Origin of the sequence: Algorimicrobium echini (assembly GCF_900115185.1) — a bacterium.
GTDB classification, from domain to species: Bacteria; Bacteroidota; Bacteroidia; order Flavobacteriales; family Flavobacteriaceae; genus Algorimicrobium; species Algorimicrobium echini.
Genome location: NZ_FOVN01000001.1, coordinates 57672 through 115342, shown reverse-complemented (window position 1 = coordinate 115342; position 57671 = coordinate 57672). Strand labels below are relative to the sequence as shown.

Genomic DNA, 57671 nt, shown 5'->3' with positions numbered 1-57671 from the left:
TCCTATATGTGTTGTGCCAATGCTGTATCAAGATATGGAGCGTACAGAAACACCTTTTTGGAGTTATTTTTGTCAAATTAGTGATTCAACAACTAGTTATGGTTCTTATTCTGGAGCCGTACCAAACGAAAAAATTACTTGGGGTAAATTAGATATCAATACGCCAAAATTTATAATTGAAAGTGATGCAACTATTGTAGCACCATTGGTTTTTGCTTACCTGCTAGGAATGTAACATGAAATCGCAAAAAATAGAAAATATTGAATTAAAATACCTCACGGTTGACGATTATGAAGAATTAAAATCGGCAACATTAGAGGCCTATGGAGGTGTTTTAAATTCCTATTGGAAAAAACACCACATAGAAGATTTAACCAGAAAATTTCCCGAAGGACAAGTCGTTATTAAAATTGATGGTGATATTGCAGGCTGTGCATTATCCATAATTGTTGATTTTGATACTATTGACGATGAGCATACCTATGAGGATATTATAGCTGGTGAATCTTTCAAAAATCACAACAAAAATGGCGATGTGTTATACGGTATCGATGTGTTTATTAAACCGAAATACCGTGGACTACGATTAGGAAGGCGTCTTTATGATTACCGCAAAGAAGTTTGTGAAAACCTTAATTTAAAAGGGATTGTTTTTGGTGGACGAATGCCAAATTACCACCAGCATAAAGACTTAACACCTAAAGAATATTTTGAAAAAGTAAAGCGAAAAGAAATCCATGATCCGGTTTTAAACTTTCAAATTTCAAATGATTTTCATCCAGTACGTATTTTAAAAGGGTATTTAGAAGGTGATACTGCCTCTAATGAATATGCTGTTTTAATGGAATGGGATAATATTTACTATACCAAACCAAATAAAAAAGCAAGTACCGTTAAAACAATTGTGCGTTTAGGCCTTATTCAATGGCAAATGAGAACCTATTCTGGTTTGGATGAATTGATGCAACAAGTGGAATATTTTATTGATAGCGTATCTGCTTACCGTTCAGATTTTGCAGTTTTTCCAGAATTTTTCAATGCTCCATTAATGGCAGAATTTAATCACATGCACGAACCAGATGCTATTCGTGAGTTGGCAAAATTTACCGAAACCATTGTTAACAAGTTGAAACAATTATCCATTTCTTACAATATTAACATTATTTCAGGGAGTATGCCTGAATTAGTAGGTGACGATTTGTATAATGTAGGTTATTTGTGTCGTCGTGATGGGAGTGTAGAGCGTTATGAAAAAATTCATGTAACACCAGACGAAGCTAAAGTTTGGGGTATGCAACGTGGTAATAAATTACAAACGTTTGAAACCGATTCAGGAAAAATAGGTATTTTAATCTGTTATGATTCTGAATTTCCAGAATTATCACGTTTATTAGCAGACGAAGGTATGGATATTCTGTTTGTTCCGTTTTTAACAGATACTCAAAACGGCTACTCACGTGTTAGATTATGCGCACAGGCACGAGCTGTAGAAAATGAATGTTATGTTGCAATTTCTGGTAGTGTTGGTAACTTACCAAATGTTAATAATATGGATATTCAATATGCGCAATCAGCTGTATTTACACCTTGCGATTTTTCATTTCCTAGTAATGGAATAAAAGCAGAAGCAACACCAAATACTGAAATGATTCTTGTAGCTGACGTTGATTTGAGCCTCTTACGCGAACTTCATTCGCATGGCGCTGTTAAAAATTTGAAAGACAGACGAAAAGATTTTTACGATGTTATCCGAATTAATCACAATAAATAGTAACTTTATTTTTTTAAAAAAGTATAAATAATTGCCCAAGTAATGAAAAATAGAAATGATAATTTAAAACGTGTAATCGTAGACTTTAAAAAGTTAACGCCAGAAATTTTAGCTCTACTCGTTGAAAAATATCCTGATGGTTATGATGAAGATCAAATTGTTTCCTTCAGAAATGCAAAAAACGAAATCATAGAAGCTGTTGAGGTTACAACAAGCGACACGAAGTATTTAGTTAAAGTGAGTACCAAGTTAGCCGTAACGATGGAAAACTACGACGAAGATGATTATGAAGATTTTGATGATTCTGATCCAGAAGCTGTTCAAGATCCAGATATTGAACTCACGGATGAAGACGTTGAAGATGATATTGATTAATTCATTTTAAAATGAGAACAGCAGTTTTTAAGTCTTATGAAAATGGTTATTTCACTTTCTGGTTTGATAACGGAGAAGAATTAGCCTTTGAAGAAGTACATCCACGCGTATTGAAACAATACGATTTAAAAAATGACGACAATTATATAGATCAGGAGTTTAAAATTGTTTTTGTAGAAGTGCCTGATCCTACCGATGAAGATTTAGTGATTTATAGAGTTGAGAGTTTAAAACCACTTTAATTTCTGTATATATGGAAACATCTTTTCACATGTCATTACCATGCTTAAGCATAAAGGATACTAAAGCTTTTTATGTAAATGGTGTTGGCGCAACCATGGGTAGGCACACCCAAAACTGGATTGATATCAATTTATTTGGACATCAATTAACTTTCATTAAAGCTGCTAAATTCGATTTCAATAATCCAAATTATGTGTTTGAAGGTAAAATTCTACCAGCTTTTCATTTTGGTGTGATTGTCGATAGTATTGTTTGGAAAAACATTTATAATAAACTTCAAGATTCCGGTTTAGAACTGGTTACGGAAAGCACTTTTTTAGAAGGTAAAATAGGACAACACAAATCCTTTTTTGTACAAGATCCAAATGGTTATATGCTAGAGTTTAAATGCTTTAAAAAACCAACGGAGACGTTTAAACAGTAATGTACACAGCAGTTGCTTATCAAGTAGCGAGCACTATTCATATAAAATTTAGCAAACAGGAATTGGCATACCAATTGTTGTTTCAAGATAGTGACGAATTATTTTATCAAGTTACGCCAGAGAAATTTATGTACCTCTTTCACTATGGTATTGTAAGTTTTTTTAACATGAATCCTGATGAAATATCCTATTATATTGAACAAATAAAACCATTTTGTGTGGAAATGATTCCGGTTGACATGTCCGAATCAATCCACGTTCATATTATTGAAGATACCTTAAAAGTAGAATTTGAAAAGGTGATACTTCCAGAAGTTAATCCAGAAATGATTCGCTTGGTTCTAATGAATGCCTCACAGTCTGTAGCATTAAATGCCTACTCTAGCATTACAGAATCTCTTTTAATTGAAACTAATAAACATACCAAATACCTTGAAGTAAAAGGTAAATTAGATATTTCTGGTAATCAACTCAAGCGAGTTATTGGTAAAATATTAAACATAAAGAATAAAATTTCCGAAAACCTATATATTTTTGATTCGCCTGAAAGTACCTGGGAAGACGAACAACTTAATCGCTTAAATTTAGCTTTAAAACAAACCTTCGATTTAAAGGATAGATACAACCTAATCCATGATAGAATTGATATTATTAAAGAGAATTTAGAACTTTTTAAGGATATAATGGACCATAAAGAGAGTAGCAGATTGGAGTGGATTATTATTATACTTATTGTAATTGAAGTGGTGGATATGTTTATTGCTAAATTGTTTTTTTAAAGAATTTGCTTCAATTCATCATAATACTGTTTCGTAATGTGTAATCCATTATGTCCACCATCTATTATAGGAAAAAGTGTAATATTATCTGGATTTATATTTTTTAATTTTTTAGCATTCGTTTCTGGATGAATAAGAAAATCTCGTGTACCATAAAAAATACGTATCGGACACTTTATAGCTGTTATAAACTGATAGGTAGGAATATCATATTTTATTAAAAAGGAGGGAATAGGTGGTGCAATTTCTTCAGAAATAAGCGTTTTCCATGAGTAATATGGTGCATTTAAAATAAGTTGCTTCGGATTGTTTTTAGAAGCCACGTAAGCTGCAATTCCAGAGCCCAATGAATATCCTAAAAGTACAATATCACGTTCTGAATACCGTTTTTTTACGTAATTATAAACTGCCTGTCCATCATTAAATAATTCCTGTGCTTCAGAATATTTGCCATTACTTTTTCCATAATTGCGATAATCAAAAAATAAAATATCATAACCGTTATTTAAGTAAAGTGGTGCGCGTTTTCCCCAATCATGAATAGCACCTGCATTACCATGAAAATAAACAATAATACCCTTTCTAGTTTGTTCGGTTTTAAACAATAGTGCATTTAATGAAACAGTCTCTGTTGTAGGAATAGTCAGTTCTTCAAAAGCTTCCTTAAAGGTAAAAACAAAATTGTCATCTAAATGTTTCGGATTAAAAAAGAAACGCTCTTGCTTAACATAGATGAAAATTAGCGACAAAATATACAAACCGAATAATGCTGCAACTATACGGAGCAATCGTCTAAAAAGTTTAGGAAAATTTAGTTTCAAGCAGTTTCGGTTTAAAAATATCGAGTAAAAATACGCTAAAAACTACTATATATTCAAACGCAATAATCCAAAGGTTTTCAGAGTTGTTAGAATTAGCATAAGCTAGGTAGCTAAAAATAATCATGAAACTCCAAACCAGAGGGAACTTATAGTCTGTAAAGACACTCAATAAAACTAGTGTGGCTACATACCATGGGTGAACCGTTGTAGAAGTAAAATAGTAAACACTTAATGCGATAAGCATGGTTGCAATAAGCTGTTTAGTGTTATTAACTTTTTTTAAAATGGCCAGGCTAACAACAAAAATAAAAATAAAAATAGCTGTTAGTTTTCCAATAATGGCTATTTGATTATAACCAGAAATCCAATAACCAATTGTTCTTAATAGGTAATAAATGCTTGCGTTAAATTCAAAGTTCTGAAACCATAAAGCAACAGTATTTGTGTAATTAGTCAAAAATTCTGATGAATAAAACGGCAAAAAGAAACAGATGGTTGTTATACCCACTATACTATAAAATGATAGTAGTTTTAACAGGTTAATTTTTTTTGTTCTTTTTGTTTTGGAATTTATAGTCTCTTCCTTTTTAAACCATTTAAAAAATAAGGGTAAAAATAATAATGGAATTAATTTTACGGAAACTGAACAAGCAAAAACAATAGCCGCCAATAGCCATTTATTTTTTTCTAGTAAATACAAGCTCCAAATGAGGAAGAACAACATGACGCCTTCAAAATGAAGATTTCCTGTTAATTCAATAATTATAAATGGATTTAAAATATACCAGAATATCAGGTGTTCTGGGAGCTTAAACTGTCGTAGTAAGCGCTTTCCAAAATAGAGAATCCCCAAATCAGCAGCAATAATTATTAGTCGTAATGTAATTACTGATCCTAAAATGCTTTTACTGCTAAATATACCTGCTAAAACAAAGCATAATTGATTGATAGGTGGGTAATTGGTAAAGTGGCTGGCGTTTAATAAACCCATACCATTATAAAGTTGCTGGGCTTGATTTATCGGGAAGTTGCTAGCTGAAATAAACGATTCTGGTGTGTATAAATACGGATTAAAACCTTCCAAAATCATGCGTCCATCCCAAATAAAACGATAGAAATCTTGTGATAGATTTGGTATGGCTAAAATAAAAACGGCTCGAAATCCAAACGCTATCCATGTTAAGAATTGAATGTTGTGTTTAGTTAATTGTAGCAACTTATAAGAAAGGACAAATAAGGCTACGTACAGTGTTAGTAGCTTAATGGAATCTGTACGTGATAAATTATAAGCAAAAGCCCAATAAAAGAGCAAACCCGATAATGTGAGTAGCAATTGAAACTTATAAAGCTTAATGAAATAAGAAATTTGCATGGGTTAAAGATACAGATTCAAATGTTCTCTAAACAAAAAAACAACCACGTAGGTGATTGTTTTTAATTGTTAGTGTTCAGAATAATTAAGCTTCAATTCTAGAAACTTTATCTAAAGCATCGGCTATAAGTGTATCGCCTTTTATTATTTCAAACGTGGCTTTATTTGCCACATCATCATTTAAGGTTCTTACTAAAGTTTGCGCCACATCATTTCGGCTTATTTCACCTTGCTTATTCAGTTTTTCTTCTAAAGCTATTTTATTGTGTAGTTCACCATTTGTTAAAGCCCCAGGCCTAACAATGGTATAATTTAAACCACTTTTTTTTAAATGATTATCGGCGTTTTGTTTCGCCTTTAAATAATCTTGTAATTCCGAAACAGATTCTGGATTATCTGCTCCCATGGAACTTAACATAACAAATTTTCTTATATTATTTTTTTTAGAAGCATCAATCAGTTTTTTAGCACCTTCTTGATCTACTTCTACAACTTTTTTTCCGCCAGAACCAGCAGCAAAAATGACTTTATCAATAGGTGTTTCAAACGCAGGAGAAACATCGTGTTCTAAATTGGCCAAAACGGTTTCAACATTTTTCGACTTAAAAAAAGGAATCTGCTCTTCTGCTCTAACCATAGCAATGGGCTTGAAATATTGTGATTCACATAAAAGATTGATAATTTTTTTTCCAGTGGTACCGTGAGCACCTGCTACTAATATATTTTCCATATTTTAATATAACAGGAAAAGACAACGTATACAAGTAAATAGAGTTGTTTAACGTAAGTTTAAGAGTGCTGTAATGAAAGGCATTAATTTTTAAGCGACTTAAAAAAAACGTAACCAAAACCTAAAAATAACATCAAATGAAATGGAAATAATCCAAAATCACCTTCTTTTACAACAGTAAATGCACTGTACATACCAAAAGCGAAATAGCACATCAAAAACCCTTCAACAATAAATTGGAATGAAACTTTGGGTTTTAAATAAATGTTATTTTTCCATGTATCAGTGTGGGCATTCAGATTAAATTTGGGTGTACGGATAAAATCACTTCGCTTTCTAAAATGACCTTCTAAAACGGCAATAGTATTATGTAATGATAATCCCATTGCAATGGAAAAAAAGGCAAAAAATAAGACCAAATATTGTACAAAGTTTTTAAGAGTTGAACCATGCAGCTTTTTGTACATAAGCCAATAACAAATGAAAAAAATTAGTGAGCTAATAACAAAAAAACTAGTAGCATAAAAATATATTTTGAGGGTTTCGTTCTCATGTTTTATATAAAGCATGGGTACGCTCAAAAGGGCTACAATAAAAATGCTTAAAAACATGGTGCTATTCAACAAATGTAAAAAACCATGTATTTTAGTTTTGGCTGAAATGGTTTTACTTTTTAAAATTTTAAAAAACATTTTTTGAAAGTTTTCAGCACCACCTTTATTCCATCTAAATTGTTGCGAACGGGCTGCGCTGATAACTATAGGTAATTCAGCAGGTGTTACTACATTTTCTAGGTATTTAAAGTGCCATTTTTTTAGCTGTGCACGATAACTTAAATCCAAATCTTCGGTAAGTGTATCACCTTCCCAATTTCCGGCGTCCAGAATACAAGCTTTCCGCCACACACCAGCTGTGCCATTAAAGTTTATAAAATGGTGTTTGCTATTTCTTCCTGTTTGTTCTAATGTAAAATGGGTGTCTAAAGCAAATGCTTGAATTTTGGTAAGCAAGGAATAGTTTCTATTAATATGTCCCCAACGTGTTTGAACCACACCTATTTTTGAGTCTTTGAAATATGGAATGGTTTGCAAGAGCCAATCGGGTTTTGGTAAAAAATCGGCATCAAAAATGGCAATATATTCACCTTTGGCAGATTCTAACCCTGCTTTTAATGCGCCTGCTTTGAAGCCTGTTCTGTCGGTTCTATGAATGTATTTAATATCAAGACCTGTTTGCTGTAATTCCTTAACTTTTTTAATGGTAATTTGGGTTGACTCATCAGTAGAGTCATCTAAAACCTGTATTTCTAATTTATTTTGCGGATATTTTACTTTTGAAATGTTTTCCAAAAGGCCTTCCACAACATATAATTCGTTGTAAATTGGCAGTTGAATGGTTACGAAAGGGATTTCAGATGGATTTTTAAAATCGAATTTAACCGAATTATCGTCTTTCTTTTTAGCTGACAGATAATTGAGTAATAAATTCAGTTGTGCCAAGGCATAGATAAATATTAAAAGTAATGCCAAAGTATAAACGGTTATTATGATACCTTCTATAATCATTTTTTAAAACCGTATTTAAAAATCCAACTTAATATTTTTATACCTGCCAAAACAGCGCCTTTAACTGTACCTGACACTTTGGAAACACCAATTCTGTTTCTGTATGATACAGGGATTTCTGTATATAATATATTTTGTTTGAGTGCTTTTAACTGCATTTCTACCGTCCAACCATAGGTTTTATCTTGCATATTTAGCTTTAATAATTGCTCATATTTAATAGCTCGGAAGGGTCCTAAATCAGTGAATTTAGACCCGAACATGATGCGCATAAGTGTTGTAGCAAGCCAGTTTCCAAAAATTTGTGGAAAAGTCATTGATCCTTGTTCACGTAAATATTTCACACGAGTTCCAATTACAAAATCGACTTTGTTATCGAGAATAGGTTGAATTAATTTAGTCAGCTCTTCTGGATAGTCACTGTAATCACCATCTAAAAACACAATAATATCCGTTTTGGAGTTTTGTCGAGCAACATAGTCCAAGCCTTTTAAGCACGCATAGCCATAGCCTTTTCTGCTTTCGGTTAAAACGGTGGCTCCAGCGGTTTTAGCATTTTTTTCAGTTGCATCTGTAGAACTATTACTTACCACAATAATTTCCGTCACTAATTTTGGAATGTCTTTAATTACCAATGGAATGGAATCCGCTTCATTAAAAGCGGGAATAATGACTTTTATATTGGGCATTTATATTTTATTTTTAAGGTGCAAAAATAGGATTTAACTGAACAGATTTCCAAAAGCTGTTGGTGTTTATTCCAGTTACTTTTTATTTATCAAATCCATTAAGTCAACATCATTTCCAAGAAGAATATCGTTTGAATTTATACGACCTTTCATACTATCGTTTTCTAATTTTAAAACGCCACGAGGGCAAACCGCACTACAAATACCACAACCAACACAACTGGAACGCACAATGTTTTCGCCTTTTTGTGCATAAGCCCTCACGTCTATACCCATTTCACAATATGTAGAACAATTACCACACGAAATACACTGACCACCATTAGTCGTAATTCTAAATTTAGATAACATACGTTGTTGAAAACCTAAAATAGCAGCCATTGGACAACCAAATCGACACCAAACTCTACTACCAAAAATAGGATAGAAGCCTGTGCCTATAACACCTGAAAAAATGGCGCCTATTAGAAACCCATAAGCGGAGCGCAAAGTTTCAGCTTCAAAAAGAAATAGTTTTGTTCCATTAGTAGCGTAATGGAATCCAATAAGTAATATGATAATTATAAAATAACCAATGGCACCATATCGTGCGTCTTTGCCAAGTTCCTGACGTTTAAAAATTATAGTTAAAGCAAAAATAAGCGTTAAGAAACAGCCTACTGATAATAAGAACACATCTTTTGTTAACCAGTATTTTTCAGAATCATAACCTAAATAGGTATAAATAACAGCCGTAGTCATAAGCACCACAAAAACCAATACACTGTGTATAACCCAACGTTCTATCTTCCATGCTACTTGTCGTTTATCACTCAAGTGGCGAAAGGGATCTCCAGCAGTTTCTGCTAATCCTCCGCAGCCACATACCCAAGAACAATACCAGCGTTTGCCGTATTTGTAGGTGAGAATAGGTGTAATAATAAAAATTGAAACAATACCAAAAATGAGTAATCCTAAACCAATATTGCCAGCACTAATAAATGAATCTACACGGTATTGTTCAAAATTATAGTAGTTCAGTGGCCAAATATTTTTTAAATCGTAATAAGGTAGGCTAAAGGTCTCAGAATTTAAACGGGACATAAATTCTGGAATTAAAAAAGCAAAAGCTAGTTGAAAAAACATCACGGAATACGTGCGCAACTGCTCATAACGATTGTGCCTATATTTTAATAAAAACTTAAATCCAAAAGCTAAAATAGCTAGTGTGTAAAGTGTTCCGTAAACAAACCATTGACTGGCAGGACCACCATTTAAGAGGCGGCTTAATGGGTCAAAAAGTGCAACCAATCCGCTGTTCTCGTTACCATCTTTTGCTAAACCTAAATATTGCGGATAAAAATAGAGAACGATATAAAATAGAGTTAATACAACACCTGTTAGCCAACCCCAAAGACCTCTTGATGAAATAGATTTAAACCAAACACCATCATTTTTTATACCTTCGGGTTTATTTAAATAGGCATCTATAGCAAAACCACCAATTCCTAAAGTCATCAAAGCAAGCGATAGAGTTAGCGTCCAACCAGAAAGTATGTTTAAATTAAATAGTGCAATTCCCATCATGAATAATCCAAGTAATCCGATGGCTAGGAATAGTTTCTGTTTAATGGATGTATGATAGGCATCTGGTTTTGCTAGTGAAAGACTATGATTTGATTTATAACTCATTTTAGTAGCTGTTTCGGATTTGTGATTTAAGCGGTAACAATGCGATTTTCAAATTTCTCTTTAATACAAGACTCATAACGTTTATAAAATTCGGGATCAAAGTTAGCATCTTGAAGGTTTTTAATAACGAAATCTACTGGCCGTTTTTCAGTTAGCCATCTATCAAAAACCTCATGTTTTAATCGAATTCCAAATGTATTGATGCCTTTAAACGTTTCAGTTTCTCTATGATATTCTATTGTAATGCATTTAGATTCAGTTTCATGTTTCCAATGAAAATGCTCGTGGTTTTCTTTGGGTTTTGGAAATACCCAGCCATAGGTTTGGTATTCTATATCGAAAAATTTAGCTGAATTAAACCAATGACTTGGATTGTAGGGTGTGCGATTTCCACAAATAGTTTGTGCAATTACTTCTCCCATCATTCTTCCAGTATACCAGACGGCTTCAATGGGTTTCCTGTTTCCAATGGCTTCCTGCTGTTCAGCACAATCACCTATAGCAAAAACATCTTGGATATTGGTTTCCAAATACCGATTAACAACGACACCTTTATTTGTATTAATGTTACTATTTTTTACAATTGAAATGTTAGGTGAAACACCAGCAGTTAAGCCTACAAAATTGCATCTAATCTCTTCGCCTGTTTCTTCAATAATAACTGATTTTACTTGTCCGTTTTTATCTGATTTTATTTCTTTTAAATTAGTTTCTAACCTTAAATCAATACCATGTTTTTTAATTTCACGGTTTATCATACGGCTTTCTCCTTCAGGTAATACATTATTCCAAAAATTCGGTTCGCGAACTAAAAACGTTACAGGAATATTTCGGCTATTTAACATTTCTGCCAATTCAATACCAATTAAACCACCACCAACAATTACAGCTCGTTTACATACGTTGTTATTAGGCGCATAAACTTCTAGATTGTCTAAATCTTGCTTACTATATAAGCCTTGAACACCATTTAAATCTTGTCCTGGCCAACCAAATTTATTAGGCTTACTACCAGTTGCAATAATGAGTTTGTCGTATTTTAATGTATCTCCCTTTTCAAAATGAAGCGTTTTAGTGTTTGTATCAATCTGATTTACAAATCCATTTTTTAGGTTGATACGATTTTTTTTCCAAAACCAATCTTCATAAGGTTTGGTATGCTCATATTTCATATGACCCATATAAATATACATCAAGGCTGTACGGGAAAAGAAGTGTTCAGTTTCAGCAGAAATAATGGTGATTTTTTTATCTGATAATTTCCGGATATGTCTGGCTGCTGTGACGCCAGAGATACCGTTTCCTATTATTACAATGTGTTCCATACAGTGAATTATTGGTTGGTTGGTCGAAGGTTTTTATAGAACCTTAAAGCGTCTTCAAACAATTTGTTTAAATTTAAACATAATTAAGCGGTTATGACAAAGTATTTAACGTGGTTTTTAGTTTTTATGTTTTTTTCATGCAGTATGACTACAAAGAAAGATTATAAAATTAATGGCGTTAGTTTTGTGGCATCCCGTGACCAAATTTCTAAAGAAAATGTCCAGCCTGTTTTAAACGTGCATGCTAATTATACGGCTATTATGCCATTTGGGTTTATTAAAAATTTGGAGCATCCAGAAATTATATATAATACCAACAAACAATGGTTTGGTGAAACAACCGAAGGTGTTTCTCAATATATAAATGTGCTGCAAAAGTCAGGTTTACAGGTTATGTTAAAACCACAAATTTGGGTTTGGCATGGTGAGTTTACAGGTCATATTAAAATGCCTAATGAAGTTGCTTGGTTGGAATTGGAACAAACCTATTCACAATTTATTTTAGACTTTGCCAAACTAGCACAAGAAAAACAAGTAGCCTTATTTTGTATAGGTACTGAACTGGAACAGTTTATAGTTCATAGGCCTGAATTTTGGCAGGAATTAATTAAGAATATTCGTGCTGTGTATAGTGGTGAGTTAACCTATGCAGCCAATTGGGATGAATATAAACGCACACCATTTTGGAACGATTTGGATTATATTGGTGTAGATGCTTACTTTCCTGTAAGTGATAAAATAACTCCACGTGTAGAAGATGCCATTACAGGTTGGCAAGCTCATAAAATAGAAATGAAAACCGTGTCTGAAACCTTTAAGAAACCCATACTATTTACGGAATTTGGCTACCGAAGTACAGATTATACCGGAAAAGAACCTTGGGTTAGCGATTATAAAATAACAGCGTTAAATTTTGAAGGACAAACCAATGCAACGCAAGCTTTATTTGAAACTTTCTGGAAAGAACCTTGGTTTGCAGGTGGTTTTGTTTGGAAATGGTTTCACAATCACGCAGAAAGTGGTGGTAAAAAAGATAATCAGTTTACACCTCAAAACAAACCAGTTGAAGCTGTTATTAGAAACTACTATAAAAGACAATGAATCGAGAATAGGGCTGTGCCGAATCCCGATTCATTTGTTTACTAATAAAGACCAACTGATATTTAGTGTGTTTTCTCTATAATCTTAAAATCTTTTATGGCTTGATTGGGTTCAATAATATTATAGCCTTTCCAAAATTCAGGATCATACGCAGGCAAATAAGTTGGTGTTACTTCTGGGACTTCATTAAAATTGTTGAACTCTGTTTCTGAAATAGGCGTCGATTCAAAAACAATCAATTCCTTTTTTTCAATATTCCGAACAATGAAATGTAAATCGGCAGCCAATTCATTTTGTTTACGGCGCCCTTTAACATGCTTATTTTTTTCAATAATTTTCAAAGGTCTTTTTATGCCAACTTGTTGTCCATTAGTTTCATCAACATATTTAAGTGTGTATTTATTGTTAGTGTTTTTTTGAAAAATAATAGTGCCTTCCTTTAAATACTCATTTAATGAGATACCTAACAATCCAAATTTTCGAAGTGGTTTTACATTTTTATAATCTACACGTACAATAGCAAAATCTTGGGTGTTAATGTATAGTGTGCCTTCATAATCTTCGCTCCGTTTGGGTTTGAAGGAAATGGTGTAAACAAATTCGTTGTTAAAATATGCAAAGTCCTGCATTTCAAATTCGTAACGTCTGGATTTTTCAATAAAATTTAAATCAGAATCTTCATTTAAAAAATTAGCGTTTTCTAGATTATGAATAGATCCTTTTCGCCAATTTAAAAAGTTAGCCTTGCGTTTGGCTTCCAGTTCTTTTTTCTTTTCTATAAACTCTGCTGTTTCTTTTTCCTCTTTTTTATCAACAAAAAATGAAGAGTCTATTTCTTCTTTGGTTCCAAACCAACCCGATTTTATTTTGAAATACGAATTGCGTTTTACATGTTTTCGGATAATTTCATTAAAGCGTTTTTCATAATTTTCAAAGGTAATTTCACTTTCTTTATCATATAATCGAGAAGCCTTTAAGATGTCCATTTTTTGAGGTGTAGACGGTTTCAGCTTACCATATATTTCGCCTAAAACCTCGGTGTGCTGATCCGTATTTTTTGGAACCGACCTAATAATACTATCTACAAATGCTTGATTGAATTCGGGAATGGTAGATTCTTCAATTTTCACATCCGTTTTCAGCATATTCGTGTAGTATGATTCTCTGTAAAACAGTTTACGCTTGGCAAAGCCAAAATCGTAATTAGTTTCTAGGCTTTCTTTTGCTTTGTCTAAAATTTCATCGATTGTATAGTCTTTATTGGTGATAAATACTTCGCTCAAATCAATGTTTTTAGTGCGTAATGGAATTATACTGTCCCTAAAATTTTGAATAGCAAATTGTTTTTGCTCGTAACCCAAGCAGCTTATAAAAAGGGAATCTGTATTAGAAATTTTCCTGTTAATGGTAATGTTGAATTCGCCTTTATCATTGCTAATAACGCCTGTTTTGTCGTCTATTAATATTGTTGCAAATGGTATAGGTTCTTGTTTGGTTGAGTCCACTATTTTTGCAGAAATAGTGCGTTGGGCCTTTGCTGAAAATACGGTTAGACAGCAAAGTGCCAAGATAAGTTTGGTTGGTTTCATGATAATTGGTTTAGAGTGGAAAAGTATATTTTTCAATTGAAGCAACACGTTTCTTTATCACTTTATTAAGTAAGATTTATCTTTATTTTAACAGATTAACCATGTTGAAACCAGATTTTTAGGAAATATGCTTTTTGTAATAAGTGAATAATTGGTCAGCTGATGCACCAAACCATTTTTTAACATAAATAGTCCAGAAATGATATTGTAATGTCCAAACACCATGCTTTTTATAGAGTCTTGCAGATGTTTTTATTTTGTCTTGAATGACCACAAACTGCTTTCTAGTATAAAGCTCATTTATTAAAATATTGTCTTCATAAATGGTGAAACGTTCATCATAACCACCAATTTCGGTGAATAATTGTTTGGTAATAAACTGACTTTGATCACCACCACGGCTAGCACGCCAAGAAAATTGGGTGAGCCAACCTGCTAAACGTAACCACCAATGATTGTTATCAAACTGTAAACGGAAGCAACCTGCTAAATTCCCTTTGGTTACTTCATGGATTATGAGGTTGTCAAAATTTTTAGGCGGAAAAGAATCCGCATGGAGGAAATAGAGAATAGTTCCTGTGGCATGTTTGGCACCAAAATTCATTTGAATGGCTCGTCCTTTTTCTTCATTTAGGAGTTGAATTTTACTTGAAGTTGTAAAGAAATTGGTTACTATCTTTTCCGAGCCATCCACACTTCCGCCATCAACAATAATAATTTCTGCTATATTTTTTGCTGTTGAATTCTCTAATAGATGTTCTAAAACCGAAGCTATATTTTCGGCTTCATTAAGCATGGGAATAATTATGGAAATGGTATTAGTCATTTAATTCCCAACTATAATCCATGTATTCTATTTTGGCGTCTGATGCAATTTTTACATCTGAATAGGTGTTTAAAAAGGTGATAAGACTGCCATTTTCCTTAAAATCTTTTGAAAACCATTTAAAGATTTTTGAGAGTTCCAGACTGTTTTTTTGAATCCTATTTTTTGATGAATCTGCCAAAAACTGTTTTGTAACTGTTGTTAATTGTTTGTCTAATTTTTCTGGGATATAGGCTTCATTTAATAATTGCGGACAAGAAGCTGATGCGCAAACAATAGCAAAATGAATGCGTGGTTCATTCATGTTACGAAGCACCTCATGTTCAATATAATTTAAAGAAAGTAATTTGCCGTTGATAGGAATAAACTTTTGATCCCAAGGGTTTTTAATGTCTTTAATACTTTCAACTGGATAATTATCAATAATCAGTTTTATGGTAAAGGCATTATACGCGTTAATCCAATAGGCTAATGTTTCGTTTTTTGTCCAACTTTCTTTAGGCGAAACGGCTATAAATTGGTTGAGGTAGGTGTTTAATTCTGAATCATTTGCTTTTATAGTTTTATAATCAACTTCACCTTTATTAGAAACATGTTTTTGTAAGAATTCTATAAAACCGGAATGGTTTATGGTTTGTCCAAAAGCCGAAAGACTGAAGCCAAACAGCAATAAAATAAGATATAGCGGATTTTTCATAGCGTAGTTTTTCTACATTTTTTAACAACAGCCACCACCATCATAATGAAACGTGGATTTACTGATATAAATATCATTCCGATTCAATTTGGCCAAGTCGCCAGCCGTTTTATCACAAATAGCTAGTGGTTGGTTTTGAACCAATACATGTCCAGCGTTGTCATCAAAAAAATCTTGGTCGCCATAGTAAATAGCAGCTTTTCCTGTAAAAATACACGGGCCATCTGCAGGCATGGGGTCTTTTATGGCAGCTACTTCAATAGATTCTATGTAAATCAATTCTTCCGTTGGGTAATGGTTAGGAGCCAAAATGCGATACGGTTTTCTAGCGCGAATTTCAATAGTTCCAAAACCAGCATCGGTTAGCATTTTAACATATTCAGCAATGGGCAAACTACCACTTAAACAAAGGGCGCGCAATCTGTCATCGTTACGCAAGGTGTCATTCATGGGTTGCTCGCAAGTAGGATCGCTCATGACTAATTTACCATGTGGTTTGAGTACGCGAAACATTTCAGCAATGGCTTTTTTTAAATCGTCTGTTTTAAAAATGTTGAATAAACAATTTTGTGCAGCCACATCAATACTGTTATCAGGAACTGGAAGATTCAATGCATCGCCTTTTTTAAGATCTACAAATTCACTTTTAAACCATGGATTTTGAGCTTCGGCTTCTTTAAAATTTTTACGAGATGCTTCTAACATTTCATCGACTACATCGATACCAATAACACCATTTTTTTCGCGGTTGAAATATGAAAATTGCAATAATTCCATGCCGCCACCAACACCAACATAGAGCATTTTAGGGTTGTTGGTTAAATCACGGGCATGAACAGTTGATCCACAACCATAGTTCATTTCCTGCATGATTTTCGGGATTTTTAAACCAGGTAATTCCCAAATAGGATTCGTCGTGCAACATAAACCAACATCTGGAGTTAATGCTGCTTCTTTGTATACATCGTGTGTGGTGTTAAGATAATTGCTCATAGTTTCAGTATTCGGGTGTTAATTGCTATTATAAACTTTTAATTAGTTCTTTAAAAAGGGTAATCATTTGTGGTTCTGCTTTTCCTGCCATTTCTATAATTTCAGAAATATCAACAGGTTTTAGATTACTTGGGTCGCACTCATCTGTTAAAACTGACACGGCAGCCACCTTTAAATTTAAATGATTGGCCACAATAATTTCTGGAACGGTACTCATTCCAACAGCATCCGCTCCAATAATTTTAAGCATTTTATATTCTGCGCGAGTTTCCAATTGCGGTCCAACAACACTAGCATAAACGCCTTTATGTAGGGTTATGCCTTGGTTTTTAGCAATGGTTTCAAATTTGGCATTAATATCTGCATCGTAAGGTGCGCTCATATCAGTAAAACGTTCACCTAATTGTTCCACACCTCTAAAGGCTAATGGAGAACTACCTTGGAGATTAATATGGTCGTCTATTAACATCAGTTCGCCTTTTTTAAAGACTAAATTGATGGCGCCAGAGGCATTAGAAACTAATAAGGTTTCTATGCCTAATTGTTTCATAACACGAACGGGATAGGTAACATCCTGAAGTGAGTAGCCTTCGTAAATATGAAAACGGCCTTGCATAACTACTACCTTTTTTCCTGAAAGTGTTCCGTAAATAAGTTTGCCTTTATGAAACTCAACCGTAGCCGTTGGGAAATTTGGGATGTGATTATAGCTAACTTCAGCTATAATATCAATATCTTCTATTAATTTGCCCAATCCTGTTCCGAGAATAATGCCTATTTCAGGGCTTTCAAACCCTTTACTTTGTAAATATTCGGTAGTTTCTGTTATATACTTCATCATAAGTTTAATAGTATTTTTTTAGTGATTCAATGCCTTGTATATCTTCAAAGGTATCAATATCATTTAATATTTCTAATAGGTGAACGTCTTCATTCTGTAAATCATCCAAGGTGTCTTTACAAACACTTTCTGTTCCCCAAGCTTTGTTTTTGAAAACTTTAGGGTGTAACTGTTTCATGCCGAAAAGGTAATAACCGCCATCTTCAGCAGGACCCAAAACATAATCGTTTTTGTTTAATTTTTGAAATCCTTCGGAAATAATCTCGGCATTTAAATCTAATAAATCACTACCAATTATCAGGACTTTTTCATAACCTAGTTGAAATAATTCCGAAAAGGCATTTTCCATTCGCCCTCCCAAATCAGAGCCTTCTTGAAGCTTCTTTTTAAAAAAATCAGAATTCCAGATATCTTCTTTTTGTATGGCTTCAGAATAAAAAACATAGCGATCTACCGATACGTTTTTTGCCGTTTCTGCAGTATGCTTTAATAGATGTTTGTAAATTTCCAAAGCAGATTCGTTACCAATAGTTTTTGCTAATCGGGTTTTACATTTTCCTAATTCTGGATTTCTTGTAAAAATAATAAGTGCACTTTTGGAGGTCGGAAAATAGAAATTAGCCACTTGATCTTGGTCGCTATTAGTATTGTTTTTTGATAAAATTCCCATTCTTAATTAGTTCAAATCATAAACTTTTACCCCTTTGTTTAACCATTTTCCCCACATTTTTGAAAAGGCATGGATGCTATCTGTTTTTTTGTTCTGCTGATTATAAACTGGGAAATCGTTATTTTTCCATTCAAAGATACCGCCATATAGGTTATAAACCGCTGTATAACCTTTGTCTTGTAGTTTTTTTGAAATGGTTTCAGAGCGAATTCCCAAAGAGCAGTACACCACAATAGTATCATTTTTATTAGGGATTTCGTTTAAAATAGTTTCAATTTTGAAATCTTTATAACCAACAAATACGGCATTTTTTAAATGACTTACTAGGTATTCATCAGGTTCACGTGCATCTAAAATTTTATAGTTGGTTTTCGGCATGGCCAACTCTTGAACCGTTATATAAGGGATATGTTTGGTGTTGTAACGTTTTAATAAATTGGCTAAAGAGTCTTGAGCCATACAGGTGCTCATGACAGAAAAAAACACTACTAAAGTAGATATGCTCTTTATCATAGAATATATTAATTGACGACACTTCCTTGACAACTACTACCTGCTCCAGCTGTACAACCATAACAATGCTGAGATATTACAATGTTCCTTCCTTCCAGTAAATCCTCATTATATTCTGAAATATGTTTAACGGAACTGTTTACCGGTAGGTTTAACATTTGGTTAAAATCACAATCATATAAATAGCCATCCCAACTAATGGAAAGTGTATTGGTACACATTACGTTTTTTACTGCCGATGGGTTGTAGGCTTCCACTAAATTGTACATGTAATCTTCATAATTTTCAGAGGCAATTAAATAATCTAAAAACCGGGCAATAGGTAAGTTTGTTATAGCAAACAAGTTATGGAAGGCTATTCCAAAATCATCCAATAAGGCTTTTTTAAAATCTTTTTCCATGGCTGCTTGATTACCTGGTAAAAAAGCACCAGACGGATTATAAACTAGATCCAAACGTAAATTGCTATCTGGCATACCATAACCAACAGCATTTAATTCTTGTAGCGCTTTTATGGATTTAGCAAAAACGCCATCGCCACGTTGTTTGTCGGTTTTACCTTTGGTCCAGTGTGGCATAGAGCTTACAACATGTACATTATGTTTTTTAAAAAATTCTGGTAAATCGTAATACTTTTTGTTGGCTCGAATAATGGTTAAATTGGAACGCACAATAAAATCTTTAACACCAGCTTTAGCAGCTTCTTCAACAAACCATCGGAAATTTGGGTTCATTTCAGGAGCGCCTCCTGTTAAATCTAAAGTATGTGCTTCCGTGTTTTTAATAACTTCTAAACATTGCAGCATGGTTTCCTTTGTCATAATTTCTTTACGGTCAGGTCCTGCATCTACGTGGCAATGCGTACAAACTTGGTTGCACATATAACCCACATTTATTTGAAGAATTTCAAGCTTTTTGGCTTGCAGAGGAAACTGATTGCTTTCGGCTATTTTATCTTTAAAAGTCGGCAATTCTCCTGTTTTAAAAATACCATTGGAGAGTATATCTAGTTGACGTTTGCTATCTGCTATTTCTTTTTCTTGTTTTTTTAGGGATTTAATCATGTGAGAGTTTAAAGTTTCTGATTCAGTATTCTACGGTTTGCTATTGGCTAGCTTGAGTGCCATACTGTAAGTTTCTGTTTTTAGATAATGTCATTTTAAATAGGTGGTTACATATCTAATTTATTTACTTTATTCATCATTTGAACACCGTGAACTAATGATGCACCACCTCTTATGGCTGCTGCAACATGCAAAGCTTCCATCATTTCTTCTTTTGTAATGCCGCGTTGTAAGCCATCTCCTGTATAGGCATCAATGCAATAAGGGCATTGAATAGTATGTGCTACAGCAAGCGCAATGAGTGACTTTTCGCGTTCAGATAAAGCGCCAGCTTCAAAGACTTTTCCGTAATAATCAAAAAATTTAGCACCTAATGCTTCATTCCATTCTGAAATTTTACCAAATTTTTTTAAATCAGCTGGGTCGTAATATGTTTTTTGCATAATTAAATCTTGTTTATAATAGTTACGTAAAATTGAAATGTACGGTTTTATGTCGAAGAATTATAATAAAGATTACATAAAACTAACAGGTATTCTCGAGTAAAGAAAAGTTGAAAATAGCTATATTGCAACTTGAAAAACGTATTCTATGTTGGAAGAATTAGCAAATAATTACAGTCATTTTTTTGAGAGGGACTTATTAGAAGAAATTAATCAAGTAGGTGTTTTAAAAGAGGTTAAAGAAGGTGATGTGCTTATTGAAATTGGATCCTATGTTAAATCCATGCCCTTACTGCTTACAGGTGCTATAAAAATTTTACGACAAGATGATGATGGTGACGAATTACTACTATACTTCTTAGAAAAAGGTGATACGTGTGCCATGACCTTAACCTGTTGTTTGGGTAGAACAAAAAGTGAAATCCGAGCCATGGCAGAGACCGATGCTAAATTAATAATGATTCCAATCGAGAAAATGGAAGAATGGTCTGCTAAATATAAAAGTTGGCGAAATTTTGTTTTCGAAAGTTACCACAGTCGTCTAAATGAAATGCTTGAAACTATTGATAGCATAGCCTTTTTAAAAATGGATGCGCGTTTATTAAAGTATCTCAACGAAAAAGCACGTGTTTCAGAAGATCATATAATTTACAGCACACATCAAGATATTGCTTATGAGTTACACACATCGCGTGTGGTTGTTTCACGATTGCTCAAAAAATTGGAAAATATGGGAAAGGTGGCGTTGCATAGAAATTATATTATACTAAAAAAGGAATAGCTTGCTATGTAGCATGGGTTACAATCCAGATTAAAAATAAATCCTACTTTTGCAACCGTGTATTGAACCACTTATATGGATATTTTAGAATTTTTTGGCTATTTAAGCGCTTTACTAATTGGAATAGTATTGGGGTTAATTGGTGGTGGAGGTTCTATTCTAGCTGTGCCTGTGCTAGCTTATTTGTTTTTAGTGAATGAAAAAGTAGCAACAGCGTATTCCTTATTTATTGTGGGTGTTAGCGCGTTAGTTGGCGGATTAAAACAGCACAAAAAGGGATTGGTAGATTGGCGAACAGCTTTTGTATTTGGAATTCCTGCTATTATAGGAATTTCATTAGTTAGGCATTTTGTTATACCTGCACTTCCGGAGATAATTACAACAATAGGTACTTTCCAAATAACGCGACGAATGGTTATGTTTGGTTTGTTTTCAATTCTAATGATTCCAGCAGCCTTTTCCATGTTGAAGGATCGAAAAATTAAACCTGAAAAGCGTAATGTATCCTATAATTATCCACTAATTCTAATTGAAGGCCTGTTAATTGGTGGTATAACAGGAATGATTGGAGCTGGAGGAGGTTTTTTAATTATACCTGCATTAGTGCTTTTAGCCAATGTAGACATAAAAATAGCCGTAGCTACATCATTAATAATTATTGCTATGAATGCCTTGTCAGGATTTTTTCTAGGTGATGCGCTGACTATGACAATAGATTGGCAATTTTTACTGTCCTTTACAGCTATATCCTTGGTTGGGATTTATATAGGTAGTTATTTAAGTAATTTTATAGATGGTAAAAAGTTGAAAAAAGGGTTTGGTTACTTTGTGTTTGTAATGGCTATTTTTATCTTCTATATGGAATTCTTTGTTAAGGCGTAATGTAACTTTAGTTACTGCCCTTTTCAACAGTTATTCGTAAATTTGTAACGTATTTAAAAAGTAAGAATTATGAAAATTGAACAAATATATACTGGCTGTTTAGCACAAGGCGCTTATTACATAGAAAGTCAAGGTGAAGTGGCTATAATTGACCCATTGCGAGAGGTTAAACCGTATCTAGAACGTGCAAAAAAAGATAAGGCCAAAATTAAATATATTTTTGAAACCCATTTCCATGCTGACTTTGTTAGTGGTCATGTAACATTAGCAAAAGAGAGTGGAGCTAAAATAATTTTTGGTCCAACAGCATCTACAGGTTTCGATGCTGAAATTGCTTCAGACGGTCAAGTATTTCAGCTAGGAAATATAACAATAACAGCTTTGCATACGCCAGGACATACCATGGAAAGTACAACCTATTTACTAAAAGATGAATCCGGAAAGGATCATGCCATTTTTAGTGGTGATACCTTATTTTTAGGAGATGTTGGTCGACCAGATTTAGCACAGAAAGCGGCAAGCATGACGCAAGAAGAATTGGCAGGTATTTTGTTTGACAGTCTACGAACCAAAATTATGACTTTAGCTGACGATGTTATTGTATATCCTGCACATGGAGCAGGTTCAGCCTGTGGTAAAAATTTAAGCAAGGAAACAGTTGGAACTATTGGAGACCAAAAGAAAACCAATTATGCGTTACGTGCTGATATGACTAAAGCTGAATTTATTCAGGAAGTAACCGATGGTTTACAGCCACCACCACAGTATTTTCCCTTAAATGTACAAATGAACAAAGATGGTTATGAAGACATTGATGTGGTTTTAAAGCGTGGAACACAAGCTTTGTCTCCTGATGCTTTTGAAGCAGCAGCCAATGAAACTGATGCCGTTATTTTAGACGTTCGTCATCAAAACGAATTTGTAAAAGGCCATATTCCGCGTTCTATTTTTATTGGTATTGACGGTGGGTTTGCACCTTGGGTTGGTGCATTAATTGCAGATGTTAAGCAACCTATATTATTAATTACACCAGAAGGCCGAGAAGAAGAAACCATAACCCGTTTATCTCGTGTTGGTTTTGATTATACTATTGGATATTTAAAAGGCGGTTTTAAAGCTTGGGAAGAAGTAGGAAAAGATACCGACACTATTGAGTCTATTCCAGCAGCAGAATTTAAAAACAGACTTGAAAAAGAGAATATTCCTGTTTTTGATGTCCGAAAAGAAGGTGAATTTGTATCGTCTCACATAAATGAAGCCCATTTAACTCCATTAGATTTTTTAAATAATCATCTATCAGAATTTCCTGATACAGAAACCTTCTATGTGCATTGTGCAGGAGGTTATCGTAGTGTGATTGCTGCTTCTATTTTAAAAAGTCGTGGAATTCATAACCTAGTAGATGTTGCAGGTGGGTTTGCTGCCATTAAAGAGGTAGGTATTCCAGTAACTGATTATGTTTGCCCAACGACATTAAAGTAATTTCTTAAAAATTTTGTAACTTAAAAGAGTGGTGAAAACCACTCTTTTTTTAGTAACAAATGTTACGTATAAGGTCAAGTATTCCTTGTAATTTTATAACCGAAAATAAAGTGAAACATGAAACAAATTTTAATATTTATGTCATTTATAACTATGTTATTTGGTACGGTTCAAGATGCCGCAGTAAAAGTATTAACAGTAGAGGAGTACAAAACTCAAATAGAAGCAGGGAAAGTTCAATTAGTTGATGTTAGAACACCAGACGAATTTAATGCAGGACACATAACAAATGCAAAGAATATTGATTTTTTTGCACCTAGTTTTGAACGTCAATTTGAAAAACTTAATAAAGAAAAACCAGTATACATTTATTGTAGAAGTGGTTCGCGAAGTAAGAAAGCGGCGAGCAAATTATCAGCAATGGGATTCACGGAAATTTATGATTTAAAAGGTGGTTATTTAAACTGGAAATAGAATGAAAACAACAATAGAAATTCAAAATTTGAAATGTGGTGGTTGTGCACATACTATTTCAACTAAAATAGGAAGTGTTTCTGGTATTGACCATGTTTTAGTTGCATTGGAAACAAACGAAATTAGTTTCGAATATCAATCTGAAGCAGATTTATTAGCCGCCAAGCAAAAATTAAAATTATTAGGATATCCAGAAGTTGATGCGGCTAATTCTTTGATAACTAAAGCAAAATCTTTTGTGAGTTGTGCAACTGGAAAAATAGCAAATCATGATACGTAATTTACTATTAGCATTAGCTGTTTTTGGACTTGTTTCAGGTTGTAAAAATGACAATAAAAAGGAAATAGGTTACACCAATGCTCTTTCAGATTTGGAAGAACGTCAAGAACATCCAGGAAAAAAACTCATGGAAATAAACTGTTATGTATGTCATAGCCCAACAGCTAGCCATGATAGTCGTATTGCGCCTCCAATGATAGCCATCAAGAAGCATTATTTAACAGACGGGATTAGTAAAGCTGATTTTATTGAAGACATTCAAAGCTATGTGGAAAACCCAAATGCAGCCAAGTCTAAAATGCCTGGCGCTGTAAAACGTTTTGGAGTCATGCCAAAAGCACAATACCCTGAAAAAACAATAAATCAGATAGCCGAATATATTTATGATTATGAAATTGAACAACCAGAATGGTTTGAAAACCATTTTAATGGGCAAAGCAGAAAAGGTCGAGGCAAACAAGGTACCCATGGAATGCTAAATAGGAATAGGCAGCAGGCTTCAATAACAGACACCACGTTGACTTATGAAGAACTGGGCTTAAAATATGCTTTAAGTACCAAAGCTGAATTGGGTAAAAATCTCATGGGAGCAATTCAAAAAAAAGGTACTTTAGCTGCTGTGGAATTTTGTAACGTTAAAGCATATCCACTTACGGACAGTATGTCAATAGTTCATAATGCCAATATAAAGCGTGTTTCTGATAAACCTAGAAATCCAAATAATCAAGCCAATAGTTCGGAACTAGTACATATTTCGAAATTTAAAAAAGACATTTCAGCCAATTTAGAACCAAAGGCTATTATTGAGGAAACGGATGATACTGTTCAATTCTATTATCCAATTGTTACAAATACTATGTGTTTGCAGTGTTATGGAAAAGCGGTACAACCAGAAGTTTATAAACGTATTAAAGCTTTATATCCAAAGGATCAAGCTATTGGGTATATTGAAAATGAAGTACGTGGTATTTGGCGTATTTCATTTAATAAATAAGATGTAGTTATGAGTAATTTTTCGGAAATAATAAATAAAGATAAACCAGTTTTAGTGGATTTTTTTGCAGAATGGTGTGGGCCTTGTAAAACTATGAGTCCCATTTTGAAGGAAGTAAAAGATACCCTTGGCGAGCATGTTACCATTTTAAAAATAGACGTTGATAAAAATCAGCAATTAGCAACTCAATTTAAAGTTCGTGGTGTGCCAACGTTAATCCTTTATAAGAATGGAAAGCAATTATGGCGCCAATCTGGATTGGCCTCTAAACGGGATTTGGTACAACTAATACAATCCCATATGTAATGTTATGGATTTATCAGAATCGTTTTGGGATACGCGTTATCAAAATAAAGATATAGGTTGGGATTTAGGTGAAATATCTTTACCAATCAAAACCTATATTGATCAATTAGAAGATCCATCACTTAAAATTTTAATTCCAGGTGCAGGAAATTCCTATGAAGCTGAATATTTGTTTTTGAAAGGTTTTAAGAATGTATTTGTAGCCGATTTATCAAAAACAGCCTTAAATAATTTTAAAAAACGTGTTCCTAATTTTCCAGATGAAAACCTACTTCACGTGAATTTTTTTGATATTTCAGATAGCTTTGATTTAATTATTGAACAAACTTTTTTTTGTGCGTTAAACCCAAAATTTCGAAACGCGTATGCAAAAAAAACACATGGTTTACTTAAGCCGGAAGGTAAGTTAGTTGGATTGTTGTTTGATAAACCTTTATATACAGATAGGCCGCCTTTTGGAGGTTCGAAAGAAGAATATATCACGTACTTTAAACCGTATTTTGAATTAGATATTTTTGAGTCAAGCTATAATTCTATGCCAAGTCGTGAAGGTAGTGAGCTCTTTATAAAGCTTCAGAAAACATAAAAGGTTCAATGCTTTTTGGAGAGGAAGCCATATTTTAGTTGTCCTAAAAAGGTTTTAGGCATGGTGTCATCGCCTTCATAACCTAATTCAATTGTGCCACTGTCTTCAGGAATGTAATTTGTTTTAAAGATATAATCCCAAACACTTAAACTAATTCCGTAATTCATACCATAGCGTCTGTTATCTGGTAAATTATAGGCATGATGGTATAAGTGCATTACTGGATTATTTAAAATATATTTTAATGGTCCGTAGGTGATTTTAATATTGGAGTGATTAAAATGACCTATAGAAATGGCAATAAAATGAACAATATAGGCATGTTCCGGTTCAAAACCACCAAGAATCATAACGCCAAAAACCTTTAAAGGCTTGTATAAAATGTTTTCCATCCAATGATAGCGTAAATGAGCGGCAAAACCCATTTCTTTTACGCTGTGGTGTACTTGATGAAAACGCCAAAGCACATCAAAACGATGTAGTAAAACATGAGTAATCCATTGTACAAAATCTAAAACAATAAAAAACACCACGAGTTGTAACCACATAGGCCAAATACTGATATCTATTATAGCCAGACTCGTCATGGAAAAACCTAAATCTGCAAAAGCGACTTCTAAAACACTATAAACACCACTAATAACAATGGCAAAAATAAAGAAGTTGAAAAACATATAAAATGCATCTAGCCAGAAGTCTTTTCTAAAAACGGCTTGATTTTTTCGCCAGGGAAATAGAATTTCCAGTCCCCAAACAATAAGTGAAATAACAATTAATCCCCAAAAATAATTGGTGTACCAAGGGACATCAAAAATGATAGAATTCCAAGTCCAATGTAGTGTGCCTGAAATAGCATCTTTAAAGGCGTTAATATAATTCCACATAGCAATTTATTGTTTTGCAAAGTTACTGAAGAAATTACAAATGGATACAAAGAAAGCATTATGAACCGTTAAAGTCTGTAACGAAAGTTACAAAGGATTTAGTTTCTTGAACATTTATCTGTTTCTTTGCACAAAAATAAACATAAGGAATGACATTTATTTTAGAACCTTGGCCTTGGTATGTTTCGGGCTTTATGATAGCATTAGTAATGTTTCTGCTCATTATGGTAGACAAACGCTTCGGAATGTCCTCTAATTTACGAACGCTTTGCAGTATGGCAGGAGCAGGTAAACGAACCGATTTTTTCAATTTTGACTGGAAAGCTCAACGATGGAATTTAGTTGTGGTTATTGGGGCTGTTGTTGGTGGTTTTATTGCTTCAGAGTACCTGTCGCCAAGTAAAGCTGTTGCAATTAGTAGCGAAACGATTTCAGACTTGCACAGTTTAGGTTTTAAAAGCGCGGGAACGGCTTACTTGCCAGCAGAACTTTTTGATAATACGGTGTTTACTGATATAAAAGGGTTGCTAGTTTTAGTAATAGGTGGATTTTTAGTTGGATTTGGAGCACGTTATGCTGGAGGTTGTACATCTGGTCATGCTATTTCTGGTTTAAGTAATTTACAACGACCCTCATTAATTGCTGTTGTTGGTTTTTTTGTAGGAGGCTTGATAATGGTTCATGTATTATTCCCTTTAATTTTTTAAATAATGAAAACAAGTATATATTTAGTAATAGGTGTCATTTTCGGGATTACCATGTTTAAATCTGAAGCAGCTTCGTGGTTTCGAATTTATGAAATGTTTCAATTTCAATCGTTTCATATGTATGGTATAATAGGTGTGGCATTAGGACTTGGTTTGTTAATGACATATGTTATAAAACGGTTCAATGTAAAATCGTTTTACGGTAAAACGCTTCAGTTTGAGGCAAAAGATAGTGGTTTTAAACGCTACTTGATTGGTGGAACGCTTTTTGGTTTGGGTTGGGCTTTAGCAGGTGCTTGTCCTGGACCAATGTATGTTTTGTTAGGGGCAAAATATTGGCCCATTTTGGTGGTAATTGCATCGGCTATTTTAGGAACCTATGTTTATGGTTTGCTAAAAGATAAATTACCGCATTAATTTGTAATATTAAGTGTTTAAACGAAGCAAGCGTTATAATTCCTCTTTTGACCATTTAGCCCTTTTATTTAATTCGTGGTCATTTGGTGCGTAGCTTAACCCTTTACTATATATGGTAAAAGCTGATTTGTGTTGCTCTTTGTAATAATAATAATTTCCTGCTTTTGTGTACAGATTAGAGATGAGCTTTTTACTAATTTCATTTGTAATGTCATTATTATCTAATAAATCTTCTAACTTTTTAAGATATAAGTGAGCACTTTCAATGTCTTTATCACCAAAGCTATCTAATGAAATGTTGCCGTATAAGTGCGCCAATGCTATATGATAGCGATTGTTAGATTTTATAAAAGGGTATTTGTCAACATTATTTTCAAGTTCATTAAGAGTAGCTTTATTTAATGTAGATAATGCAATTTTTTTAAAACAGACGTATTCAATAATTTTTTGAGCTATTTTACTATTGGGATTTAAATTTATAATCTTATCACTATACTTTAAAGCATCGTCTAGGTTTTCGTCTGTTCCTGCTTGTTTAGCTAGGTATTCATATAAAAACTCTAATGCAGTATTTCTTACGTCGTCCTCCTTTATAGTGTTGAATTTTTCTACGGATGCCTCAATAAATTCATTTGTGTTATCATCATGATTTACGAGTTTAAATAATGACGATTCCAAATTTTTTAAGGAGTAGTCCTCTGGGTAATTAGCAATTGCTATTAGCTCTAATAAATAATCTATGTCTTCAAATGAATTAAATTCCAATTCATTTATTTTGTCAAACATGATTGTTTTTATAATAGGTTTTATTAACGGTGATGAGAAAAATATTTTAGACTTCCTTAAGTTATTTATGGCTTTGTCGTAATCTTCGATATCTAAATACGATAATCCTCTATTGTAATACTGCATTCCAACTAAAGCATTTTTATTAACAAACTCATGCCCATAATAAAGATCTTCATAAAACTTCATGTAGCCTTTTTTAAGAACCTCCTCTTTAGTTATAAGTTTGTAGCTGATTAACTCATCGATCACTTTGATTATTTCAGATTCTTTTGGAACTATAAAACCATATTCTCCAGGAACAGTGGTTTCAAGGTAAATTTTATATGTTTCAGGATAAGCAATTATAAATACATGTGTAGGTGTTTCTTTAATGTGATATGGTATTTGTAATTCATCAAAAGCGTAGGCATATAGTGCAGATGCTGTTACGCAATTGTATGTACCATCTTCAAATAAATCATTGAAATAGGAATCTAATTTATACTTATTAAAAAAAGCACTGTGAATTTCATCGTAAATAAACTTGATTCTTTTTTGTTCTTTTTTTTCTTTATTTTCTTTCTCAGGAAAGGTTTTAAGAAGTGTATTAATTCTATCTTGATATTTTAAAACCAAATTGTTGTTTGCTAAAGAATCAATAGCAAACATGCTTTTGAAAAAATTATAATTAATGGAGTCTCTTTTATAGGATTTAAAAATTTCTTCCTCAAAACTGGAGTTGAAAGATTGGCTGAAAGTGGCCGTCAGGCTCGTGAAAGTGATGAAAAATAAGGTTTTAAAAAATCTTGGCATGGCGGTTAAGGGCTTAAACTAAAGTGAACCAAGATAAAAATTTATTTAGTTTAAAGAGCAATCACCATGAAATAATATTTAATTCTAGATAGCTAATTGAGAAATGTGTTAAGAAATGAATTCTGAAATTATATTGGCTTTACTTGGGTTATTTAAGTATTACTTTGAGTACTGGAATCCTAAAACCAAAAAATCCAACCTTTTCAGATTGGGTTTTGGTGGTGGTGCCTCTAGATATTAAATTATGATTCATCTAAAACAGTCATTAATCTATAATTGAGATATAGTTTTTCTTTACCGACTTTTTCAGATATTAAAAATCCGGCTTCCTCCAACGCTATTAAATAGTTACCTACTGTTTTTGGTGTGCCTAGCTCGGCATCAATTAAAAATTGTCTTTTGGTATAAGGCAGTCTAAAAAGTATTTCTACAAGTTCTTTCGTATAAACTTTCGGTAATGTTGTTCTAATTTCTTCTGCCATTTCTTGCATTAAGGTCGTGACGTCTTTTAAGCGCTGTAAACCTTTGTTTGCTGTATATTCTACCATTTCTAACATATAGAGAACCCATGATTCCCAATTGTTGTTTTCAGTAACCTCTCGAAGCTTAGTATAATAGTCAGATTTATTTTGAATGATGTATTCGCTTAAATAAATAGCAGGAGTATCCAGTAAGTTTGTAAGTTTTAAATAGAGTAATAATAAGATTCGACCTGTCCTGCCATTCCCATCACTAAATGGGTGAATAGCCTCAAACTGATAATGCATTAATGCCATTTTAATTAATGGGTCTATTTCATCAGTACTATTTATGAAAGCTTCAAGGTTCGCTAATTTCTCTCGGATGGTATCTTCGCCAGTTGGTGGTGTGTAAATGGTTTCGCCTTTTTCATTTTTTAATGCTGTCCCTGGCGTTGTTCGTATTCCAGCTGTGTTTTTCTTAATGCTTTGAACTATTTGAATACATAGGTTAGTGGTTATAAAAGGACGTTTTTTTATTTCTTCTAACCCATTCCAAAGCGCTTCTTTATAGCTGATTACTTCTTTAGTTGCAGGATTATCAAACTTTTTGTCGGCAACTATTGATTTGTATAAATCATCATTTGTTGTAATTATATTTTCTATTTCTGAACTGGCTTTGGCTTCCTTTAGGTGTATGGTGTCCAAAAATAAAGTCGGATTTGGAAGGTTAGTTAGCATACCGTTTAATTGCGCTAAAGCTCTACTGGCATCAATGGTTTTTCGTAGAACTTTAGTGGTTTCCAAATCGGCTTTTGGTGGAAGTATCGGTAAGCTATTGTAGGGTGTGTTTTTATTGAAATTAGCCATATTAAACAGGGGTAAAAATTACTTCTATTATGATAACGAGAGTAAATATACTAAAAAATTACTCTCGTTTATCATTCGAGGGTAATATTTACGCCTGAAACTGCTATAGTTCTTAATAAGGTATTTCAAATTGAATCTAAAGTTTTTCTTTCCGAGTTAGATTAAATCTCAAATAAGACCATTAAATTAGTATCAGGTAAAGCAGTTATTTCATTTGGTTATTTACTGTCCTAATTGGTTTTTCAATAGTAATTTAATCGAGAGTTATTAATTTTAAAAGGTGAATTATGAAAGCGATGCTTAAAGAAGTATTAAATAGAATAATAAGAATAGAAGAAACACAATTAAAACTGTTATCTCTATTGCAAGATAAGACTATTGATGTCCAAGCTCCCATTTTTAATGATTTACCTAATCAAGGTAAAAGTCAGAAAGAACTAAAAAAACTTGCAGAAAAAGAAAAATCTAAAAGGTTTGAAGAAGAATTTTTATTATATTTTCTTAATAAAGAAGAGATTAAATGGAAATTCAATTTGGTTGCAACTCCGAAAAGCAATCGTGTTTTAGAGTATTTAAAAACTATGGATCCTACTGTATTTGATGGATTGAAAAGAAATAAATAAGACGTTTGTAATATCCATTAGAGTTAATAGATTAGAGTTAAACGTAAATTAAACCGTGATAACTAAAACAATTTAAATATAAGAACTTCTGTAAATGAATTAGCTTATATATGGCTAACGGAGTCTATGTATTCAAAAAACAGTTTCGATAATGACGAAATTGAGCAATAAGGTAAAAAGGAGCGATGTATTTTTATATAATGTGACCGATTATATTATGAATCTATAATAAAAGCTATTGTCGAAGAACTGTGCAAATATTCAAATAGGTTGTCCCTAATGTTGTCCCCTTAAAAAAGAAAAACCCCATAAACACTGCGTTTATGGGGTTTTCTGGTGGTGCCTCCAGTACCAATGTGTTCTTTCTTAAAACATTTCATTTCTTTTCAAAATATATTAAAACCCTTTAAAATAAAGGTTTTAGAGTGTTTTTTGTTATAATTTAATTAAGTAAATTCTAAAAAAATAAACCTTAAAAAGCACACAAAAAAGCACACAATTTTGTATCTTTAAGTCAAACAAATCAATGTTATGACTGCTATTTCACGTTCTAAAGGTACAGCTCGTTTTGCATTTAGGGAATCGAATACTAAATTACAAAATTCAAAACAAAAGCAGAGTTTAATTATTTTGAACTTTGCATACGGAACTACACGTTTTAGGTACTCAACTGGATATAAAAGTTGTTATGATGATTGGGATTTTAAAAAGCAAAGAGTAAAAAATAAAGCTTCAATTTCAAACAAAGACGAAGTAAACGACTTTTTGAGCGGTTTAGAAAAGTTTATCAATAAAACGTATTCAGAACTAACTAAAGAGCAAGGAGAGGTCTCTAAAGATGTTTTAAAGTATCATTTGGACGTTTTTACTAAAAAAATAAAACCTAACGTAGAATTGAATAAGAACTTAACCTTCTTCGAGGTTATTCAGCAATTTATTGACTTAAAAGATGGGCAAATTTCAAACATAACGTTACGTTCATATAAGCAAACTCAAAAACGATTACGAGAATATGAGAAGTATTATAAAACGAGATTGATATTTCAATCAATTGATATGAGTTTCTATAATAAGTTTGTAAAGTTTATGGAGGCTAATGATTACTCATTAAATACTATAGGAAAACATATAAAAACACTAAAAACGTTTTTAAATTATGCAATTTCAGAAGGCTATTCAGCTAATCAAAAATTTAGGAGTAACGACTTCAAAGTTAAAAAGGAAATTACAACTGAAATTTATCTAACTGAAGAAGAAATACATCAAATGTTTGAAAAAGACCTATCCAAATATCCAGAGTTAGAACACGCAAGAGACGTTTTTTTAATGGGATGCTACACAGGTCAACGTATAAGCGATTACAACGGATTAAAAGAAGAAGATATTATTACCATAGATGATGTGCAGTTTTTTGAAATTAAGCAGAAGAAAAACCGTAAGTACGGTAGGGTAGTGCATTGTCCAATTACCAAGGAAATGAAATCTATAATGAATAAGAGGTATAACGGAAAACCACCTAAAAAGATTCACGAACAAGATTTAAACGAAAATATCAAGCAGGTTGGTCAAATGTTAGAATGGGATGAGTTAATTAAATGTGAGTACACCAAAGGCGGAAAGCTTAATACGGAAATGATTCCAAAATACGACTTAATCAAATCCCATACTGCTAGAAGAAGTTTCTGTACTAACAAATATAAAGCAGGAATGAGCGTGTTTGATATTATGTTGTTTTCTGGTCATACTACTGAAAAAGAATTTTATAAGTATATTAGAATCAAAAATCAAGAGAGAGCATCTCATATTGTTAAGGGCGGTTTTTTTAACGTTTAATCCTAATTGATAATTAATATTAATGTTAGATAGTTATTCATTCAATAAATTTTGTGAGTTATTAAGTGATGAAGATATTTTAAGAACTTCTACGGCTTTTGGTGTTGCAAAACAATTTCAAACTTACATAGCTGATATAAAGTCACAGGTCTTAAAAGAACTAATGAATAGAACTGAAAATCAAGATGTTTTTTTAGAGTTTCTAATCAATGAAATTGAAAAGCAGTACTATGTAAAAGATGCTGGTATTAATTATATAAATAAATGGCTTAAAGAATATAATATTTCCATAGATGCTATTTTAGAAGAAGAAGACCATAAAGAACCAATTTTTACAGTTTTAGATAGACATTATAACGATATGGAACCCTTTTCTAAAGAAAAAGACAAAGCTTTTTTGGTGCAAATGGATTTCTTAAATTATTTCTGTTGTATGTACGCTAATGAGCTTATAGAATTTTTAAGGTCTAAAATCCCTAAAGTTAAACCTCAAAATCAGGCACAAATACCGATTGCAAAAACAAAACCTTTTAAAGACGAATACCTAAATGTTTTTTGTAAAGAAATAAGCAATGAAAGAGCAGTTAGAGAAACATCGTTTATGCAATTATACGATTACGGCCTCACGCATTATAGACCTTATTTAGAATCCGAAATTACAGAAAATCTTTTAATTCTAGATAAAGATAAGAAAGAAGATTACTTAAGTTATGTGTTAGATAAAGTGACTAAAACGCCTTATGCTAGTATTCCTGAAAACTTTCTTGACCAGTATATTAAAAAATATGATGTTGATTTAAATGAGTTCCCAAAATTTAAAAATAAAGAATTGAATGAAGCATTAAATACCTATTATCAAGGAATCTACCATGCAACGCATCAAGAACAACATAATTTGCTATGTATTCAAATTGACTTCTATTGTTACGCTAGTATGCTAGAGGTTAAAAAAATAATTGAATTTGTTGAAAGTAAATCAGATAAACAAAAAGAAACAAATCTTATAGTGAAAAAAGGAAATTCAAAGCAACTAACAATAAATCAAATTGTATTACTACTTCAGGAGACAGGTTTTTTTAGCCATCCAATAATTGAAAATGCATCCAAAGTAAAGCAATCAGAATTAATAAGTATTATCACAGGTTTAAATGATAAGAATATAAAAACAGCTATTCAGAAATTAGATAAAAAGGTAAGCGAACTAGGCGAAAACTATCAAAAGGATATTGATAAAATACAGTATATTTTAGATAGTATTTCCTAGTGTTGGAGTACCTTTTGGAGTTACACCAATAGTAAGTAACAGTTAAGTACTATATACTTTTACACCATCAAATAATAAATCACAATACGATGGAACAAAGTAAAGTAACACAAGTATTTGGTATCACGCCAAATGAATTAAAAGAAAACATTTTAAACGATGTAAGAACAGAGCTAAAAACTTTAGTTCAACATTTTCAACCTGTAAAACCTGCTGAATACATCACTCGAAAAGAAGCTGCAAAAATTCTAAAAGTATCTTTAGTAACCTTATCAGATTGGAATAAAAAAGGCGTTTTAAAACCGTATCGATTAGGAAACCTAATCAGGTATAAGCGAACCGAATTAGACGAAGCATTAATTAGTATTAACTCTAAAAAATAATTAATCATGTCTACATTCAAACACCCAATTAATGATAGTTTAAACAAAATCAATCAAAGATTAGATCAATTGTTAAAATTTCAAAAGCAAAAACAAAATGAAAATCCAGAATATATCATTTTTGATAATGCAGATGTTATGCAACTATTTAAAATAAGTAGTAAAACAGCATCTAACTGGAGGGAAGAAGGTATATTACCTTATGTGCAGATTAAAGGTAAACTGTATTATAAGCTTTCAGATATTCATGCTGTTATAGATCAAAATTATTCTGTTAAAAAAAAATAGGAATAAATAAGCATATCAGTGTGCCAATTGAAATGTTTATTGATGCGCAGTGCAGTAACTATTCCAAAGAGCTACAATGTTTTTTATTATTCAAGCTAATATACCCATGTGGTAAAGCTAAATTAAGCAATGAAGCATTTCAATTTATTGAATATTTAGAAGGTATAAATAGCAGAGCAACATTAAATAAGTATATCAATTTTTTAAGGGAAATCGGCTGGATTGTTTACAACAGCAAAACACAGTACTTTATTTTCAAATCCTTTGATAGAATTAGAAAAGAAAATAATTGGCAAGTTCGATTAGCATATCAAATTGATTTTTCTAATTACAATAAAATAAAAGCAGTTACAGGGGCAGTAATTTATGGTTATCTTCATAAAGATTTTTGGAGAAAAGTTAAGAAACAAAAAAGCGTACAATTAAAGGGAAGTACCTATTATTTTTTGTCTCCTAAATTTAACTATAAAAAGCAATATGCTCCTGTTTCTGTTAATGGTGTTACACAGCTTTTTAATATCTCAACAGCTACAGCATCAAGACTTAAAAACGAAGCCTTTAAAGAGGGTTTAATTAAGTTGAAAAAGAATTTCTCCAACACGCCAATTAATAAAAAGTTAATGCAAATCTATCTTAAATACAATGATAAGAAACAAAATATTGTTTTTAAAGAGGGTAACTATCGTTTACAGTTAATTGACACCTTATATCCTCTTTTTTATTTCTCTAAACGCAAATCTCTGTAAACATAAAGAAAGGGATTAACAATACTTAATAGCTAATGTGTAAGAATTTATAAATAATTAATTATATTTAAACTCTCCCTAAATAATTATTAGCTGTTATTTAATAAATACATTAATAGCAACATTTAGTAATTAAATTCTATTTTTGAGAATATATAAATAGACCACCTAATTTAAAAATGCAAAACTTACAAACCGACCTTATAGAGCTACTTAAAGACCAAGATAATTTAGTAGTAGATAACCAATTGAATAAAAACAAAATAATTGAAGCTGCTTTAAAGGTAGAACCCTTTTTAATAAGCCTGTTAATTAAAAACGACACCTTTAAAAAACACTTCTTTCAAGAAGTAGAAAATGTACTGGTGTTCGATAAAATTAAGTTTCAAAGGTTTGTAAACAATAAGTCTTTTTTGCCTGATAGCTATACAGCCTTTAAAAATAAAATAGGTTTAGCTATTAATGATGATACTACAGACAATTTTATAAAAGCTAAAAACGATGTTGTGTTAGTATGGCCTCATAAAGATTGTGTTTTAGAAGGAGGGCAAACCAAAGAAGACCAAAAACGAAACGAGATATTCTGGAATGAAACACTTGCACCAGATAATGTAGATAGATTATTAGATGCAAAAGCATTTACCAACTTTAAAAAATACGATAAAGATGGCAAGCATAAAGTAACAGAGTTTACAGGAGATGAAAACCTTATCTTAAAAGGAAACAACTTATTAGTACTTTCTTCATTGCTAAAAACACATAGAGGTAAAATAAAACTTATTTATATAGACCCACCTTATAATACAGGTTCAGATAGTTTTCAATATAATGATAATTTCAATCATTCTGCTTGGTTAACTTTTATGAAAAACAGGTTGGTTATAGCTAAACAATTATTGTCAAAAGATGGTTTTATATTAGTTCAATGTGATGATAATGAACAAGCTTATTTAAAGGTTATGCTTGACGAGATATTTGGTAGAGTTAATTTTGATAACTGTATTACGACTATTGTCAAAACAGAGGGTAGACGTTATGGTAATCTTGCAAAAACACATGAATATATTTTAATGTATGCTAAAAATTTAGATAATGCTAAAACTAATGAAATTAATAAAGTAGGTCATAAATTTAGATATAAAGATTCTAACGGTGGCTTTGATTTAACAGATTTGAGAAATCAAAATGCAAATGCTTTTAACTCTACAAATCGTCCGAATTTAAGATATCCATTTTATATAGATGAAACTTCTGAAGATGAAAATGGTTTTTGTAAAGTATCAGTTGCTCAAAAAGAGGGTTGGTTAGAAGTATTTCCTATTACTGTTAATGGTAATGAAAGTGTTTGGCGATGGGGTAAAGAAAAATCCAAAGAAAACCAAGAAGAACATTTAATTTCTCGAAAAAGTTCAGATGGTGTTTATAGGGTTTACCAAAAATATAGGTCAAATACAACTATGGAAAAAACTGTATGGTTTAATAAGAATTTCATAAGCAATAAAGGTACTAAAGAACTAGATAGTCTTTTTGGTAAAAAAGTATTTGGTTTTCCTAAATCTGAATATTTAATTCAAAATATCATACATATATGTACTAACGAAAATGATATTGTTTTAGATTATCATTTAGGCAGTGGTACAACCGCAGCTGTAGCTCACAAAATGAATCGTAAGTATATTGGTGTTGAGCAAATGGACTATATAAACACTATTACTACTAAAAGATTGCAAAAAGTAATTGAAGGAGAACAAGGTGGTATTTCTAAAGATGTTGAATGGCAAGGTGGTGGCTCATTTGTTTATGCAGAACTAATGCAATACAACCAATACTTTATAAATAAAATACAAGAAGCTAAAACTAAAGAAGATATTTTATCTGTTTGGGAAGAAATGCAAGACAAAGCGTTTATTTCTTACCAATTCGATAAAGATATGTTCAATAAGCGTTTAGACGCTTTTAAAACAGCTTCATTACAGACTATGCAACAGTATTTAATAGAGATATTAGATAAAAACCAATTGTGTGTAAACTTTAGCGAGATTGAAGATGAAAGTTTCAATATCAGTGAAGCAGATAAAGCGTTAAACTATTCATTTTATAAAAATTAATAATGAAATATAAAATATTAAAATTAGATACACATTTCGAAAAAGACTTTGAAAAACTAGTTAATGAGTATTTAGAAAAAGGTTGGCGTCCAAGTGGTGGTTTAATCATAAGGTCAGATAAAGTTACTGCTGCAAACTATTTTTATCAAGCAATAATTAAAGATTAGATATGTCATTGTTTAACCAAAATACTATTCAACGTTTAGACAAGCGTATTGCATCCAAAATTGATGATGGTGATTTAATTGTAGAATTATCACCCATTATTAAAAATAATCTAAAGTTTGCACCACGTCCTTATCAAGAAGAAGCGTTTACACACTTTAACTATTACATAAATAACCCACGTTTAAGAGCAAAACCAACACAAGTGTTGTTTCATATGGCAACAGGTTCTGGTAAAACCTTGGTAATGGCAGGTGCAATGTTAGAGTTGTATAAAATGGGCTATCGTAACTTTATTTTCTTTGTAAATACAGATACTATTATCCGTAAAACAAAAGAAAACTTCTTAAACCCAAACAGCACTAAATATTTATTCAAAGAGCAAATTAATATAGATGGTGTAAATGTAAATATTACAGAAGTAGAAAGTTTTGAAAGCACCAATACAGATGATATTAGCATACTGTTTTCAACCATTCAAGGCTTACATACCAAACTAAATGCACCAAGAGAAAACAGTATAACTTTTGATGATTTTTTAAACAAAGAAGTTGTTTTAATTAGTGATGAGGCACACCACATAAACACACTTACAAAAAAGAAATTAAGCAAAGGAGAGAAGGAAGATTTTAATAGTTGGGAATATACAGTTGAGCGTATTTTAAGAAGCAATGTAAACAATATAATGATGGAGTTTACAGCTACATTAGACCTCAATCATCCTAATATAGCATCTAAATACGCAGATAAATTATTATATGATTATTCATTAGCAAAGTTTAGAGAAGATGGTTACTCAAAAGAAGTGCAAACCAACCAAGTAGATTATCAACCTATACAACGTGCAATTGTTGCAGTATTAATAAGTCAGTTTAAAAAGAAAATATTTGCGTCTAAAGGCATTTTAGCAAAACCAGTAGTAATGTTTAAATCTAAAACAACTACAGAAAGTGCTGAAATGGAAAAAGCATTTATTGATGAAATAAGAAACTTAACTGTTACTAAATTAGAGAATCTTATAAAATTAGATAATGCAATTTTAGATAAAGCAATAGCATATTTTAAAGAGTTAAATATATCATCACAAGGTTTGATTGATGAAATTAAAGAAGACTTTACAGAAGATAAAATTGTTTCTGTAAATTCTAAAAATGATAGTGACGAAAAACAAATAACTATTAATACGTTAGAGGATAATAATAATGAAATTAGAGCAGTATTTGCAGTAGATAAATTAAATGAGGGTTGGGATGTTTTAAACTTATACGATATTGTTAGATTATATGATACTCGTGATGCCAAAGGTAGCACACCTGGAAAAACTACAGTTGCAGAAGCACAATTAATTGGTAGAGGTGCAAGATATTATCCATTTCAATTAGAAGAAAATCAAGAATTAGACAAACGTAAATACGATAATGATTTAGAAAACATAATGCGTTTTTGCGAGACTTTACATTATCATTGCTCACACAACCCAAGATATATTACTGAATTAAATAATGCACTTCGTCAAATAGGAATGTTTCCTGAAGAAAAAGTAGAAGTAGATTTAATTCTTAAAGATGAATTTAAAGAAACAGCTTTATATAAAAGTGGTTTTATATTTTTAAATAAAAAGGTTAAAAACAACCCAAAAACATTATTAGAATATCAAGAGCCAACTATTGTAAAAAAGCACACTTACGCATTAAAAACAAATAGGTCAGCTCAAACGGTAATATTAGATAATAACAGAGTAAAGCAAAATACAGTACAAGCAAATTATGCAAATAAACATTTGTTTTCTTTATGGGATAAAACAATTATTCAAAAGGGTTTAAATAAAATACCATTTTACCACTTCAATAACATCAAAAAGTTTTTTCCAAGTGTAAAATCTATGAATGATTTTATTACAAATGAAAAGTATTTTGGCGGCATTATAGTTGAAGTAACAGGTTTACAAAAGGATACAAACAACCTATCTGCAAATCAAAAATTAGAAATTGTTATAAGTGTAGCTACCAAAATAGCAAATGAAATATCTACCAAGTTTGGAGATTATAGAGGTACAAAATCATTCTACAGAGAACCATTAAGAAAGTATTTCAAGAATAAGAAATTAGCGTTTTCAGTAAATCAAAATACTACAGCAGAAACAGGAAAACCAACAATGCGTAATGATATTCCTCAAGAATATTTTGTAGACTTGAACAAAGCAGATTGGTATGCTTACAATGAGAATTATGGTTCATCAGAAGAAAAGTTTTTAGTAAAGTATTTCCACGATAATATTGAAGATTTAAAAGAGCGTTTTAAAAACATCTATTTATTAAGAAACGAACGTTTCTTTAAGTTATACAGGTTTAGTGATGCAAAAGCAACAGAACCAGACTTTGTGTTATATATGACAGATAAAAATTCAGATGATGAGGTTATTTATCAATTATTCATAGAACCAAAAGGTGATCACTTACTATATAATGATGAATGGAAAGAACAATTCCTTCAAGAAATAGAAAAAGAAGCAGTAATAGAATTATACGAAAGTCAACAATATAAACTTATTGGTATGCCATTCTATAATAAAGCTAACAGAGAAGATATATTTATTGAGAAATTAAATAGTTTGTGATTATGATGTTAAGAGGTAAAACTGACAACCATATTATATGTTATCACACTCAAGAGTTTCGTGTAGAAGGTGTAATTGATGAACCTATTATATGTATATCTAAAGATGCTTGGCTTGGTAAAGGTTATTACTTCTGGGTAGATGAAGAATTTGCAAAATATTGGGGTGAAGATTTTAAAATGAGTACCGGCGCTTATGATGTTTACAGTGTAGAAGTTGATATAACAGATTTTTTAAATACGGTTTTTAATGAAAAACATTATTTTGCATTTAAGAAATGGATAGAAAAAGCATCAAATCATTTTATTAAAAAAAATAAGACTGTAACACTTAAAAGGCTTCATCAATTTTTAGCTGACAATTTTTGGGACAAGATGGGTATAAAAGGCATAATTTATGATGATATGCCTATTAATGTAAATCATAAACCAAACCGTAAATATTCTGTAGTAATACATTCAGAAGATAAAAGACATTCCTTTTTTTATTATAAGAAAAGAATACAGTTAGTTTCATTTGGTATTGATAATATTAGTAACTTTGCACTGCATTTAGAAGAGCAAAATTAAGTAGATTAAAATGTTAGATATAGATAAATTAGATAAACAATTTGATGAAATTCTTTCTTCATTCTCTGAAGAAAAGATTCAACAATGGATAGATTTTGCAGAGGAAAGAGAAACAATGGAGTGTTTATTCAATGGTGAATCTGTAAATATAAGTATGGAAAAATTAAAACCTAAATATGTTATAGTTAGTAATTCTGATGCTCTTTTTGAAAAAGCAGGCGAGAATAATTACGCACTAGCAGCTTAATATTATGCAGATAAAACTAGAACATATTTATTATAATGATGTTAAATTAAAGGTAGAGTCTTTAGATAAAAACATAACAACAAAACTTCAAACAACTTTAAATTTCAAATCTGAAATAATCAAAGATGAAGAATTAAATAAGTTTGCGGTTCATTTTCTACTAAATCTAAAAAATAAAAACTTTGATTTAGCTGTAAATTCTGTAGCTATATTTTTGACAGATGTTAAGTTGGAATCTGAATTTTTGGATTCTGCATTTTGCAATATAAATGCACCAGCAATAGCTTTTCCTTATATAAGAACATATGTTTCAAATTTGACTCTCAATTCTGGTTTCAACCCAATAATATTACCTTCTTTTAACTTTGTTAATTTACATAAAGAAAAAAGTAAAAAAGTAGAATAGTCCCCACAAAATAAAACCCAGTTTTTTCGTACCTCAAAATCCTCTGTCTTTTGTTTTGTTCCGCTATCCAACGCACTTGTAGTTTTTGGTTGCCAACCCTCACACAGCACATTACTTGTTTTATTTAAACTTATATGTTTTAATAAATAGGTACAATAAAAAAGTAAAAAGCTGTTTCCAAAGCTCACACCAAAAACTACCCAAAGCTATGTTTACATAATACAAGTTATAGTAGCAAACGGCACTTTTCAAAGGTTTGCTATCGCAGTGTTAATGCATTTTGTAGCTATAACTGGTATTATGTAAAATATCCGCTCTGCCTTTTCGCTCAACACCGTTAATAAATTGAAAGTTTCAATATAAAAAACGAAAACCTTTTTATATAACTTTGCAATATGCAAGTCAGAAAATTATATAACACAAGAGCAATAGAATTTTATGGTGCAGATGTTTCAACACATCTAAAATTGCCTTTTGTGGCTAATGGTATTAGTGCAGGGTTTCCATCCCCAGCAGATGATTTTTTAGATATAAACATAGACCTCAATAAACATCTAATTAAAAACCCAAGTACAACATTTTATGGTCGTGTTCGTGGTGATTCAATGATAGATGCAGGCATTCACGATGGTGATTTACTAATTATTGATAAAAGTTTAGAACCTACAAATAACAAAATAGCTGTTTGTTTTATTGATGGTGAATTTACAGTTAAACGCATTAGCATAGAAAAAGACTGTGTTTGGTTAATTGCAGAAAATCAAAATTACAAACCTATTCAAGTCACTAAAGACAATGATTTTATCATTTGGGGTATTGTTACTAACGTAATCAAAAACCTATGATATGTTCGCACTCGTTGACTGCAATAACTTCTACGCTTCCTGTGAGCGTGTTTTTAACCCATCATTAAATGATAAACCTATAGTGGTTTTATCAAATAACGATGGTTGTGTTATTGCAAGATCCAACGAGGCCAAAGCGTTAGGTATTCCAATGGGCGCACCTGCATTTGAATATTCTAAAACATTTGAAAAACAAAACGTAAACGTTTTTTCTTCAAATTACGCTTTATATGGCGATATGAGTAGTAGAGTGATGAATCTACTTTCAGAGTTTACACCAGAAGTTGAAATATACAGTATCGACGAAGCATTTTTAAAGTTTATAGGTTTTGAACTTTTTAGCCTTCAGGAAATAGGTGAAACAATGCGTAATCGTGTAACAAAAGGTACAGGTATTCCAATAAGTATTGGCTTTGCACCAACAAAAGCATTATCTAAAGTTGCCAATAAAATAGCAAAGAAATTCCCAGAACGTACTAACAATGTTTATGTAATAGATGATGAAGAAAAGCGCATAAAAGCCTTAAAGTGGTTACCAATCGAAGATGTTTGGGGTATTGGTAGGCAACATACCAAAAGACTAAAGAACTTAAATATTCATAATGCTTATCAATTTTCCCAACTGTCAGATGATTGGGTGCGTAAAAATATGTCTGTTGTTGGTTTACGTCTAAAACACGATTTAGAGGGTAAACCTACTTTAGATTTAGAAACTACTGCAAACAAGAAAATGATAGCAACAACACGCTCATTTGAGGGAATGCTAACATCATATCAAGATATTAGAGAACGTGTATCTACGTTTGCTGTGTCCTGTGCAGAAAAACTTCGTAATCAAAAATCACAATGCAATATGCTTATGGTATTTTTGCATACCAACGGTTTCCGTAAAGATTTACCTCAATATGGTAGAAACATTGTAGTAAAAACACATTATCCAACCAATTCGAGCATTGATTTAGTTAAATATGCAGAGGCAGGGTTACAAGCAATTTATAGAGAGGGCTTTCATTATAAAAAAGCAGGTGTTATTGTAATGGGTTTAACCCCAAGTAATCAAAAACAATTCACGCTATTTACTTCCGAAAACCCAAAGCACCAACCAATAATGAATATCGTAGATAGGCTAAATAAAGCCTACGGTAACAATAAAATAAAGTTTGGTAGTCAATCATTAGGTAGGCAATGGAAAATGAAACAAGAACGCCTATCCCCACGATATTCAACCAACATTAATGAAATAATCGATATAAGAGTTTAATTAGTATATTTAGTAACCTAAATAAAACCTTATGTGTTTCCATACTTCTCAAACTAAAAAAGTAATTGAGCTTGAAAATCGCTATGATGTTTCATTGACAAGGGATGATGCAAGAGAAGCGTATGATATTCCAAGATACCACTTAAACGGTTTTTCTCATCCTGATATGCTTATAATACCACAAGAAGGTCCATCAGCTTTAGCACCTGCATTATGGGGTATAGTTCCAGGCAATAAAAAACCTGAACAATTAACCGATTATTACAAAGAAGCTGTTCGGTATGGTGGTGGTCTTAATGCTCAATCCGAAAAATTATTTAATCATTTTATATACAAACATTCAGCCTTAACAAGACGTTGTATAATTCCTGTAACAGGATTTTTTGAACCTCACGAATACAAAGGAAAAAAATATCCATTTCATATAAAGAACAAAAACAACGATGTTTTGTCTTTAGCTGGGTTATATACAATAATTGGCGATGTTGTTACCTTTACTATTCTTACTAAAAAAGCATCACCATTATTTGCAAAAATTCATAATAAAAAAAATAGACAACCGGTAATACTTCAAAAGGACTTTGAACAAGAATGGTTAAAAGATGATTTAAACGAAAATGGCATTAATGAATTAATTAATCTAAATTACAATGAGAACGAATTAAGCACATATACAATAAGTCGTGATTTATTTAGTCCAAAAGTAAATTCAGATGTTAAAACAATTATCGATGAGGTAAAATACGAAGGAATTCAAATCTAAATAATTATTATATTTAGTTACCTCATTCAAGCTGCACAAAACCATCGTTAAGTCCAAGTATTCCTTACCTCAAGTATTTGTTTGTTTCATTTCGTTAACAAATATCATAGTCCACTTTTCCCCACCACCCAAGTCAGCGGTTATAAAAAAAATAGGTTTATAAAGTGTAGTACTACGCCATAGCACATTACTTTTTATCGTACCTCAAAAAAGCAATAAGCTATTATCTAAAAGTCCTGTATAAGTAGCTTGTTTAAATGCTGTTTTATCAAACAACTATTTAAAACGCTACCCATACAAACGCTTCATCCAACGCTCAATACACTACTGTAACCTATTTTTTTAAGTGTTAATTCCCCAGAAAAGTTATATTTATAGTATGAAACAAATGATTGAAGATTTATTTGATTTATTCTTTCCTCACGATTTAGATGAAAACGGTAATAAAATCGAAAATCCTGAAGGTGATGATTCTTTTGGTACTAAACTTTTCACAATCATTATGCTTGTTATAATAGTAATATTAGCAGGTATAACATTAAATTAATAAAAGACAGCAAATATATGTGGCTTCCTACAGCCCACGCTTTAAGGCTATAAAGCTCAAGCCTACGGTTTTTTTAAAAAACTTTTTATTACTACTTCAAAACAATTTTTAGGTTAAACTAAAGCACTTTAATTTTCAATAAAATTTTTCAAAAACTTTTTTAAAAAAAGCTTGACAGCCTTATCCACGCCACAAAGCGGTTGGCTTTCTTTTTTTAATTTTTTTCTTTTTCATTTTCAAAAAAAATATGTGTGAGCGTAGCGAACTTTTAATTGGATAGCTATGTCTTATTTTGAAATGAAAACCCACCAAATCGGAAGAACCTACTCGAACCCTAATTTTTTTATCCTTAACAAAGGACTTAACAGCGGAAAACCACTTTCAAATCCTTGTCCTAACTGTTTTGTAGTAATCACAAAAACTGAAACAGAGAAAAACACACTTTTTCACTTGTCTATGATGTTACAAATAGGCGGTTTTTACGCTTGTTATTTAAAGGGTAGTGTTATTCAGTTCATATCTGTAGATGATTGCAGAAATACGCTTAAAAATGGTTTGAGGTTAATTGAAAATACTGATTTTGAGTTCAAAAAGAGTATTGAAATAGTGTCAGGTATTAATAAAAAGCAGCAAGAACTTAAGCAAACAATAATTAAGCTTGAAAATCTTAAATTATCATTTACAAATACTCTGTTTAATTTAAGTCGTAAGTAGTCAATGGTAAATTAATGTATTAAGATGTAATCTATTGTATGTTGGCATTTTAACTCATTTTATTTTATTAAATAACCGTATATTAATTGTAGTTTTTAAGTCTGTATCAAGTCCGTATCAAGTCCGAATAAGTATTAATTTAAAATTTTTATAAAGATGGGAAAAATTGCCCAAGGTATTTTAGGAGGTTTCTCTGGTAAAGTAGGAACCATAGTAGGTGGAAGATGGAAGAACATTGATTATATCAGAGCGAAGCCTGTAAGTGTAGCTAATCCACGTACAGAAGGTCAGGTCAATCAGCGTAATAAATTTTCAGCAACGTTGGAGTTTCTTCAACCGAATTTAGCCTTTATTAAAAAAGGTTATAAATCTTATGCGGTTGGTAAGACCGAGTTTAATGCTGCAATGTCTTATGTGTTAAATAATGCAGTAGGTGGTATCGCACCTAACTTTACAATCGATTATTCTTTAGCATTATTAAGTAGAGGTAATTTAGCAGGTGTGCTGAATGGTACAACAGATTTAACTGTAGCAGGTCAAGTATCTTTTGGCTGGGACGACAACTCAACAGGAGGAAATGCTAATGCAACAGATAAAGCGATGTTGATAGTTTACAATCCAAGTAAAAAAGAATCAATTTCAATTCTTGATGGTTCAGATAGAACTGTAGGTTCTGAAGTTGTTACAATTCCAGATGCTTATGCAGGAGATACAGTAGAGCTGTTTATGGCGTTTATTACTGCTGATGGTAGTCAAGTGTCAAATAGTGTGTATTTAGGCTCTGGTACGGCGTCATAGATTTGTTTTTTTAAATACACATTAAGTAAAACCGTTACATCAAATGTAGCGGTTTTTTATTAGCACACATATCAGCACACTAAATTTAAAAACCCTTACAAACACAAGGTTTATAAGGGTTTTTTGGTGGTGCCTCCAGGAATCGAACCAGGGACACAAGGATTTTCAGTCCTTTGCTCTACCAACTGAGCTAAGGCACCAGTGCTAAATGCGGTTGCAAATATAAGTTGTTTTTATTATCCACCAAAAGAAAATTTATAAAAAATCGTTTTGTATTTTTACTGCCTTAAATTATCCTATGAATTTAATTATAGATGTTGGTAATACATCCGTGAAAATAGCTGTATTTCAAGTGGATGAGCTTCTTGAAAAAGTAACATGCTCACTTGAGGAGTTTGAGGCTAATTTTGAACAGCTCTTGAAAAAACACCCTAAAATCAGTAAATCCATTGTTTCATCGGTTGGTTTTTTGTCCAATTTACAACTAGAGATTGTTAAAAAACGGCTACATGTTCTTGTTTTAGGTCCTGAAACACCTGTGCCCTTTATTAATGATTATAAAACACCACAAACGCTTGGCGTTGATAGGGTGGCATTGGTTAGTGCTGCGGTTAAAAAAAAACCAAATCAAAATACACTTATTGTAGATGCAGGTACCTGTATAACTTATGACTTTGTCACTAATAAAAACCAATATCTAGGTGGTGCAATTTCTCCAGGAATTAGGTTGCGATATACTTCCTTAAATAATTTAACGGCAAACTTACCGTTATTAACTAAAGAGATTCCTGAATTAATAACAGGAAACACCACGAATTCAGCCATTCATTCTGGTGTAATTTATGGTGTTTTGTTTGAAATAGACGGTGTTATACAGTCATATAGAGAAAAATTTTCAGATTTAACAGTTATTTTAACAGGAGGAGACGCTAATTTTTTGTCTAAACAATTAAAAAGTAGCATATTTGCCCATTCTAATTTCTTATTAGAAGGATTAAACCACATTTTACAATATAATTCAAACGAATGATTAAAAAACTGGTATTAGTTTTTATTGCTGTATTTGCAATTAAAAGTTATGCGCAAGATGGTACGGCTTCACCTTATTCCTTTTATGGTATTGGGAGCTTGAAATTCAAAGGTACTGTGGAAAATCGGAGTATGGGAGGTATCAGTATTTATACAGATAGTATTCATTTAAACTTGAGAAATCCAGCAGCATACGGTAGTGATAATTTAGCTGTTTATGGCAAGGAAAATAGACCTGTTGTTTTTTCGGTTGCAGGATCGCATTCACGCCTTAAACTTAAGAGTGATGCTGGAGAGGATAAATTAAAATCATCAACTTTCGATTATCTGTCCATGAGTATTCCACTTGGTAGACTTGGCATTGGCTTTGGGTTAATTCCTTACACATCGGTTGGGTATAAGTTGGAAACTAGAAACAGTGATTTATCTTTAAATGAGCGTTTTCGAGGTGAAGGTGGTGTAAATAGAACCTATTTATCTGCTGGTTACTATATAAATAAAAACTTCAGCGTTGGTGTTGATGTTAATTATAATTTTGGAAATATTAAGAACAGTACAATAGCATTTGATTATGATCCAGATGACGGTACCATTCTTCAATATCAAACGCAAGAGACTAACCGATCAGATTTAAGTGGAGTTAGTCTTAATTTTGGACTGACATATAAGGCGATGATTACCGATGATCTGGAACTTAAATCAGGATTTACGTTTACACCAGAAACCAGATTAAAATCTCGTAATCAAAGGTCGTTTGGTACAATCTTATTTAACCCAGATACTAATATTGAGTTCCCTGTCGATACCATTGAAGCAGATTTGGCTGCTGAAGGTTTAGATGAAACAGAGTTTATTTTACCTTCAAAAGTATCAATAGGAGCAGGTATTGGGCAGCCAAGAATTTGGTTTGTTGGAGCAGAATATACCTTTCAGAACACTAAAAACTTTAAAAATGAACTCTATGGTGATACTGGAGTGGATTATGAAAACAGCTCAACCATTGCACTTGGTGGATTTATTATTCCAAAGTATAATTCATTTTCAAGTTACTTAAGTAGAGTGGTTTACAGAGCAGGTTTACGCTTTGAATCTTCTGGATTAAATATAAATAATACCTCAATTGATGAGTTTGGCATGTCTTTTGGATTAGGATTACCTGTAGGAAATGATTTCTTTTCGAATGCCAACATTGGTTTTGAATACGGAAAACGTGGAACAACAAATAATAATTTAATACAAGAGAACTTTTTTAATGTTAGTTTGAGTTTATCCTTAAATGACAGATGGTTCCAAAAGAAAAGATATGATTAACACTTTTACCATGAATATTATGAAAACGAAAATCACATTATTAGCAGTAGTGCTATTTTTAGGCTTTCAAGTTGCACATGCGCAACAGAATGAAGAATGTATGACTAAATTATCCATTTTTTCTGAATATGCAAAAGCGAAAAATTATGACGCAGCATACGAACCTTGGATGTATGTAAGAACTACATGTCCTAAATTACACAAAGCTATTTATAGTCAAGGTGAAGATATTTTAGAACACAAAATTGATAAAGCTTCTGGTGCAGAAAAAGTAAATTTCATTAACGATTTAGTTAAACTATACAAAGAGCGTCAAGCCAATTTCGCTAGTGATTCACCTTCTGGAGAATTTGAAACAAAATCTTGTCAGTTACAATATGATAACAGAGATGTTTTAGGATTGTCTGATTTAGAATTATATAATTGCTTTGATGCTGCTTTCAAAGCGGATAAGGAAAACTTTACGAACCCTAAATCATTATATACCTATTTCTCCCTGATGGTAGACTTATATGATGCTAAAACAAAAACAGCTGGAGAGTTATTTGATAAGTATGATGATGTTTCTGAAAAAATTCAAACAGAAATCGGTAATTATTCAGAAAAATTAAATGTAATTATTGAAAAAGAAGAAGCGGGTACTGCTTTAACTAGAAAAGAATCTAGTTACCAAAGATCTTATGAAAGCTATTTGAAAGCTTACGATCAAGTGTCTAGCGCTGTAGATAAAAAATTAGGTGATCGTGCAAACTGTGAAAACTTAATTCCATTGTATGAAAAAGGATTTGAAGAGAACAAAAACAATGCGCAATGGTTACAACGTGCTGCTGGTAAAATGTCTGAAAAAGAATGTACAGACGACCCTATGTTCTTTAAATTAGTAAACGCATATCATAAAATAAGCCCTTCAGCTAATTCAGCCTATTATTTAGGTATCTTAAAAGATAAAGAAGGTAAAACTAACGAAGCGCTATCGTTTTATGAGCAAGCTGTAGGTTTAGAAACTGATAATTTCAAAAAAGCACGACTTAATGAAAAAATTGGTGACAAGCTTAAAGGGAAAGGACGATACGGAAGTGCACGTGAGTACTACATGAAGTCCTTAAAGTTAAACCCTTCAAATGGTCGTCCACATTTAAGAATTGCAGCTATGTATAGCTCAAGTGCTAACGATTGTGGAGATAGTAACTTTAATAAGCGTGCTGTATTCTGGTTAGCTGCAGATGAAGCTGAAAAAGCAGGTCGTGTAGACCCAACATTAAAAAGTGTTGCAGCACAAACAGCGGCAAGTTATAGAGGTAATGCGCCTCAAAAACAAGAGATTTTTCAATCAGGAAAATCAGGAGAAAAAATTAGTGTTGGTTGTTGGATAGGAAGAACCATTACAGTTCCAAAAATCTAATGATTAAGATAAATAATCATATAAATAAAACCATAGTCTTAGTGATTGCTTTGACTATGGTTTTTTCTTGTAAAAATAATTTTGAAGACGTTAAAAAAATTGGTGTTTCTGAAAATACACCTATTGGTGTTGCAGAAAACATGAATTTGAAATACACCGATTCCGGTCGTGTGACGGCCAATTTACGCAGTCCAAAAATGTTGGACTTCTCCAATAGGGATTTTCCATTTTCAGAATTCCCTAACACAGTTGAAATGGACCTGTTTGATGAAAACAATCAAAAAAGTACCATTACTGCAGATTATGCTATCGTGTATGATAAAACAGGGTTAATAGATATGCAAGGGAATGTGGTTTTAATTTCCTCAGACAAGGATACGTTGTTTGCCGAGCAATTGTACTATGACCAGAATAGGGAGTGGTTGTTTACTAATAAACCGGTAACTTTCAAACGAAAAACAGATGTTTTAAACGGTAAAGGTTTTGATTCAGATGTTAAGTTTTCAAAAGCGCAGGTATTGGAAATTGATGGCTCCGTTACTGTGAACGAATAGATTCGTATTAAATAAATAATGGAAACCTCATGAATTTTAAACCCATGAGGTTTTTTTATTTACCTTTGTTTCTCAATAAACTATTCAAAAATATACAGATGAAAATCTTTAAGTTTTTTCAATACGCCTATTTAGCTTTTGCACTTCTATTTATTTATGTGGCAGCAAAAAAATATATGGAAAACGAAGTCATAGATTACGTTTCATTGCTTCTAGCAGCAACGGCTGTTTTTATGTTTTTCTTTAGGAAAAAATTTAATAAACGCTTTGAGGATCGCGACCGTAAATAGCCTATGAACCCAGATGTCATTATTATAATTGCATCCTTAATCCTGTCTGCTTTTTTTTCAGGTATGGAAATTGCCTATGTGTCTTCTAACAAAATTCACATTGAAATTGAAAAAAAGCAAAGCGGCTTACTGGCTAAAATATTATCAAAATTAACCGTAAAACCTTCCAAGTTCATTGCTACCATGCTTATAGGTAATAATATAGCCTTGGTTGTTTATGGGTTTTTTATGGGTGATTTATTGGTGGATTGGTTTCAAGATATGCTAGCTGCTTCGTCATCAAATTCAGCAATTTTAAATTATTTGCTAATAGATTTTAGTCTCCTTACGCAAACTATAATTTCTACATTAATCATATTAATCACTGCAGAATTTTTACCCAAAGTATTTTTTCAAATCTATGCAAATTCACTTTTAAAGATATTGGCTATTCCTGCTTATTTGTTTTATACACTATTTTCATGGATTAGCGATTTTATTATCTGGATAACCGATTTTGTTCTTAAAAAATTCTTTAAAACTGAAGGTGATCAAGTGCAACTGGCGTTTACAAAAATAGAATTGGGTCATTATATTAGTGAGCAAATGGAATCGGCAGAGCCACATGATGATGTAGATACTGAAATTCAAATTTTTCAAAATGCTTTAGAATTTTCGGAAGTAAAAGCACGTGAAGTTATGGTGCCACGAACAGAAATTATTGCTGTGGATGTTTCAGAATCTTTAAAATCCATCAACAGCAAATTTACCGATACAGGAATATCCAAAATAATAGTTTTTAAAGATAACATAGACGATATTTTAGGTTATGCGCACTCTTTTGAGTTGTTTAAAAAACCTAAAACACTTAAATCTATAATTATGCCTGTGGAATTTGTACCAGAAACCATGCTAATAAAGGATGTTTTAAGCGCTTTAATTAAAAAACGTAAAAGTATTGCTGTCGTTTTAGATGAATATGGAGGCACATCAGGCATTATGACTGTTGAGGATATTGTAGAAGAACTTTTTGGTGAAATTGAAGATGAACATGATACCATTGTGCTAACCGAAGAAAAAATTGACGACACAAATTATATTTTTTCAGCCCGATTAGAAGTTGATTATCTAAATGAAACTTATAAACTAAACTTACCTGAAAGCGAGAACTACGAGACTTTAGGAGGGTTAATAGTGGATCATACAGAAGGTATACCAGCGCAAGATGAGGTGGTTTTAACAGAAGACTTTCAGTTTACAATTTTAGAGGTTTCTACGACAAAAATCGACTTGGTGAAACTTAAAATTCTGGAAGAAGACTAGTTTCCCGACAATTAAAATAATTAATGCGAAATTCTCCTTTTATTATTAAATAGAAAATGGTATTTTCGCGCACTATATCGTAAAAAATTTAAATGACAGATGGCAGTTTTAAATAAAATTAGACAACGCTCACTATTCCTGATATTAATAATTGCATTAGCATTATTTTCATTTGTATTATCAGATTTGTTCAGAAACAGTGATGCGCTTTCAGCAAAATCTCAAAATGTAGTTGCTACCATAAATGGTAAAGATATTTCACGTGAGGATTTTTTAATGAAAGTTGAAAATGCAACAAGACAAATGGGTGGTCAAGCAACACAAACCCAAGTTATGAATCGCGTTTGGGAGCAAGAAGTGCGTAATGCAGTACTAGAAACTCAATTTGAGGAATTAGGCATTACAGTTGAAAAAGATCAAATGCGTGATATTTTACGTACAAACCTAGCAAATAACCCAGACTTTCAAAATGAAGCGGGACTTTTTGATGATAATAAACTAACAGAATACATTGCTAATTTAAAAGCAACATCAGCTGCTGCATACCAACAGTGGATTGATTACGAAAATTCTATTGCTGTAAATGCCCTACAACAAAACTATTTTAATATGGTTAAAGCAGGTATGATTGGTACACTTGCTGAAGGTAAGTTAGAACATAGTTTAGAGGGAAACAAAGCCGATATTAAGTTTGTACAAGTTCCTTTTTCTTCAATTCCAGACAGTACTATTACTGTTTCTAAAGCAGAAATTGAAACGTATGTAAAAAATCATAAAAAAGACTATGAAGTGGAAGCTTCTAGAGATTTACAGTACGTTCAGTTTAAGGAAGAAGCCTCTGTTGAAGATATAAAGGAAATAGAGAACGATATTGCTAAATACAAAACGGCGCGTGCTGAATATGTTAACGGAAGAACAGATACTATACCTGCATTTTCATCGGTTGAAAACAATGAAAACTATATTAACTTTGTTGCAAATTCAGAAGTAAAATTTGATAACCGCTTCATTAAAAAAACTGCGTTACCTGATGCTGTAGCTGACACTATTTTTAACATGAATGTTGGTGAAGTTTTTGGTCCTTACAAGGATAATGGTTTTGTAAAGCTAACAAAAATGGTAGCTGTAACACAATTACCAGATTCTGTAAAAGCAAGACATATATTAATACCTTTTGTTGGTTCACGTTCACAATCGGAAACTACAACACAAACAGAAGTAGAGGCTAAAAAAACAGCCGATAGTTTAATGGCTATCATTAAAGCCGATAAAAGTAAGTTTGTATCGCTTTTAGATTTTTCAGCAGACACCGTAAGTAACGAAAAAGAAGGTGTTTTAGATTGGTACACATATAACGCTATGGTTCCTGAATTCAGAGATTTTACTTTCGAAAATGAAGAAGGATCTATTGGTGTTGTGAAATCGGATTTCGGTTTCCACGTCATTGAAATATTAGGCCAGAAAAACAAACAACGTGCTGTTAAAATAGGAACAATTGCTAGAAAAATTGAGCCATCTGAACAAACAGTGAACGATGTATTTAGAAAAGCATCAAATTTCGAAATTAGTTTAGAAAAAGGTGATTTCGCTGATTTAGCAAAAGAACAAGATTATGTGGTTCGTCCAGTAAATACCATTAAAGTATTAGACGAAACCATTCCAGGATTAGGAAACCAACGTGCTATTACACGCTGGGCTTTTGAGGAGGCAACTGAAATAGGAGATTACAAGCGCTTTAATGTGCCAGGTGGTTATGCTATTGTTCAATTAGTAGCTAAAAATAAAGCAGGTTTAATGAAATCTGAAGATGCTTCAGTAACCGCTTTACCTGCAATTCGTAAGCAAAAGAAAGCAGAGCAAATTAGAAACAGAGTTTCTGCAACAACTTTAGAAGATTTAGCTAAAGCCGAAAATACTACAGTGCGTTCAGCATTAGCTATTAATATGAAAACACCTACTATTTCTGGAGCTGGAAATGAGCCAAAAGTGGTTGGTTATGCTTTTGGAATGAAAGAAGGTGAGACCTCAAAATTAATTGAAGGTGAAAAAGGAATGTATATGATTCGTGTTGAGAAGCTTACACCTGCAACCGAATTAGATAACTATCAAGGTTTTGCTAACCAAGTGCAAACAGCAAAAGTAAACACGGTAACTTCTAAATTATATCCAGCCCTTAAAGAAGCTGCTGAAATTGAAGATAATAGAGCAAAAACAGTACAATAATATAGTTGTATTTTTATATAATGAAAGGCTTTACATATGTAAGGCCTTTTTTTTGTTTTATAGAATTAGGTTGAATTGTATGTTTTCCAGTAATTAGAAATTGTTTTTATCTGTTATTGGTTTTGTTTCAACTAAATTTAATATGATATTTCTGCTTATAAAATTAAATCTTGATACCTTATAATTGTATGAAACCCTTTTGCCTTGAAATAATGTTCAGGATTTTCCATTGAAGATGCCATAATAAAGTCACCACCCCAAGCTCCAAGACTTTTTAATTCACCTGAAAAGTCTGAAAATAAGCGTGTCTTAATAACAGGTTGCTGTATCAAATTGGAAATGATGTTTTCATGACGCTTTAGCAAATCATTAAATTCTGAAACCGATTTGCATGCAATTATGTTATTAGTAATGGTGTTTATTTCAGAAATAGCATTTAAATTATTTTTAGAAGCTTGTCTATAATTAGCAATGGCATCCCGACTGTTTTGCTTTTGGTTTAGATATACAAAATACAAATGCTTCTTAAAAATTGGATTAAAATGAACAGGCGTTATGTTCCTATTTTCATTTTGTAATTGATACGTTAATGCAGTATCATGTTCTGCACAAGCAATGTCATAACCACTGCCTCCAAAAGTTTTGTCTAATAATTGAAACGGATTAATGTTTGCCCAATGGGCTATATTATTCAGTAAGGTGGAAGAAGAGCCAAGTCCCCAGTTTCTTGGAAATGTTAGTCGACTTATAACATTATAACCCGTATTTAAAAACTCCGGATTTAATGTCTGTGCTGTTAGAAGGATTTGAGTTAGACGTTGCGAAATAGGGTTTTTGGGATTTTTGCTAATGAGTGTACTATTTGAAATGGTAAATGTATCTTCAAACCAAATTGTTTCGCTTTCATCTTTGCTTTCCCAAGTTATTGTATTTGTTTTAGTAGGTTCTATTTCTAAATACTGTCCATATTTAGTTGGTAATGCTAATGATAAGGCACCGTCCAAAACCACATATTCACCCGTTATTAATAATTTTCCGTTGCTATAAAAACGTGTCATACTCTAATTGTAATCTTTTTTTAAGATGAGTTTTGGCTTATTTTCGTAAGTTATCAATCGCTTCAACAACTGCCCTATGGGTAACAACATGGGTTTTAAAATGATTGATAATGTGTGCTTTTTCTTCAGTAGTTGCGTCAAACTGATTTAAAATATTCATTAAATGCATTTTCATATGCCCTTCTTGAATGCCAGTTGTTGTTAAGGACCGTAATGCTGCAAAATTTTGTGCTAATCCAGCAACAGCAACTATTTGCATGAGCTCTTTAGCAGATGGTTTATGGAGTAGTTCTAAAGCAAACTTTACTAAAGGATGTAATCCTGTTAAACCTCCAACGGTTCCTAAAGCTAATGGAATTTCCATCCAGAAAGTAAAAATACCATTTTCAATTTTTGCATGTGTTAGGCTGCTATATGTGCCATTACGAGAGGCATAGGCGTGCACACCTGCCTCAACAGCACGAAAATCATTCCCAGTGGCAAGTACCACAGCATCAATACCGTTCATAATCCCTTTATTATGGGTAACGGCTCGATAAGGTTCAACTTCAGCAATATTAACTGCTTGAACAAATTTTTGAGCAAAGGCTTCAGGATGGCTGTTTTTGTTATCCGATAAATCGGAAACGGGACAGGATACTTCTGCTCGTACGAGACAATTGGGTACGTAATTAGAGAGTATACTCATCACGATTTCAATCTGCTTTTCGGTATCGGTAAAATCTTTAAAACGTAACGCTTCTTGTTTAAAAGTGGTTGCAAATTGTTCCAGACAGGAATTAATAAAATTTGCTCCCATAGCGTCTAACGTTTCAAATGTGGCATGTAGTTGGTAATATCCAGATAATTTCTCTGTTTTATTACGGAGTTCAATATCCAAAATGCCACCTCCGCGTTTTTCCATATTCTGAGTAATGGATTTAGCATCGGCAATTAACCGGTTTTTAACAGATTTAAAATAGGCTTCTAATTTTTTAGGTTGACCATGAAACATAAAATGAACCTGGCCAATTTTGGTGGTTGATAGAACGGTAGCTTTAAAACCACCTCTATCCAACCAAAATTTAGCTGCTTTGCTGGCTGCTGCAACTACTGAACTTTCCTCAATAGCCATAGGAAT

General features: G+C 32.2%; 64 protein-coding genes and 1 tRNA gene (2 of these 65 cut by a window edge). 43 read left to right on the top strand and 22 right to left on the bottom strand.

Going from position 1 to position 57671, the window contains the following annotated elements; genetic code table 11:
• The 6 genes in view from BM239_RS00575 to BM239_RS00550 are tightly spaced (at most 42 nt apart) and all read left to right on the top strand, a layout consistent with a single transcriptional unit that may run on beyond the window.
• Nucleotides 1–235: the end of a deoxyhypusine synthase family protein gene (locus tag BM239_RS00575; protein WP_092205718.1), read on the top strand. Its footprint begins 740 nt before the window's first position; the window shows 235 of its 975 coding nt (coding positions 741–975); its start codon lies off the left edge, out of view; it ends in the stop codon at nucleotides 233–235.
• A 1-nt stretch (nucleotide 236) separates the two neighbouring features.
• On the top strand, nucleotides 237–1772 hold the full coding sequence (locus tag BM239_RS00570) for a bifunctional GNAT family N-acetyltransferase/carbon-nitrogen hydrolase family protein (protein ID WP_092205717.1): 1536 nt from the start codon (nucleotides 237–239) through the stop codon (nucleotides 1770–1772).
• A gap of 42 nt (nucleotides 1773–1814) precedes the next feature.
• On the top strand, nucleotides 1815–2147 hold the full coding sequence (locus BM239_RS00565; protein ID WP_092205716.1) for a hypothetical protein: 333 nt from the start codon (nucleotides 1815–1817) through the stop codon (nucleotides 2145–2147).
• An 11-nt stretch (nucleotides 2148–2158) separates the two neighbouring features.
• The gene (locus BM239_RS00560; protein ID WP_092205715.1) at nucleotides 2159–2389 is read left to right on the top strand and encodes a hypothetical protein; all 231 of its coding nucleotides are present in this window, start codon (nucleotides 2159–2161) and stop codon (nucleotides 2387–2389) included.
• Between the two features lie 29 nt (nucleotides 2390–2418).
• Nucleotides 2419–2814: a VOC family protein gene (locus BM239_RS00555; protein WP_245758159.1), complete on the top strand. Its 396-nt coding sequence runs from the start codon at nucleotides 2419–2421 to the stop codon at nucleotides 2812–2814.
• Nucleotides 2814–3593 (top strand): RMD1 family protein, encoded by a 780-nt coding sequence (locus tag BM239_RS00550; protein WP_092205713.1) that lies wholly within the window; start codon nucleotides 2814–2816, stop codon nucleotides 3591–3593. The genes BM239_RS00555 and BM239_RS00550 overlap by 1 nt, the downstream gene beginning before the upstream one ends.
• Here the strand turns inward: BM239_RS00550 and BM239_RS00545 are convergent.
• The 7 genes from BM239_RS00545 to BM239_RS00515 all read right to left on the bottom strand — a co-directional run bounded on the left by BM239_RS00545 (nucleotide 3590) and on the right by BM239_RS00515 (nucleotide 11766).
• Nucleotides 3590–4414 (bottom strand): alpha/beta hydrolase, encoded by an 825-nt coding sequence (locus BM239_RS00545; RefSeq protein WP_092205712.1) that lies wholly within the window; start codon nucleotides 4412–4414, stop codon nucleotides 3590–3592. The two genes, BM239_RS00550 and BM239_RS00545, sit on opposite strands and share 4 nt — an antisense overlap.
• Nucleotides 4395–5786: an MptA/MptB family glycosyltransferase gene (locus BM239_RS00540; protein WP_092205711.1), complete on the bottom strand. Its 1392-nt coding sequence runs from the start codon at nucleotides 5784–5786 to the stop codon at nucleotides 4395–4397. The genes BM239_RS00545 and BM239_RS00540 overlap by 20 nt, the downstream gene beginning before the upstream one ends.
• 85 nt (nucleotides 5787–5871) lie before the next feature.
• Entirely contained in the window at nucleotides 5872–6516 is a 645-nt protein-coding gene (locus BM239_RS00535) for an SDR family oxidoreductase (protein WP_092205710.1), read from the bottom strand.
• 83 nt (nucleotides 6517–6599) lie between these two features.
• Complete coding sequence (locus tag BM239_RS00530; protein ID WP_092205709.1) at nucleotides 6600–8081, bottom strand: cellulose synthase family protein; 1482 nt, start codon at nucleotides 8079–8081, stop codon at nucleotides 6600–6602.
• Nucleotides 8078–8770 (bottom strand): glycosyltransferase family 2 protein, encoded by a 693-nt coding sequence (locus tag BM239_RS00525; protein ID WP_092205708.1) that lies wholly within the window; start codon nucleotides 8768–8770, stop codon nucleotides 8078–8080. The genes BM239_RS00530 and BM239_RS00525 overlap by 4 nt, the downstream gene beginning before the upstream one ends.
• A gap of 75 nt (nucleotides 8771–8845) precedes the next feature.
• Complete coding sequence (locus tag BM239_RS00520) at nucleotides 8846–10441, bottom strand: 4Fe-4S binding protein (protein WP_092205707.1); 1596 nt, start codon at nucleotides 10439–10441, stop codon at nucleotides 8846–8848.
• Nucleotides 10442–10467: 26 nt separating this feature from the next.
• On the bottom strand, nucleotides 10468–11766 hold the full coding sequence (locus BM239_RS00515; protein WP_092205706.1) for an NAD(P)/FAD-dependent oxidoreductase: 1299 nt from the start codon (nucleotides 11764–11766) through the stop codon (nucleotides 10468–10470).
• Nucleotides 11767–11859: 93 nt separating this feature from the next.
• On the opposite strand from BM239_RS00515, the gene BM239_RS00510 reads away from it, so the two are divergent.
• Nucleotides 11860–12867, top strand: coding sequence for a glycoside hydrolase family 113 (locus BM239_RS00510; RefSeq protein WP_245758158.1), 1008 nt, complete (start codon nucleotides 11860–11862; stop codon nucleotides 12865–12867).
• Between the two features lie 62 nt (nucleotides 12868–12929).
• On the opposite strand, the gene BM239_RS00505 is transcribed toward BM239_RS00510, so the two are convergent.
• The 9 genes from BM239_RS00505 to BM239_RS00465 all read right to left on the bottom strand — a co-directional run bounded on the left by BM239_RS00505 (nucleotide 12930) and on the right by BM239_RS00465 (nucleotide 20503).
• The gene (locus BM239_RS00505) at nucleotides 12930–14456 is read right to left on the bottom strand and encodes a carboxypeptidase-like regulatory domain-containing protein (RefSeq protein WP_092205704.1); all 1527 of its coding nucleotides are present in this window, start codon (nucleotides 14454–14456) and stop codon (nucleotides 12930–12932) included.
• A 118-nt stretch (nucleotides 14457–14574) separates the two neighbouring features.
• Nucleotides 14575–15282, bottom strand: coding sequence for a TIGR04283 family arsenosugar biosynthesis glycosyltransferase (locus BM239_RS00500; protein ID WP_092205703.1), 708 nt, complete (start codon nucleotides 15280–15282; stop codon nucleotides 14575–14577).
• The gene (locus BM239_RS00495) at nucleotides 15275–15979 is read right to left on the bottom strand and encodes a DUF547 domain-containing protein (protein ID WP_092205702.1); all 705 of its coding nucleotides are present in this window, start codon (nucleotides 15977–15979) and stop codon (nucleotides 15275–15277) included. The genes BM239_RS00500 and BM239_RS00495 overlap by 8 nt, the downstream gene beginning before the upstream one ends.
• A 21-nt stretch (nucleotides 15980–16000) precedes the next feature.
• Nucleotides 16001–16972, bottom strand: a complete 972-nt coding sequence (gene arsM / locus BM239_RS00490; protein ID WP_092205701.1) for an arsenosugar biosynthesis arsenite methyltransferase ArsM — start codon at nucleotides 16970–16972, stop codon at nucleotides 16001–16003.
• Between the two features lie 28 nt (nucleotides 16973–17000).
• Nucleotides 17001–17813, bottom strand: coding sequence for a purine-nucleoside phosphorylase (locus BM239_RS00485; protein WP_092205700.1), 813 nt, complete (start codon nucleotides 17811–17813; stop codon nucleotides 17001–17003).
• 4 nt (nucleotides 17814–17817) lie between these two features.
• Nucleotides 17818–18483 (bottom strand): TIGR04282 family arsenosugar biosynthesis glycosyltransferase, encoded by a 666-nt coding sequence (locus BM239_RS00480; RefSeq protein ID WP_092205699.1) that lies wholly within the window; start codon nucleotides 18481–18483, stop codon nucleotides 17818–17820.
• Nucleotides 18484–18489: 6 nt separating this feature from the next.
• On the bottom strand, nucleotides 18490–18996 hold the full coding sequence (locus BM239_RS00475; RefSeq protein ID WP_092205698.1) for a rhodanese-like domain-containing protein: 507 nt from the start codon (nucleotides 18994–18996) through the stop codon (nucleotides 18490–18492).
• A gap of 8 nt (nucleotides 18997–19004) precedes the next feature.
• A complete protein-coding gene (gene arsS, locus BM239_RS00470; RefSeq protein WP_092205697.1) occupies nucleotides 19005–20060 on the bottom strand; it encodes an arsenosugar biosynthesis radical SAM (seleno)protein ArsS in 1056 nt (351 codons plus the stop codon).
• A gap of 107 nt (nucleotides 20061–20167) precedes the next feature.
• Nucleotides 20168–20503: an arsenosugar biosynthesis-associated peroxidase-like protein gene (locus BM239_RS00465; protein WP_092205696.1), complete on the bottom strand. Its 336-nt coding sequence runs from the start codon at nucleotides 20501–20503 to the stop codon at nucleotides 20168–20170.
• Between the two features lie 148 nt (nucleotides 20504–20651).
• Here BM239_RS00465 and BM239_RS00460 point away from each other — a divergent pair, with 148 nt between their 5' ends.
• From BM239_RS00460 to BM239_RS00425, 8 genes are all read left to right on the top strand, one after another.
• Nucleotides 20652–21284 (top strand): Crp/Fnr family transcriptional regulator, encoded by a 633-nt coding sequence (locus BM239_RS00460; RefSeq protein WP_092205695.1) that lies wholly within the window; start codon nucleotides 20652–20654, stop codon nucleotides 21282–21284.
• A 75-nt stretch (nucleotides 21285–21359) separates the two neighbouring features.
• Nucleotides 21360–22166, top strand: a complete 807-nt coding sequence (locus BM239_RS00455) for a sulfite exporter TauE/SafE family protein (protein ID WP_092205694.1) — start codon at nucleotides 21360–21362, stop codon at nucleotides 22164–22166.
• 69 nt (nucleotides 22167–22235) lie between these two features.
• Nucleotides 22236–23648, top strand: coding sequence for an MBL fold metallo-hydrolase (locus BM239_RS00450; RefSeq protein ID WP_092205693.1), 1413 nt, complete (start codon nucleotides 22236–22238; stop codon nucleotides 23646–23648).
• A gap of 117 nt (nucleotides 23649–23765) precedes the next feature.
• Nucleotides 23766–24122 (top strand): rhodanese-like domain-containing protein, encoded by a 357-nt coding sequence (locus BM239_RS00445; RefSeq protein ID WP_245758157.1) that lies wholly within the window; start codon nucleotides 23766–23768, stop codon nucleotides 24120–24122.
• A gap of 1 nt (nucleotide 24123) precedes the next feature.
• The gene (locus tag BM239_RS00440; protein ID WP_092205692.1) at nucleotides 24124–24402 is read left to right on the top strand and encodes a heavy-metal-associated domain-containing protein; all 279 of its coding nucleotides are present in this window, start codon (nucleotides 24124–24126) and stop codon (nucleotides 24400–24402) included.
• Entirely contained in the window at nucleotides 24392–25396 is a 1005-nt protein-coding gene (locus tag BM239_RS00435; protein ID WP_092205691.1) for a c-type heme family protein, read from the top strand. Before BM239_RS00440 ends, BM239_RS00435 begins: the two co-directional genes overlap by 11 nt.
• A gap of 9 nt (nucleotides 25397–25405) precedes the next feature.
• Nucleotides 25406–25702, top strand: coding sequence for a thioredoxin (trxA, locus tag BM239_RS00430; protein ID WP_092205690.1), 297 nt, complete (start codon nucleotides 25406–25408; stop codon nucleotides 25700–25702).
• 4 nt (nucleotides 25703–25706) lie between these two features.
• Complete coding sequence (locus BM239_RS00425; RefSeq protein WP_092205689.1) at nucleotides 25707–26288, top strand: methyltransferase domain-containing protein; 582 nt, start codon at nucleotides 25707–25709, stop codon at nucleotides 26286–26288.
• A gap of 5 nt (nucleotides 26289–26293) precedes the next feature.
• On the opposite strand, the gene BM239_RS00420 is transcribed toward BM239_RS00425, so the two are convergent.
• A complete protein-coding gene (locus BM239_RS00420; protein ID WP_092205688.1) occupies nucleotides 26294–27172 on the bottom strand; it encodes a sterol desaturase family protein in 879 nt (292 codons plus the stop codon).
• A gap of 149 nt (nucleotides 27173–27321) precedes the next feature.
• Between BM239_RS00420 and BM239_RS00415 the strand changes: the two genes are divergently transcribed.
• On the top strand, nucleotides 27322–27879 hold the full coding sequence (locus BM239_RS00415) for a YeeE/YedE family protein (protein WP_092205687.1): 558 nt from the start codon (nucleotides 27322–27324) through the stop codon (nucleotides 27877–27879).
• Between the two features lie 3 nt (nucleotides 27880–27882).
• Complete coding sequence (locus BM239_RS00410; RefSeq protein WP_092205686.1) at nucleotides 27883–28296, top strand: YeeE/YedE family protein; 414 nt, start codon at nucleotides 27883–27885, stop codon at nucleotides 28294–28296.
• A 33-nt stretch (nucleotides 28297–28329) separates the two neighbouring features.
• Here the strand turns inward: BM239_RS00410 and BM239_RS00405 are convergent, their stop codons facing one another.
• Nucleotides 28330–29877: a hypothetical protein gene (locus BM239_RS00405; protein WP_143094863.1), complete on the bottom strand. Its 1548-nt coding sequence runs from the start codon at nucleotides 29875–29877 to the stop codon at nucleotides 28330–28332.
• Nucleotides 29878–29992: 115 nt separating this feature from the next.
• On the opposite strand from BM239_RS00405, the gene BM239_RS15545 reads away from it, so the two are divergent.
• Nucleotides 29993–30118, top strand: coding sequence for a hypothetical protein (locus BM239_RS15545; protein WP_262484314.1), 126 nt, complete (start codon nucleotides 29993–29995; stop codon nucleotides 30116–30118).
• Between the two features lies 1 nt (nucleotide 30119).
• Here the strand turns inward: BM239_RS15545 and BM239_RS00400 are convergent, their stop codons facing one another.
• Nucleotides 30120–31205, bottom strand: a complete 1086-nt coding sequence (locus BM239_RS00400; protein ID WP_092205684.1) for a Fic family protein — start codon at nucleotides 31203–31205, stop codon at nucleotides 30120–30122.
• Nucleotides 31206–31492: 287 nt separating this feature from the next.
• Here BM239_RS00400 and BM239_RS00395 point away from each other — a divergent pair, with 287 nt between their 5' ends.
• The 18 genes from BM239_RS00395 (at nucleotide 31493) to BM239_RS00315 (ending at nucleotide 47382) form a co-directional block, all read left to right on the top strand.
• Nucleotides 31493–31828 carry a hypothetical protein gene (locus BM239_RS00395; protein ID WP_092205683.1) on the top strand — a complete coding sequence of 112 codons (336 nt, stop codon included), beginning with the start codon at nucleotides 31493–31495 and terminating at the stop codon, nucleotides 31826–31828.
• A gap of 531 nt (nucleotides 31829–32359) precedes the next feature.
• Nucleotides 32360–33661 carry a tyrosine-type recombinase/integrase gene (locus tag BM239_RS00390; RefSeq protein ID WP_092205682.1) on the top strand — a complete coding sequence of 434 codons (1302 nt, stop codon included), beginning with the start codon at nucleotides 32360–32362 and terminating at the stop codon, nucleotides 33659–33661.
• A gap of 22 nt (nucleotides 33662–33683) precedes the next feature.
• On the top strand, nucleotides 33684–34925 hold the full coding sequence (locus tag BM239_RS00385) for a hypothetical protein (protein WP_092205681.1): 1242 nt from the start codon (nucleotides 33684–33686) through the stop codon (nucleotides 34923–34925).
• A gap of 89 nt (nucleotides 34926–35014) precedes the next feature.
• A complete protein-coding gene (locus BM239_RS00380) occupies nucleotides 35015–35308 on the top strand; it encodes a helix-turn-helix domain-containing protein (RefSeq protein WP_092205680.1) in 294 nt (97 codons plus the stop codon).
• Nucleotides 35309–35314: 6 nt separating this feature from the next.
• A complete protein-coding gene (locus BM239_RS00375; RefSeq protein WP_092205679.1) occupies nucleotides 35315–35596 on the top strand; it encodes a helix-turn-helix domain-containing protein in 282 nt (93 codons plus the stop codon).
• A 20-nt stretch (nucleotides 35597–35616) separates the two neighbouring features.
• Nucleotides 35617–36342: a hypothetical protein gene (locus BM239_RS00370; RefSeq protein ID WP_143094862.1), complete on the top strand. Its 726-nt coding sequence runs from the start codon at nucleotides 35617–35619 to the stop codon at nucleotides 36340–36342.
• 179 nt (nucleotides 36343–36521) lie between these two features.
• Nucleotides 36522–38450, top strand: coding sequence for a DNA methyltransferase (locus BM239_RS00365; RefSeq protein ID WP_092205677.1), 1929 nt, complete (start codon nucleotides 36522–36524; stop codon nucleotides 38448–38450).
• Nucleotides 38451–38452: 2 nt separating this feature from the next.
• Entirely contained in the window at nucleotides 38453–38617 is a 165-nt protein-coding gene (locus BM239_RS00360; protein WP_092205676.1) for a DUF1737 domain-containing protein, read from the top strand.
• A 2-nt stretch (nucleotides 38618–38619) separates the two neighbouring features.
• On the top strand, nucleotides 38620–41232 hold the full coding sequence (locus BM239_RS00355; RefSeq protein WP_092205675.1) for a DEAD/DEAH box helicase family protein: 2613 nt from the start codon (nucleotides 38620–38622) through the stop codon (nucleotides 41230–41232).
• 2 nt (nucleotides 41233–41234) lie between these two features.
• Nucleotides 41235–41801, top strand: coding sequence for a hypothetical protein (locus tag BM239_RS00350; RefSeq protein WP_092205674.1), 567 nt, complete (start codon nucleotides 41235–41237; stop codon nucleotides 41799–41801).
• A gap of 10 nt (nucleotides 41802–41811) precedes the next feature.
• Nucleotides 41812–42048 (top strand): hypothetical protein, encoded by a 237-nt coding sequence (locus BM239_RS00345; protein ID WP_092205673.1) that lies wholly within the window; start codon nucleotides 41812–41814, stop codon nucleotides 42046–42048.
• Nucleotides 42049–42052: 4 nt separating this feature from the next.
• On the top strand, nucleotides 42053–42454 hold the full coding sequence (locus BM239_RS00340; RefSeq protein ID WP_092205672.1) for a protein-export chaperone SecB: 402 nt from the start codon (nucleotides 42053–42055) through the stop codon (nucleotides 42452–42454).
• A 395-nt stretch (nucleotides 42455–42849) separates the two neighbouring features.
• The gene (locus BM239_RS00335) at nucleotides 42850–43299 is read left to right on the top strand and encodes a LexA family protein (protein ID WP_092205671.1); all 450 of its coding nucleotides are present in this window, start codon (nucleotides 42850–42852) and stop codon (nucleotides 43297–43299) included.
• 1 nt (nucleotide 43300) lies between these two features.
• On the top strand, nucleotides 43301–44560 hold the full coding sequence (locus tag BM239_RS00330) for a Y-family DNA polymerase (RefSeq protein WP_092205670.1): 1260 nt from the start codon (nucleotides 43301–43303) through the stop codon (nucleotides 44558–44560).
• Between the two features lie 31 nt (nucleotides 44561–44591).
• Nucleotides 44592–45323 carry an SOS response-associated peptidase gene (locus BM239_RS00325; protein ID WP_092205669.1) on the top strand — a complete coding sequence of 244 codons (732 nt, stop codon included), beginning with the start codon at nucleotides 44592–44594 and terminating at the stop codon, nucleotides 45321–45323.
• A 388-nt stretch (nucleotides 45324–45711) separates the two neighbouring features.
• Nucleotides 45712–45870, top strand: a complete 159-nt coding sequence (locus BM239_RS15350) for a hypothetical protein (RefSeq protein ID WP_177208955.1) — start codon at nucleotides 45712–45714, stop codon at nucleotides 45868–45870.
• A 282-nt stretch (nucleotides 45871–46152) separates the two neighbouring features.
• A complete protein-coding gene (locus tag BM239_RS00320; RefSeq protein ID WP_092205668.1) occupies nucleotides 46153–46584 on the top strand; it encodes a DUF6943 family protein in 432 nt (143 codons plus the stop codon).
• 156 nt (nucleotides 46585–46740) lie between these two features.
• Nucleotides 46741–47382, top strand: coding sequence for a DUF6266 family protein (locus BM239_RS00315; protein WP_092205667.1), 642 nt, complete (start codon nucleotides 46741–46743; stop codon nucleotides 47380–47382).
• A gap of 124 nt (nucleotides 47383–47506) precedes the next feature.
• Here the strand turns inward: BM239_RS00315 and BM239_RS00310 are convergent.
• Nucleotides 47507–47582: transfer RNA gene (locus BM239_RS00310), tRNA-Phe, on the bottom strand.
• A 98-nt stretch (nucleotides 47583–47680) separates the two neighbouring features.
• Here BM239_RS00310 and BM239_RS00305 point away from each other — a divergent pair.
• From BM239_RS00305 to BM239_RS00275, 7 genes are all read left to right on the top strand, one after another.
• Nucleotides 47681–48412 (top strand): type III pantothenate kinase, encoded by a 732-nt coding sequence (locus tag BM239_RS00305; protein ID WP_092205666.1) that lies wholly within the window; start codon nucleotides 47681–47683, stop codon nucleotides 48410–48412.
• Entirely contained in the window at nucleotides 48409–49722 is a 1314-nt protein-coding gene (locus BM239_RS00300; RefSeq protein ID WP_092205665.1) for a BamG family beta-barrel-assembly machinery protein, read from the top strand. Before BM239_RS00305 ends, BM239_RS00300 begins: the two co-directional genes overlap by 4 nt.
• Before the next feature lie 19 nt (nucleotides 49723–49741).
• Nucleotides 49742–51124, top strand: a complete 1383-nt coding sequence (locus BM239_RS00295; protein ID WP_092206726.1) for a tetratricopeptide repeat protein — start codon at nucleotides 49742–49744, stop codon at nucleotides 51122–51124.
• Nucleotides 51124–51678 (top strand): LPS export ABC transporter periplasmic protein LptC, encoded by a 555-nt coding sequence (gene lptC, locus BM239_RS00290; RefSeq protein ID WP_177208954.1) that lies wholly within the window; start codon nucleotides 51124–51126, stop codon nucleotides 51676–51678. The genes BM239_RS00295 and lptC overlap by 1 nt, the downstream gene beginning before the upstream one ends.
• A 98-nt stretch (nucleotides 51679–51776) precedes the next feature.
• Nucleotides 51777–51968: a hypothetical protein gene (locus tag BM239_RS00285; RefSeq protein WP_092205664.1), complete on the top strand. Its 192-nt coding sequence runs from the start codon at nucleotides 51777–51779 to the stop codon at nucleotides 51966–51968.
• Between the two features lie 3 nt (nucleotides 51969–51971).
• The gene (locus tag BM239_RS00280) at nucleotides 51972–53270 is read left to right on the top strand and encodes a hemolysin family protein (protein WP_092205663.1); all 1299 of its coding nucleotides are present in this window, start codon (nucleotides 51972–51974) and stop codon (nucleotides 53268–53270) included.
• Nucleotides 53271–53369: 99 nt separating this feature from the next.
• Nucleotides 53370–55493 carry a peptidylprolyl isomerase gene (locus BM239_RS00275; protein ID WP_092205662.1) on the top strand — a complete coding sequence of 708 codons (2124 nt, stop codon included), beginning with the start codon at nucleotides 53370–53372 and terminating at the stop codon, nucleotides 55491–55493.
• Nucleotides 55494–55648: 155 nt separating this feature from the next.
• Here BM239_RS00275 and BM239_RS00270 read toward each other — a convergent pair whose 3' ends face one another.
• Together BM239_RS00270 and BM239_RS00265 are read right to left on the bottom strand one after the other, a co-directional pair.
• The gene (locus BM239_RS00270) at nucleotides 55649–56551 is read right to left on the bottom strand and encodes a GYDIA family GHMP kinase (RefSeq protein ID WP_092205661.1); all 903 of its coding nucleotides are present in this window, start codon (nucleotides 56549–56551) and stop codon (nucleotides 55649–55651) included.
• A 37-nt stretch (nucleotides 56552–56588) separates the two neighbouring features.
• Nucleotides 56589–57671, bottom strand: partial view of a hydroxymethylglutaryl-CoA reductase, degradative gene (locus tag BM239_RS00265; RefSeq protein WP_092205660.1) — the 3' portion only. The gene runs 234 nt beyond the window's last position; only the last 1083 of its 1317 coding nucleotides appear in the window; the start codon falls outside the window, past its right edge; the stop codon is at nucleotides 56589–56591.

Coding starts and splice junctions, on each gene's coding strand:
- BM239_RS00535 (WP_092205710.1), bottom strand. CDS start 6,516: ATGGAAAATATATTAGTAGCAGGTGCTCACGGTACCACTGGAAAAAAA.
- BM239_RS00500 (WP_092205703.1), bottom strand. CDS start 15,282: ATGACTAATACCATTTCCATAATTATTCCCATGCTTAATGAAGCCGAA.
- BM239_RS00445 (WP_245758157.1), top strand. CDS start 23,766: ATGAAACAAATTTTAATATTTATGTCATTTATAACTATGTTATTTGGT.
- BM239_RS00540 (WP_092205711.1), bottom strand. CDS start 5,786: ATGCAAATTTCTTATTTCATTAAGCTTTATAAGTTTCAATTGCTACTC.
- BM239_RS00455 (WP_092205694.1), top strand. CDS start 21,360: ATGGATATTTTAGAATTTTTTGGCTATTTAAGCGCTTTACTAATTGGA.
- BM239_RS00530 (WP_092205709.1), bottom strand. CDS start 8,081: ATGATTATAGAAGGTATCATAATAACCGTTTATACTTTGGCATTACTT.
- BM239_RS00450 (WP_092205693.1), top strand. CDS start 22,236: ATGAAAATTGAACAAATATATACTGGCTGTTTAGCACAAGGCGCTTAT.
- BM239_RS00435 (WP_092205691.1), top strand. CDS start 24,392: ATGATACGTAATTTACTATTAGCATTAGCTGTTTTTGGACTTGTTTCA.
- BM239_RS00410 (WP_092205686.1), top strand. CDS start 27,883: ATGAAAACAAGTATATATTTAGTAATAGGTGTCATTTTCGGGATTACC.
- BM239_RS00550 (WP_092205713.1), top strand. CDS start 2,814: ATGTACACAGCAGTTGCTTATCAAGTAGCGAGCACTATTCATATAAAA.
- BM239_RS00565 (WP_092205716.1), top strand. CDS start 1,815: ATGAAAAATAGAAATGATAATTTAAAACGTGTAATCGTAGACTTTAAA.
- BM239_RS00510 (WP_245758158.1), top strand. CDS start 11,860: ATGACAAAGTATTTAACGTGGTTTTTAGTTTTTATGTTTTTTTCATGC.
- BM239_RS00460 (WP_092205695.1), top strand. CDS start 20,652: ATGTTGGAAGAATTAGCAAATAATTACAGTCATTTTTTTGAGAGGGAC.
- BM239_RS00305 (WP_092205666.1), top strand. CDS start 47,681: ATGAATTTAATTATAGATGTTGGTAATACATCCGTGAAAATAGCTGTA.
- lptC (WP_177208954.1), top strand. CDS start 51,124: ATGATTAAGATAAATAATCATATAAATAAAACCATAGTCTTAGTGATT.
- BM239_RS00295 (WP_092206726.1), top strand. CDS start 49,742: ATGAAAACGAAAATCACATTATTAGCAGTAGTGCTATTTTTAGGCTTT.
- BM239_RS00320 (WP_092205668.1), top strand. CDS start 46,153: ATGTCTTATTTTGAAATGAAAACCCACCAAATCGGAAGAACCTACTCG.
- BM239_RS00495 (WP_092205702.1), bottom strand. CDS start 15,979: ATGAAAAATCCGCTATATCTTATTTTATTGCTGTTTGGCTTCAGTCTT.
- BM239_RS00340 (WP_092205672.1), top strand. CDS start 42,053: ATGCAGATAAAACTAGAACATATTTATTATAATGATGTTAAATTAAAG.
- BM239_RS00425 (WP_092205689.1), top strand. CDS start 25,707: ATGGATTTATCAGAATCGTTTTGGGATACGCGTTATCAAAATAAAGAT.
- BM239_RS00505 (WP_092205704.1), bottom strand. CDS start 14,456: ATGAAACCAACCAAACTTATCTTGGCACTTTGCTGTCTAACCGTATTT.
- BM239_RS00350 (WP_092205674.1), top strand. CDS start 41,235: ATGATGTTAAGAGGTAAAACTGACAACCATATTATATGTTATCACACT.
- BM239_RS00485 (WP_092205700.1), bottom strand. CDS start 17,813: ATGATGAAGTATATAACAGAAACTACCGAATATTTACAAAGTAAAGGG.
- BM239_RS00335 (WP_092205671.1), top strand. CDS start 42,850: ATGCAAGTCAGAAAATTATATAACACAAGAGCAATAGAATTTTATGGT.
- BM239_RS00400 (WP_092205684.1), bottom strand. CDS start 31,205: ATGGCTAATTTCAATAAAAACACACCCTACAATAGCTTACCGATACTT.
- trxA (WP_092205690.1), top strand. CDS start 25,406: ATGAGTAATTTTTCGGAAATAATAAATAAAGATAAACCAGTTTTAGTG.
- BM239_RS00475 (WP_092205698.1), bottom strand. CDS start 18,996: ATGATAAAGAGCATATCTACTTTAGTAGTGTTTTTTTCTGTCATGAGC.
- BM239_RS00405 (WP_143094863.1), bottom strand. CDS start 29,877: ATGCCAAGATTTTTTAAAACCTTATTTTTCATCACTTTCACGAGCCTG.
- BM239_RS15350 (WP_177208955.1), top strand. CDS start 45,712: ATGATTGAAGATTTATTTGATTTATTCTTTCCTCACGATTTAGATGAA.
- BM239_RS00330 (WP_092205670.1), top strand. CDS start 43,301: ATGTTCGCACTCGTTGACTGCAATAACTTCTACGCTTCCTGTGAGCGT.
- BM239_RS00285 (WP_092205664.1), top strand. CDS start 51,777: ATGAAAATCTTTAAGTTTTTTCAATACGCCTATTTAGCTTTTGCACTT.
- arsS (WP_092205697.1), bottom strand. CDS start 20,060: ATGATTAAATCCCTAAAAAAACAAGAAAAAGAAATAGCAGATAGCAAA.
- BM239_RS00300 (WP_092205665.1), top strand. CDS start 48,409: ATGATTAAAAAACTGGTATTAGTTTTTATTGCTGTATTTGCAATTAAA.
- BM239_RS00280 (WP_092205663.1), top strand. CDS start 51,972: ATGAACCCAGATGTCATTATTATAATTGCATCCTTAATCCTGTCTGCT.
- BM239_RS00415 (WP_092205687.1), top strand. CDS start 27,322: ATGACATTTATTTTAGAACCTTGGCCTTGGTATGTTTCGGGCTTTATG.
- BM239_RS00315 (WP_092205667.1), top strand. CDS start 46,741: ATGGGAAAAATTGCCCAAGGTATTTTAGGAGGTTTCTCTGGTAAAGTA.
- BM239_RS00355 (WP_092205675.1), top strand. CDS start 38,620: ATGTCATTGTTTAACCAAAATACTATTCAACGTTTAGACAAGCGTATT.
- BM239_RS00270 (WP_092205661.1), bottom strand. CDS start 56,551: ATGACACGTTTTTATAGCAACGGAAAATTATTAATAACGGGTGAATAT.
- BM239_RS00555 (WP_245758159.1), top strand. CDS start 2,419: ATGTCATTACCATGCTTAAGCATAAAGGATACTAAAGCTTTTTATGTA.
- BM239_RS00360 (WP_092205676.1), top strand. CDS start 38,453: ATGAAATATAAAATATTAAAATTAGATACACATTTCGAAAAAGACTTT.
- BM239_RS00385 (WP_092205681.1), top strand. CDS start 33,684: ATGTTAGATAGTTATTCATTCAATAAATTTTGTGAGTTATTAAGTGAT.
- BM239_RS00365 (WP_092205677.1), top strand. CDS start 36,522: ATGCAAAACTTACAAACCGACCTTATAGAGCTACTTAAAGACCAAGAT.
- BM239_RS00390 (WP_092205682.1), top strand. CDS start 32,360: ATGACTGCTATTTCACGTTCTAAAGGTACAGCTCGTTTTGCATTTAGG.
- BM239_RS00560 (WP_092205715.1), top strand. CDS start 2,159: ATGAGAACAGCAGTTTTTAAGTCTTATGAAAATGGTTATTTCACTTTC.
- BM239_RS00440 (WP_092205692.1), top strand. CDS start 24,124: ATGAAAACAACAATAGAAATTCAAAATTTGAAATGTGGTGGTTGTGCA.
- BM239_RS00275 (WP_092205662.1), top strand. CDS start 53,370: ATGGCAGTTTTAAATAAAATTAGACAACGCTCACTATTCCTGATATTA.
- BM239_RS00480 (WP_092205699.1), bottom strand. CDS start 18,483: ATGGGAATTTTATCAAAAAACAATACTAATAGCGACCAAGATCAAGTG.
- BM239_RS00375 (WP_092205679.1), top strand. CDS start 35,315: ATGTCTACATTCAAACACCCAATTAATGATAGTTTAAACAAAATCAAT.
- BM239_RS00465 (WP_092205696.1), bottom strand. CDS start 20,503: ATGCAAAAAACATATTACGACCCAGCTGATTTAAAAAAATTTGGTAAA.
- BM239_RS00515 (WP_092205706.1), bottom strand. CDS start 11,766: ATGGAACACATTGTAATAATAGGAAACGGTATCTCTGGCGTCACAGCA.
- BM239_RS00420 (WP_092205688.1), bottom strand. CDS start 27,172: ATGTGGAATTATATTAACGCCTTTAAAGATGCTATTTCAGGCACACTA.
- BM239_RS00395 (WP_092205683.1), top strand. CDS start 31,493: ATGAAAGCGATGCTTAAAGAAGTATTAAATAGAATAATAAGAATAGAA.
- BM239_RS00525 (WP_092205708.1), bottom strand. CDS start 8,770: ATGCCCAATATAAAAGTCATTATTCCCGCTTTTAATGAAGCGGATTCC.
- BM239_RS00325 (WP_092205669.1), top strand. CDS start 44,592: ATGTGTTTCCATACTTCTCAAACTAAAAAAGTAATTGAGCTTGAAAAT.
- BM239_RS00520 (WP_092205707.1), bottom strand. CDS start 10,441: ATGAGTTATAAATCAAATCATAGTCTTTCACTAGCAAAACCAGATGCC.
- BM239_RS15545 (WP_262484314.1), top strand. CDS start 29,993: ATGAATTCTGAAATTATATTGGCTTTACTTGGGTTATTTAAGTATTAC.
- arsM (WP_092205701.1), bottom strand. CDS start 16,972: ATGAGCAATTATCTTAACACCACACACGATGTATACAAAGAAGCAGCA.
- BM239_RS00345 (WP_092205673.1), top strand. CDS start 41,812: ATGTTAGATATAGATAAATTAGATAAACAATTTGATGAAATTCTTTCT.
- BM239_RS00570 (WP_092205717.1), top strand. CDS start 237: ATGAAATCGCAAAAAATAGAAAATATTGAATTAAAATACCTCACGGTT.
- BM239_RS00380 (WP_092205680.1), top strand. CDS start 35,015: ATGGAACAAAGTAAAGTAACACAAGTATTTGGTATCACGCCAAATGAA.